Source organism: Mesorhizobium sp. 8 (genome assembly GCF_006351905.1).
In the GTDB taxonomy this organism is placed as follows: domain Bacteria; phylum Pseudomonadota; class Alphaproteobacteria; order Rhizobiales; family Rhizobiaceae; genus Mesorhizobium; species Mesorhizobium composti.
On sequence record NZ_CP040914.1, the window covers coordinates 728,231 to 785,025 of the forward strand.

A 56,795-nucleotide genomic window follows, 5' to 3' on the forward strand; every position below is an offset into this window, starting at 1 on the left:
TCGCCGGCATAGACACCATTTCCACCAGCAACACCCTGGGCAACACCTCCATCGCCATCCAGTTCGCGCTCGGTCGCGACATCGACGCGGCCGCGGCCGACGTGCAGGCCGCGCTGGCGCGCACACAGCGCCAGTTGCCGCCGCAGATGACCAGCCCGCCCAGCTATCGCAAGGTCAATCCGGCCGATGCGCCGATCCTCATCCTTGCCCTGACAAGCGGGGTTACGCCGCTGACCCAGTTGGACGCCTTCGCGCAGAACGTCATTTCGCCTGCGCTGTCGACAATCGACGGAGTCGCCCAGGTACAGCTTTTCGGCAGCCGCGAATACGCGGTGCGCATCCAGGTCGATCCCAACCTGCTGGCCGCCCGCAACATCTCCGTCTCGCAGTTGCAAGCCGCCATCTCCAACGCCAACAGCCAGACGCCTCTCGGCACGCTCAGCGACAAGCAGCAGCAGCTGACGATCACCGCCAACACCGAGCTCGAGAACGCAGCCCAATTCGGCAAACTGGTCATCGCCGACACCAACGGCAAGCCGGTGCATCTGGCAGACGTCGCCCGCGTCATCGATTCCGTCGCCGTCACCACCTCGGGAAGCTGGTACGACGGAACACCATCCATCCTCATGGCCGTGCAGCGCCAACCCGACGCCAACACCGTCGATGTCGTGCGGCGCGTCAAGGCGATGCTGCCGAGTTTCGCCGACCAACTGCCGCCCCAGGCGGACCTGAAAACGCTGAACGACCGCTCCACCTCGATCCAGTCGGCAGTCAGCGACGTGCAGTTCACCCTGACGCTGACAATCATCCTGGTGATCGGCGTCATCTTCCTGTTTCTGCGCCGCGTCGCCGCCACCGTCATCCCGGCGGTCGCCGTGCCGATTTCGCTGATCGCCACGCTGGCGGTGATGTATCTGCTGGGCGCGTCGATAGACAATATCTCGCTCATGGGCATGACGCTGTCGGTCGGCCTTGTCGTCGACGATGCCATCGTCATGCTGGAGAACATCTTCCGGCACATGGAAGAGGAAGGCCTTTCGGCCTTTGAGGCCGCGCTGAAGGGCTCCCGCGAAATTGGTTTCACCATCATCTCGATCTCGATTTCGCTGGTCGCCGTATTCCTGCCCATTCTTCTGATGGGCGGAGTTGTCGGCCGCATCCTCAACGAGTTCGCGCTGGTCGTCACGGTCGCCATCCTGGCGTCCATGGTCGTGTCGCTGACCCTGACGCCGATGCTGTGCTCGCGCCTGCTCCGCGCGCCGAAGAAGAAAACGGGCGAGAAAGAATACGGGCTGGTCCTGCGCGGCTACGGCGCGGCACTCGGCTTCTGCCTGAGGAACACCGCGCTGATCGGCCTGCTCTTTATCGTGACAACGGCCATGTCCATCTGGTTGCTCGAAAGCTCGCCAAAGGGCTTTTTCCCGCAGGAAGACATCGGCCAGCTCTCCGTCAGCACGCAGGCGCGGCAGGACATTTCCTACGACCAGATGGTAGCCTTGCAGACTCGCGTGGCCGCGATCTTTTCCAAATCGCCTTATGTGGCGCATGTCGCCCAGTCGGCCGGTTCCAACAATGGCGGCGCGCTGAACAACGGCCGTTTATTCGTAGAGCTGAAGCCGAAAGACCAGCGGCCGCCGCTCGAACAGGTGCTGTCGGAGCTGCGTCGCCAGACCAGCCAGGTCGCCGGCATCAACGTCTTCATGACGCCGGTGCAGAACCTCCGACTCGGATCGCGAGCTTCGGCCAGCCAATATCAGCTCGTCGTACAGGCGCTGGACAACAGCACGACGGACGAATGGGCAGGCAAGATAGCCGACGCCATGAGCGAGGACCGCGCGCATTTCGTCGATGTCGCGACCGATCTCAGCAACAACGCGCTGCAGGCAACCGTCAAGGTCGACCCCGACAAGGCGGCTGCGCTCGGCGTCTCCAACGACGTCCTGCGCTCGACGCTCTATTCGTCCTTCGGCACGCAGCAGGCCGCAACCATCTTCGAAAGCGCCGACAGCTATCCCGTCATCCTGGAAGCCGATCCGCGCATTCCGTGGTCACCGGATTCGCTGCTCGGCCTGAAGGTGGCCGGCGCCAACGGCAATCTCGTTCCGCTCGGCGCCTTCGCCACCGTGGAGCGCACCGCCGGTCCGCTGGCCGTCAACCAGCTCGGCCAGTTGCCGGCCGTGACCATTTCCTTCAACCTGCCGGCGGGCGTGTCTCTGGGAACCAGCACCGACCGCATCGAGGCGATCAAGGCGGAATTGCACCTGCCGCACACCGTGTCCACGACCTATGCCGGCACGGCCAGGACGTTTCAGGATTCCGCCGCAAACCAGGGCCTGCTCATCCTCGCCGCCATCCTGACGATCTACATCGTGCTCGGCATGCTCTACGAGAGCTTCGTCCACCCGCTGACGATCCTCTCCGGTCTGCCTTCGGCGGTGCTGGGCGCGCTGCTGGCACTGAGGCTGGCCGGCATGGACATCTCCATCATCGCACTGATCGGCATCCTGATGCTGATCGGCATCGTCAAAAAGAACGGTATCATGATGGTCGACGTGGCAATCGAGTTGCGCCGCGGCGGCATGCCGCCTGTCGATGCAATCCACCGCGCCTGCCTGATGCGGTTCCGGCCTATCCTGATGACGACGCTGGCAGCGCTGATGGGCACGCTGCCGATCGCGCTCGGCGCCGGGGCCAGCGCCGAATTGCGCCAGCCGCTCGGCGTCGCGGTGGTCGGCGGCCTTCTTGTGTCGCAGCCGCTGACGCTGTTCGTGACGCCGGTCATCTATCTCTATCTGGAGCGCCTTTCCAACTGGCTGGGTCGCGGTTTCGCGCGCCGCGAAGAAAGGGCAGGCGAGACAAAGCCGGCGTAGCGACAGCGCGACCCGACGGCTCCTGGATGTCCGATACCTGTCGTGCCGGGTAGGGCGGCTTACCGCGAATCTCCCTGGCTCAACCGCACATGGCGCGGACGATCTTCCCGGTTTTCGGATCGGTTTCGATCGTCACCCGCTCCCGCCTGTAATCCATGGTGACACCCTGGCCCGGCCTTATCTGGCGAACGATGGTCGCGCCGGTCAGCCGTTTCGCCCGGCTATCGGTGATCCGGCGCTTGCCGGCCAGTGCCTCGGCCGCCGCCCGGTTGCAGACGCCGGCCTTCGGCGCTGCATTGACGGTCTCGCTTTGACCGACGGCGAAAGTCAAGCCGATCACTGCGAGAAAGAGAATTTTGCGTCGATCCATGTCATCACTCCATGGTTTGCACCGTGGCACCATTCGACAGGATGGAAGATGACTGTTTCCTGAACGGCAAATGGAAGCCGCTGACAATGTATGTCTGAGAGGCGGGAACCTGTGCAATCGCCGGATTCCGAGGATTCTGGCGGCAAATGGCTCCCCGGGCCGGACAGTTTTGGTCAATCGAACCGGGTAGAAATTCGCCAGAAAGCGATTAGAAATCAGATGCTTGTGAAACCGCTCCCCCAAAGCGTCAACCGCCTTGGTGTATCTCAAGGGGTATCAGCGGTGTATCTCAAGGTCAAGCCCTACGGGTCACCGCAAATGGCTTCACCTTGCCCCCGCTGCGCCGCTTGATGGCCAACCACCTATCGGCCCTCAACTCAACCTCTGCGGTGTCTGCCGGTTCGTCCCCGAACCTCTCCCGAAGGCGGTCGGCGTAGTCGTCACGCCAAGCAGCTATGGCGTCACCGAGGGGGGAAACGTCGGGCTTCACTTCGCACACGCGGCAGGCTTGCCAGCCATGCCCTGGGCGAAGTCCATCAGGAAAGCCCAAGGGTCCGCCCTAACGTCCTTCTCGACACCCTCACGGGCATCCTCAAACCCGGCCTCGGTGGTGACCTCAACCAGCCATTCCATATGGGCGGCGAGGCGCTGCTGGAGGTTCGGTAGGTCCAGCAAGGCAGCGATGTCGATTGCTGGGGTCTTGTCTGTGGTGTTGCTATGCACGTCTAAGCTCTCTTTGCCTGAGTTACCGGGGCGGCCGATTGCCATCCCGTGCCGCTTGATCGCCTGATTTGCGACCGGTCGTCAATGGCAAAAAAGACAAATAGATCAATTGTTTAGTAGGATTATCCTATCTGTAGGATCATCCGATTTATGGGCAAAATTCTGCCAATGAATGCAGCCACTTGGCCACAAAAGGGGGGTCCCAGACATAGGACAATCCGGGACACCCATTGTTGAAACTTACCGCCTTACCTTCGGGCTCCGCTCAGGCAACCCGCTGATGAGCGAGTTGAAGAGGGCCGATAGCGGTAGGAAGTTCTGGAACGGCGCAAGACGCTGCACAGCTCTGGCCTCCTCCTGCGACATGCTGCGGCCTTCTATGGCGGGCCGGGCCACGCTGCTCATGGCTCCGATCACGTCATTAGCGAAGCCCACGGTAGGATTGCCCGTGACGCCCTGCATCGGCTGCCCTGTCGTTCTGAAGTCGAACGTCGGTTCACCCCAGAGGATGGTGCTGGGCCCGGTGTCCCACGCCATTGGCAAGAGTGAGGAATGACCGGTGCGGGCGAACCCTGCCAAGGCGAGGTTGCCCCATGACAGACGCCGCTCAAGGTACTCGTCACGGTCTGACCGACCGATGGCCTTGAGGTTCTCCTGTACGGCATAAACAAGCGCCGCCGTGACCATCGAAGACAGCACCACGGCAAGTTCCCTGCCGTCTCTCATGTGGAGGGACCGTAGGGTTTGCTTCTCATAGGCCGCCAAGACGAACGTGCGGAACTGGATCATCACTTTGCCCAGCGGGCTGGAGATATAGCGATGGAAGTTGCCGATATCGTTCTCTTGGATGATCTGCGTTGCCATGCGTCTGGTGGCACGGATGAACGCCTCGCGGGCCTCCGGGTCCGACCATCTGTCGAAATGGGCACGGACCACCTTCCTGCCCGACAGCACACCCTTGGCGTACTCGAAGTTGCCCGGCTGGTTGAACTGTGCGGCGATCCGCTTGGCCATGCCCGGGTCCAGCCCAAGGTCAGCTAGGCGCTTCCCCTGATACTCCACCCCATTGGCGGCCATGTTCGCGAACTTCTGAACGATGGCCTTCAAGGCCCAGGTCTGGAGGATGTCGTTGACGTGGGCCATGCCTGAGGCAACGGAGGTCAGCCGGTTGCCACGCTGGGCAAGGGCCGTGAGCTTCTGCATGGAGGTGCCACGGTCCAGGCTGTTTGCCTGTCCCGCCATGTCGTCCATGCGCCGCCCGATGGTCCCGAGGAGGTTGTCGTAGGACGTGCCTATGAGCGCCTCCAGGTCTTCCGCCAGCCCGGATTTGCGGATGGCCTCCCCCTCCATGTTCACCACCCGGCGAAGGGCCGGCATCTGGGAGAAGGCGGCCTTGACGCCAAGGGAGCTGACAATCCGTGAGGCTTCCATAGCCTGAGCGAACCCGGCTTGGTTCATCAGGCGCATGAAATTGAACTCACGGAGGAGGCGCATAGCCTCAGCTCCAAAGCTGTCTTCGGCCCAGTTGGGCGTCCCCTTGATGAAGTCGTACGCGAACCTCAGGTTCTTCTCGTCCAGCTTCAGGTCCGCCTCGCTGACACCCTCGTCCAAGCCCTTCTTCCACACGGTGCGGAGGAAGCTGTCGAACTCGCTGTCCCGGGTGACCCCGTTGAGCAGCAATTCGCCTGTGACGGGGTCCTTGATACGGAAGCGGGCAAGGGAGACTTGGCCAGCCATCTTCCGGGCGTAGCCCATGGCCAGCTCAATGGCGTCGTTGTGGAGGAGGTCCTCGATAAAGAGGTCATCACCACGGACGCCATCCTTCGTGATCGGGGCATCTGCACCGCGAAGGCCGTACTTCTCGTCAAGGATAGTGCGGTGTTTGGCCACCGACGCCCTGCCTGTGTCATCAGACTTCCCGGCGATGTCACGGAGGAGTTGCCGCGCGTCTTCTCCCGACATGCCGCCATGCCTCACCAACGCGTCCGCCAGCTCGTCAATGTTCTCAGCCGACACGCGACCGAACATCATCTGCTCAACGCCATGCACCCGTTTGGACAGCATCCGGGCAAAGCCTCGGGCCGCCTTCTGCGCAACCGCTATGGGCACCTGAGGGTTGGCCGATTGCATGGACCCGAAGATGAGACGCTCCAGCGTGTCGCCCTTGTAGCGGGCTTCCACATTGCCCACCTTCCGGGCATCCCATACGCGCATGAGATAGTTGGGGTTGTCTCCGAACTGGTCAAAGCCTGACACGGCACGGCCGGTGGAGCCTTCCTCATACAGCGGGTTCTCAGCCATCTTCCGAATATCGGCCTGTACCTTGGCGATCTTGTCGCCCATACGCCGCACCGCCTCATGGTATCGCTCTGCCCGTCCCTCCCTGTAGTCACGGACATAGCGGGCGACCTGTTCACGGAACTCGAACTGAGCAGCATAGCGATCCGAGAAGGGGACGCCGGTATCCTTCAGCCACTGTTTCAGGGCGGGCTGGTAGGTCTTCATGAGGGAGCCGTGCCACCGGTCGGTGAACATGGACATATCCTCAGAAGCCGAGAACGGGTTGATTGCGCCGCCCTGCTTGCCGACACCATCCTGCACCAGATGAGACGCCATCCGGGTTGCCGGGTTGCGGCTCCCGCCCAACTGTGAGGCAAGCGACATGCGGCCCCGACCGAACATGGTACGGGCCACCTCGTTGTCCTGCACAAGGGCGAACGCCTCATCCTTCAGCCACCCGTCAACGTCCACCCCACGGGCACCCGCAGAACTACCCTCAGCGATCCCCGGAAGGTGCGAGGTTTCGACACCCTGGGCGAGGTCCTGCCCGAGGCGCTGTACTGCGGCCCCCTCAGCAGCCGTAGCCGCGTTCTTGTAGAGGGCACCAGCGACACCACCGAAGCCAACCCCGAGGATGGCCCCGAAGATGACGTCTGAGCTGTCCCTGTGGGGGTTGACGGCCACCTGGGCCGCATTGCTTGCAGCACCGGCTGTGCCGCCCGCCAACGCGCCTGTGATGGCACGGTAGAGGCGCGGTGCCTTCTTGCTCAGGATCAGTTCAGGGGCCACGGTGCCAACCGCAATGTCCACCGGCAGGGTTGCCAGATCGAACATCTGATTGGTGATCTGAAGGGCGGCCCCGGTGAACCCACTAGCCTGCAACCTCTGGAGACGCTCATGGTCCTCGTAGATGAGACCCTTGGCGTATTCGTAGGCGGCCGGCGATTGGGCCATGGAGAGCTGATTGGAATAGGTCGCCGGATCGATCCCCCTGCTGTTGAAGTCCTGGTCCAGCATCTCCTTGGTGAGCTTGTAGCCGTCCTGCGGCTCCATCTGGGCGATGCGGTTGTTGCGGGACATCCACGCGAGGGACTGTTCCGACTGGAAAGCGTCGGAGGCGAGCTGGGTGAACGGCGCAGTCTCAACCTTAGGGACCCACACGTCGGGCGCGTTAGGGGAGCTGATGGATGCACCACCCCCGAAGCCCGGCTGGGAGGTCGAACCCGGCGTGTAGGAGCCACCGAGGAGGGCCTGAGCCTTCTTCCGGTGGTCGCCCATCTGGTTGTTCCACTTGTCCGCCACGTCCCCCGAAGCGCCGCCGTTGGCAGCGTCAGAGGCACCGTAGCGGCCGGGAGCGCCAGCATTGATGGTGGAGTAGAGGTCCAGTCCCGACATACCCGGCTTGAAGCCGTTGGCCACCAGGTAGTCAGCGGAGGCACCGACCAGCTCGTCGATGGACTTGCCCTGCTGGTAGCCGAACTGCTGCCGCTGGGTCTCACCCATCTGGATGAAGCCCTCATGCTGGCCCCACTGCGTGGCCGGGCCCTTCTTCCATGGATCGAACGTGCCACCGGTCTCGTAGGAGATGGCAGTGGCGAAGTCCTCCGGGTTGGCCCCAATGCGCTTGGCGTGTTTGCGGATGGCGTCAGCCAGCTCGCTGTTGCCACCTACAGGACCGAGGGGCTTACGCTCCACAGTCCCACCACGGGCCCAGCCACGCTGGATGGCAGCGCCGAACTCAGGGTCGAGGGTGTCGCTGTTGGTGGATGGGCCCCAGGCGCGCTGGGAGCCCCCGCCGACGTGGATGCCCCACGAGTAGTGGCCGATCCCGGTGAAGCCCGAGGCGGCAGCCTCCTCCATGAACTTGGCGTAGAGGGCCTTATCCTGCCCCGGGAGGATGGTCTTGCCGTCCCTCGTCAGGACGATGTCCGAGGTGTGGCCTTCGCCATGCTCGTCAACGTCGTGCCGGGTGGAGCCGGTGCGCTTCTGCTTGATGCCCTTGCGCTGCTTCTCCGGGTCCAAGGCTTCCTGGGCCGCAGACGTGATAGTGATGCCCAGCGAGGGGTCAACCCGAGAGGCCACCCCGGTGAGCTGTTCCAGATAGGACTGGCTCAGGGGGAGGCTGCGGGTCTTGCCCTGCGTGGCATAGCTGATTTGGGTCATGAGGTTCCTGCGGGTTGTGCTGCGGGGGTATCGAACGTCTCGGGCAGGGCAGCCCTGATGTCTTCGGCCATCCCCGGGAGGAGCCGCTCAAGGGCCTGTCGGGTTCGGCAGAAGTAACGGGAGCGCCACCGGTCGGGGCCGGCGCGGTACTGGATGATGAATTGAAGGTCGTCGCGGCAACCGATGATGCGGGTCGCCTTCTTCTCGCTGTGGTCCCACCTGAGGAACACGCTGCGGTAGTCGTCGTCGGTCTCTCGATAAGAGGCCATCTATCTCCTTCTTCTGGATATGCTGAATTGTCGGGTCGGGAAGGTGTGCAGGATCGCGCTTAGCGGTCCCGGTGGTAGATCGGCAGGGCCACGCTTTCACGCGGCTCCTGCATAGGTCTGAGCCTTCAGGGGCCCGCCCTGTGTGAGCTTGGGGCAGTACAGGGGGTTGGGCTTAACGGGCCCCTTAGGGTGTCGTCTGTTACTTCATCAGCCCGTGTTCCCGGCGCATCGCTGCCGCCCGGTTCGCGTGGTGCTTCAGCAACGCCCAATCGCCCTTGGCCATGGCGCGTCTGAAAGCGGGCTCCTCGGCAGGGTCGATATGCTCCTGCCACGTTGCGACCGTCAGGCCGAAAGGCTTGAGGACGTTCCGCTCGACATACTGGTAGAAGGCGGCGTGAACCATCTCGGCCTCGATAGGGTCAACGCCCGCCAACTCGGCGTTAAGCTCCCCCGTCTCTGCGAAGTGGTCGACCGCCGCTTGTTGCACCTCGGGGGTGGCAGCCTCTTTCCAGCGGTTCAGGCTCTGGTCGCAGGCCGCGACCATCTCCTCGTACAGCTTCTCAGCCTTCTCCAGCTCGTCGTCGCCGTCCTCATCTTCATCAGCATCGCCGTCACCGTCTGGGGTGCCGTCGCTGCCATCAGGGTCAACAGAATTTCCGTCATGCCTAGCGTCCACCCGCCTCTCAACGGGCTTCTCGTTGGGAGCTAGGCCGTCCTGAAACCCGGCGCTGCATAGCCATAGGCCGCCAACTCACGGGCCAATCCGGCGTCATAGTCGCGCTTGCTGATCTGGCCCGTTGCCAGCATGTCCTTTGCCTGCTGGGGACCAAGCTGGATGCCGCCGACCATGATCGGGATGGTATCGATCAGGGCTTGCGGTGCGCCGATGGCGAAGGGCTGGGCAAGGGCCTGTCGGGTGTTCTCGTTGTCCGTGTCTGATGACGCCACGCGGGGGTGAGCGCCACGCAACATCCGTTGATACTGGACGTTCTTAGAAAGGCTATGCTCGACATCCTCGGCAACCTGCTTCTGCAATTCGTATTCCTTGATCCGCGCCGCTGTCTCCTCGGCTCGGGCTTCCATGCGCCGGAAATGTTCCTCCCGATCAGCGCGGGACATGCCAAGCAGGCGGGTTTCTTCAGGGGTAAGGTCGGGCAGGGTGTTGGACGGTGTGGAGGCGGGGCTTCCGCCGTTGATCTGTGGGAAATTAGACATGATGTCTCCTTCGGTTCGGTGTGTGTGTGTTCTGGATGATGGTGGTGGGGGTCGCTAACGCCGCGCGCTATCGGCATCGCTAAGGGGCCGCCAAGGGTCGACGCGAGGTGTCGGCTGCTGGGACGGCTGAGAGGTCGGACGTGGGATCATGGAGCGCTGCGCGTTCCACAATGCCACAAGGTTCGGGTGCAACGCTCCGTAGCCATAAATCTGGAAGCAGCGATGCGCCGCCCCGTTGGCTTCTGACCCGTTGGCCAGTCCGACACGCGTGGCCACGCCGTCCCAATCCGCCACGGCGGGGTCGGCCATGGCTTCGATGATGTGCAGGGCGAGGGAGCGCGGTGGATAAGAGAGGTCGACCGTCAATATCGGACCCTCTGCCCGTCACGCGCCGCGCGCTTCTCAAGGGCCGCCCTGATCGATTTGGCGCGTCCCCTGATCTGCTTCGGTGCCAAGAGCCCGTCGCGTGTCACGACATACCCAGGCGGGAGGTCTACGTGCAGGTGCGAACGGCACCGCCACGGGTTCAACACAGGGTGCCGCTTTCGCGATGTGCTTGGCGGGGGCTCTTGCTGGGGCTTGGGGTCTGAGGGTGCCGGCCCGTCCGGTGCAACCTGCTGGGCGACCGGGAGGGTCTTCCTCAGGCTGTCCAGCGCTACGGTATCCTCGGGGTCTTCCGTCTGGCTTTCGTGGGTGTATGCGCCGTAGTCGCTGACGCTATCGCCGTTGACGGTGGTGACATAGGCATGGTGCCCTGGAGCTGGGGACCAATAGGTTCTCACGCGGGGGTCTCTGGGGTGGCCTTGCGATACGCCCTCTGGATGCCCCTGCGGTTGCGCTTGCGGGCTAGGTTCCGGGCCTCCCGGACCTTGTCGGGGTGGCGTCGTCGGTAGTCTTCAATGGCCGCTATCTTGGCGCGGCGGGCCTCCTCGTTGGAGTGATAGCGGGCACGGGCCGCGTCACGCCATTTGCGGCGCTGCTCACTGTCTGGAAGGCGGATATCTGTAATCGGCTTGGGGCCATCGGCTGGCCGGTTCATTGTTCGTGGTGTTCCTTCTGGTTTGGATGGTGAGGGGGGGCATGTTGACAGCCCGGGCCTATGGGGCGATCTACCGAGCGGGGACCCCCACGCTCTGCTGCTGCTTCCTCGTCACTCCTCGTTAGGAGGACGTGGGACGCCGGAACCAACCCGGCAGCAAACGGCACAGTCAGGGGAACAATGAAGAAGGATATTTCTTCACTCAAGCCTTGGGTCACCGAAGCCATCTGGTGGATTGAGATAGGCTTTGACGCCTACCGCTACCTACCAGACGCATATCGGAGCTTGCTGACCATCTGCAAATGGTCGATTAGCTAGACTTGCAGGGGGTCCCCGCTTGGTAGATCGCCTGTCCTCATCCAAAACTCTTGGACAGACAAGGAGAGGCGTGGATGGTGGTGAAAGCCCCTCGGGTGCCCCTTTAAGGCTACCCTTAAGGCGCACCTCACGGGGCCCTTCGGGCTGGAGACATCAGGGGTTACAGGACACTCCAACTCACACTCACAACAAGGGCGGAGCCCGCATTCTAAGGTGAGGTATTTATGGGCCATTCAGGGGGCAGGCTAAGGGACGCGCTAGGTTATGCTGGGGTGCTGCCTGAAGGTGAAAGATAAAGGGGAGGGGGTTCTTAGGTGGATTACGGAGGATGGGAGAACCCTATGCCCTCTTTCAGTGCAGCCTTAGCCCGGTGTCCTTCGGTCCATCTTGCTGAGGCAAGGCCCCCGAAGGGGAGACGCTAAGGGATACCTGAAGTGTAGGACCCGGTACTCTGGGACTGGTAGTCTCCAGCCCGAAGGGCCCCGTGAGGGCTCCCTAAAGGTTCCCCTTAATAGCCAAGACCGGGAATTATGTCCGGTCCCGACTTAAGCTGCCTGCTTGAGGGATTGCATCTGCCGGTAGATCGACCGCACCGACTTGCCTAGAATACGGGCAATCTCGGCTTGGGTGCGTCCGGCCGCCATGAGCGTCTGGACCTCCTGCCGCAACCCGGTTGGCGGCCTTCCACGCTTCCCTTTCGGCAGCACCTCCGGGACGGGCCAGCGGGCATCAAGCCATGCCATCCCATCCGGCGATAGGACATCGAACGGGATGCCTCCACGCGGTTCGATCCTTTTACCCAGCCCCTCGTCAAATGCCCATGAGGCAAGCCGGGGGATGGTTCTGTAGACAGGGCGGGTGTGGCGGGGGTCCACAAACATGGGCACCATGCGGGTCTCGATTTCTGGCTGTAGAAAGCCGAGTTGCAGCATGATCCGCCGGGCCTTCCTCGGGCCGACGCTCTTGGTCTTGGCGTAGGCGGTCAGTGTAACATCGCTCTTTACTGCTGGGCCCTTCAGGTCACCCAGGGTGTCCTGCCGGTAGTCCCTGCTGAGGTGCGCTTGGGTGGCCGTATAGTCGGCGTTGAGGGCCCGCTTGGTGCGTGTGCGATAGAAGTTGACGGGTTGGCCACCTGCGATGCGGCGTTGTGCCTTGAAGTGGGTCCAGCCCTGGTTGAGGCCAAGGGAGCCGGGGAGTAGGTGAGCGCCGCCGACGCAATGGGTTGCCATGACGGCTTCTAGGCGTTGCTCGCCTTTCATTCGGGAAGTTCTCCTTTTAAAAATGTCGGAAGGTCGGGAAGTTCTCCTCAAAAGATGGATCAGGACACATACGGCCGCACATACCCGCGCCGCCCATCACCAATGCCGCCCGACCGGAGCCCAAGGGCCATGCCGGAAGGAGAACGGTCCCAGCCCAATGCGCAGCATGAAAGCTGGCGTCTCAACGGAGAGGGCGACATGAGTGAAAGGCGAGGCTCAGCCGAGCTATCGCGTGGGGTAGTGCTACTGCGGGGGAGAATAGCCCTCCACTCCTACTGTTGCACTTGTTGAGGTGTTGCTAATGGAAGCCCCCTCCACTCCTACTGCGGGCCATATCGCGCCCGGTAGTCCTCCTGCGGGCCATATTCGACCCGGCAGCGCTGCCGGTCAGGCTTCCAGGCGCTCTATGGTGCGCTTCACCTGCATTGCAGTCCACGCGCCACCCCTGGGCGTCGGTAGTCCTGACCCGGCTAGAGCCTCAGCGATCTGCCTTAGGCTCTGTCCAGCTTCCCGCAAGGGGCGAATGAAGCCGATCACCCGTTGGGCGTCCTCATCTGCCACAGCCTTGAGCGTCTCTATGCGTTTGTCCAAGCTGCCCGCCCGGTAACCGCCCAGCTTCTTACCCTTGGCCTTGGCAGCTGCCAGCGCGGCCACGGTGCGCTTGGAGATGAAGTCCCGTTCCTGCTCAGCCAACGCGGCATAGATATGGAGCTGGAACTTGTCGGCTTGGGGCATGGAGGCGACCCGGAGCTTAACCCTCTTGTCGTCCATGAGGGTGGCAATGAAGGCGACCCTACGGCTGAGCCGGTCCAGCTTTGAAACCAGAAGCTCAGCGCCGGTCCTTCGGACTAGGTCTAGAGCCCTGGCCAACTCGGGCCGATTGTCGTCCTTGCCGCTCTGTATGTCCTGAAACCTCCCAAGCACCTCATAGGGAACCTCGGAATAGTTGCTCAGGAAGATGTCTATGTCCCGCTCTTGGGCGTCGAGCCCGTGACCGTTCTTGCCTTGGTCGGTAGTGCTCACCCGGGTGTAGACGACGTACTTCTGCATGGAGGAGGTCCCGCGTAACAGGTTGATCTGTTGCGCTTGATACAGAGGCCGTATCAAACTGTCAACGTTCGTTGTGATTGATACATAGCCATAAACCTATGCAGGAGCCCGCTATCCCCCGCCCCCTGTCCACCATCAGGCAATCCCTCAGTGCCGCTCCTGCACACCTTCCTGTCCTCGCCTGAGGGTGGAGCGGCAAGGTGGAACGTGAGGGAGGCGTGAAGGGTGGATTGAAGGGGAACGCGAGGGGGTACCGGGGGAATAGGCGCGTTCCTATAATCAGATGGGGCGCTCAGAAATTGTTGCCCAAAATTCCGGCTCTCAGGACGAAGGGACCGGGTCAGAGGGCACACGGTTCGGGAACTCAAAGATGAATTTCAGAAGCATTTCGCTAAAGGAGACAAGCTCCTTAGCGTCTGCCTCAGACATTGGCAGTATCTCATGGGTTGCCTCGTTACCCTTCTTACGGATGTGGTCCACCCAGCCCTTTCCGTTCGGCGGAACAAATCCACTGTCGGCTAGGTGTTGGACATATGCGATGAAGGATTGCCCCGCAGGGGCTCCCTGACTGACTGCGATGTTCATGAGGAGCTTGCGGGAGGCGAGGACCGACGCTGTATATGCGCCTATACCGACGCAGGACCGGGCCTCGTTGTAGAGGTCGTAGACTTCCTTTGGCACATGGTCGACCGAGTTACCCGGCTTGGGGCTCGGGATGTGTAACCCATATTCCGTTACGTAAGTGGGGCTGTCGCAATTCGGGCAAATCTGGATGTAACGTCGATTACCCTTCCCCAACAGCTCTTCAGCAAAATAGCCTCTATCTGCCGCCACCCGCTCGTCACAGAAGCCACAGCGGTAGCCCGATGGTGAGATGCCGTTGACGTTACTCCACTGCCACTTCATTCCTATTTCCCCCGATCAGGCGCGATCTTATGGGCCCCGATCTTCCTTCGCCAGCCCCATAAGCCGCCTATGGTGCCACCCTCGGCCATACCCGAAGCTCACCCCAGCGACCGCCAAGGCCAACTCCTGTTCCAGCCCAGCGTTCACCTCCAAGGCCACTCTCAACGCCTCCCTGAGGTCACCGCCATGTGCAGCGATGATCTCCTCCAGGGGATCGGTAGGGGCTTCCACGGCCTGCTCCGGGGTGCTGCTGGTGACGCTCATGACGGAAACAGGTCATCCTGTCCGGGATCGGTAGGCGGATCATAGAAGCCGGGGGAACGCCGCTTAGCAAACTCCTCCTCGAATGCTTCCCGGTCCCGCGTGTGGAACGCCATGACCAGCGGCAAGAGGCGTCCAAAGAAGGTGTCCCGTTCGGTGTCGTCGAGGTCGTCAAGCGTGTGATCCCGTAGCTTGTGCGCCACGTCATCCTCAGGCCTGGGCAGATTGAACCGGCCTTCCTCCACGAACTCGACAATGGTCGTCCGCGCCACCTCGTAGAAGTCCGGGCCGCCCTCGTCGTCAACATCGCGAGGATGCCAGTCATTGGCAGGGACCAGGGCAGCAATCACGGCGCTCATGGTGGTCCCCTCCGCATGGCCTGCCGGGGATACTTCAGCTCCCCCGAGAGGGTGTCCAAGCGCTCCTGAAGGTGCCCGTTGAGGACCATCTGTTCCTTCAGGGCCTTCATGGCGTCACCACCATGCAACCGCACGAAGTCACTTGCGGCGGCCTGTAGGATTGCCTCTTCGCGGGCGTCGAGGGTGACAATGCGATCCATGTCGCTGCCTCCTGTTGTCGGGAGGCGACATGAGAACAAATTGAGAACAAAATGTCAAGATCGGGATTGACGTTCTCAGGCATCTATTCCTATTCGTAGGCTATGCCCGAACCCTATTGGCCCAAGCGGAAAGGCCCGCCATACCGACTGTCCGACGCTGAGGGGGTGGCGCGATACGCCCTGATCCAGTGCCGCTATTGCAAGCTCAGGCGCTATGTCCCGCTAGAGGATTTGCGCCGCCTGTTCGGCAACATCGAGTGTGACGCGGTGATCTATGAACGGAACTGGCGATGCACCAAATGCGGCACTCCCGGTTGCCTGGAAATGAGCATCGAGAACCCGCCGGCAGGAAAGGGGGAATTCGTCATCCGCCGCCTGCATGACATCAAGGTCAAGAGTTGGCCGGTCTGGAAAGATGAGCGGGGAGGGTGATCTAGCGCCGGTTCCGCCGTCTGTATGGCTGGACGGGTCGCGATGGTCCGCGCTTGGGACCCCAGCGTTCCCACGCCAGGGCGGCCAAGATCACGATGCCAGCCGTACCGACCACGCCAAGCAGCGCAGGGATGCCCCAGCCTTGTCGACCGCGCCAGCCCCGGCGGCCATAGCGTCCATACCGGATACCATCGCCATCATAGTCGTGCGAGTAGTGATGCTTCCGCGCATGGGCCGGCCCAGAGGCGGCCACCAGGAAAGCCCCGATGGTGACGCCTAGAAGTGCCCTGCGGTTGGCCGGGAGGTTGTGTCCCAAATCCGCCAATACCTGCCCCTTTCACGGAGTAGCATAGCGGCGCGGCGGTAAGGATCAGTTGCTGGGAAAGCTCGAAATTGATCGATCCTCAGAACAAAGACCCCTGGGCCGCTGGCGGGGTGACAACCTGGGGGAACTTAATCTGTGTCGCCGGCTTGTCGACCACCACCAAGTAGTCATCCGGTGCCGTCCGCTGGAGCGCCTTCGCCTCAGACCATGGGGCTGTCATCCAAGTTTCCATGTCGGCTTCCGTGGTGAGGATCACGGGCATGGCCTTCTCATGGATCGGCGCTACCACCGCATTCGGTTTCCAGGTGAGGAACCCATATAGCTCATGATCGGCTGGCCCGTCCTTCACCTTTCGGACCCCGTGCCAAGGCGTCCACAGGCCGGCAAAGAGGAACAGCGATCGGTCGGGGCGGGCAAACCAGAAGTTCCGTTGGATGCCTGTCTCGGGGTCCTTGTCGCCAGTCGTCGGGCTGGGCTCGGCAAAACTGCTGACAGGGACCAAGCAGCGGTTCTCAACGCCGACATACTGCTGCCAATGGCGATACTCGGGGTGCCGGATATTGGTGTTACCGTAGTCGGCCTTACCGGTCACCCGCTCGGGAGGCGTGGGCATTCCCCAGGTCAGATTGACAAGCTCCCGCTGCCCATCGGGGGCGTTGCGGACCACCGGGGCGGGGCGATTGGGGTAGACTGAATAGCCCCTAGATTTGTGGACGCCTTCTTCCCTAATTTTGAGGCAAGGAGGCCGTGATGGGGACTGGCAATTTCAGTGACGAGTTCAAGCGTGATGCGGTCGCGCAGATCACCGAGCGGGGCTACCCCGTTGCGGAGGTATCGAAGCGGCTCGGCGTCAGCCAGCACTCGCTCTACGCGTGGCGCAGGAAGTTCTCGAAGCCATCCGGTTCGACTGATGGCGATCAGGCGGCGGAGATCCGTCGGCTGAAGAAGGAACTGGCACGCGTCACCGAGGAACGCGACATCTTAAAAAAAGCCACCGCGTATTTCGCCAAGGATGCAAGGTGAGATACGCGTTCGTTGCCGAGCATCGCCAGCAGTTCAAGGTGCGGGCGATGTGCTGCTGCCTGCGCATCCGACCCAGCGGCTTCTATGCATGGCTGAAGAGCCCGTTGAGCAGACGGGCTCGGGAAGACGCACGTCAGACTGATCTGATCAGAAAGGCCTGGAAGGAGAGTGGCAGGGTCTATGGTTATCGCAAGCTGCACGACGACCTCCTCGATCAGGGAGAGACCAGTTGTGTCAATCGCATCGCCCGTCTCGCGAAGCTGGCCGGGATCAAGGCACAGATCGGCTACAAGCGCCGGCCCGGTTCCCATGGCGGCAAGCCATCAGTCGTGGTCGACAACACCTTGGCTCGACAGTTCGATGTCGATTCGCCGGACAAGGCGTGGGTGACAGACATCACCTATATCCGGACCCAGGAGGGCTTTGCCTATCTGGCCGTGGTGATCGACTTGTTCTCGCGCCGCGTCATCGGTTGGTCATTGCAGAGCCGCCAGACCACCGACGTCGTTCTGCAGGCGTTGCTGATGGCCGTGTGGCGTCGAAAGCCGAAGAGCAAGGTCCTGGTCCACTCGGATCAGGGCTCGCAGTTCACCAGCATGGACTGGGCAGCCTTCCTGAAGCACCACAATCTCGAGCACTCGATGAGCCGTCGCGGAAACTGCCATGACAACGCCGTGGCCGAAAGCTTCTTCAATCTCCTCAAGCGCGAGAGGATACGGCGCAGGACCTACCGAACACGCGAAGAGGCAAGGCAGGACGTGTTCGACTACATCGAAATGTTCTACAACGCGAAGCGCAAGCACGTCAGAAACGGGATGCTGTCACCCGTCGAGTTCGAAAGGCAGCAGGAAATGTAACCCGAGGGCGTCCACGAAACTCGGGGCTATTCAGACGTCAATGGACGGTTCAAGGTTGCCCGAGAGGTCGCGTAGGGTGCGCGTGAGGGCCCGTATGGCTTCCTGAGAGGTGGTGAGGTTGTAGAGATTGCACATGCTGGTAGCATGGCACAGAGAGGGCTCTGTCGGAAGCTACGAGGTCCCGCGATGCTCCTCCAGGTACACAATCCCACTCGCAAAGGCTTCGGCCTCGGTGGCCTGCTGCCGGTTTCGTGGACACCGAGATAAGGTGTTTAACGGAACTGGAGAGTTGGAATGCAGAGAAGGAAGTTCAGCCGCGAGTTCAAACTTGAGGCAGTGAGACTGGTGAAGGAACGGGGCGTCGCGGTGACCCAGGCGGCTCGTGACCTTGATCTCCATGAGAATGTGCTGCGCAAATGGATTCGCGAGACAAGCGTTGATCCGCGACACGCCTTTCCCGGCCATGGTCAGATGAAGCTGGAGCAGCTCGAGATCGATCGGCTGCGCAAGGAAGTGGCCAAGCTGAAGGCGGAGCGCGACATCTTAAAAAAGGCCGCAGCCTACTTCGCGAGGGAAGCGATATGAGGTTCGCTTTCATTGCGAAGCACCGGAGCATCTGGCCGGTGGCATGGCTATGCGACGCTCTGGATGTGTCCCGTTCGGGCTTCCATGCCTGGCTCAACCGCACCCCCAGCACGCGCTCCCGGCACGACGAGGTGCTGGTGACGGCGATCGATCGCAGCTTCAAGAGCAGCGACCGAACCTATGGCGCTCGCCGCGTCTGGCATGACGTGCTGGCCGAGGGTCTCTCCTGCGGCTTGCATCGCATCGAGCGGCTCATGCGTCAGAACGGGCTGCGTGCCCGGCCGCGGCGTCGTGGGCTACCGAAAGACACCGGCGAGCGAGCCGCAATGTCGGACAATATCCTCGACCGCGCTTTCGAGGCCTCGGCCCCGAACCAGAAGTGGATCGCCGACTTCACCTACATCTGGACCGCCGAAGGATGGCTCTACGTTGCCGCCGTGGTCGACCTATTCTCCCGGCGTGTCGTCGGTTGGGCGATGAAGGCGGAGATGACGGCCCAGCTTGTCACCGACGCTCTCATCATGGCGATCTGGCGCAGAGGCAAGCCGGACAGTCTGCTGCATCACAGCGACCAGGGCAGCCAATATACGAGCGAACAGTTCCAGCGCCTGATGGCCGATCACGGCATCACCTGCTCGATGAGCCGGTCGGGCAACGTCTGGGACAATGCTGCGATGGAGAGCTTCTTCTCGTCGCTGAAAACCGAGCGGACAGCACGCAAGGTTTACAGGACGAGGGATGACGCCAGGGCGGATGTGTTCGATTACATCGAGCGCTTCTACAATCCCCGGCGACGGCACTCGACATTGGGATATATGAGCCCGGTCGAGTTCGAAGAGAAAGCTATGTTAGCTTAACCTCGTGTCCGAAAAACCGGCAGCAGGCCACGGATAGCCATTTAGCGGCAAGCTCCCGGAACTGGTCAGGGCCGAGGCGCTCGTGGCCGACGTCGATATAGAAGCCGGCCTGCTTTAACCGATCCATTTCGCCGTTGTTCGCATCCCTATGAAAGTCTAACACGCCAGTTAGCGATAGTATCCGCCATACCTTCTCAAAATCGTCAGTCGTTGGCTCAAAGGCCGGGTCCAGCCACTGTTCGGGTCGCGTGATCTTCTTGACGGCTTCGGTGGCAGCGATCATCTGTCGGACAAGAAGTGACAACGCGGCGCGCTGCTGCTTCTTTGGGTGCTTGCGCATCTCCGAAACAGGGATGCTTTGCCCCTTCGACAGCAAGAGATACTTGCCCGCCTCCTCAATCGAGAGGATTGAAAGGGAGAGGGAAGTCTCAAATCGTCCGTTATCGAACAGGAGGCGCGCATCTTCGGCGAGTTGGAATGACTTGTTGGCAACAATTGATAGATCGGACATAGCCGCCCAAACCCTGAAACAGGCAGAAGGTCGGTTGTACCGATGGAGGAGGAGCTATTGCAATCCCAGCGCCTTCTCCAGGGCTCGCTTGCCGACCTCCAGCAGCACCATAAGGTCACCGCCGTAGTCCTCCCCAACGCTACCCGAGGAGTGCCCTAGAACAATGTCTTGGTCGGTCTTGCTCACCCCTCCAAGGCGCATCCGGTCCTTCATCAGGTGCCGCAAGGAATGCGTGGTGACCTTCGGGTCCTTCACACAGGCCCGGACATGCTTGCCAAGAGCGGCCGAAGCTGACCCGGCACCATCCTTCCGGCCATAGGCAGGGAACAGCATCGCTTGACCCTTGGCCGCCTCCAGTGCCTCCTTAGCCGCTTCCAGCGCGTCCCCGATCAGTGGCACGTTGCGCCGAGACACCTTATTCTTAATGCGCCTGTCGTCGTGCCACTCAACCACGACGTGCGGAATAGCATGGTCAATCTGGACATCGGCAACACGCAGCCCGGCGACTTCGGCAAGGCGGCACCCGGTCCCCTCCAATATCCGCCATACGTTCCGAAGGTCGGGGCGCGCCAGTAGCGTCATCCTTGCGTTCACGGCCGCCAATTCCTCGGGAGTGAACGGCCGGCGTAGGCTCCTATCCGGCGCGGCCTTATCCTTGGTGACAGCCTCAAGCTTGGCGAATGGGTTCAGCAGGCCAGTAAGGTCGAACTCTCGCACGGCGTGATCGAAGGCCGAGCGCACGATATTCAAATAGCGATCCACAGACGACGCAGCGAGGCCAGTGGCCAGCATGTGGTCCAGCACCTCCCGGGCGTCCGCGCGCTTCAACCCGCGCAAAGTCCGGTCGCGGCCCAGCGCGTCCTTGACCAGCCCGAAGATGCGCGCGACCTGCTTCTGCTTCTTGTCGTCGTCCTTGACCTTGTCTTTCTCGTATTGCTTCCGCGCATCTGCCAAGGTCGGCTCGGGGCGCTGCTGGCGGGCACCGTAGGCGAGGGCTTCTAGGACCGCACGGTCCCTCGTGCCGATCCCAACCGGATAGCCATCCTCGTCCAGCGGATACTTGGCGGCGATGCCTTCGGCTATGACATCGCGGGCAATCCGTTCGGGATCATGGTCCCCGTCACCACCGACCCATTCCGGGTCCAGTAGCAACTCGCGAATTGCCTTCTGACCAAGCTGGAATTGATCGACGGCTGTCAGGGGGCCGTGCTGGAGCGGGGAGGGGGCCTTGGCGCGCTTCGTCGCTTCTGCCAGCATCTTCTCGGCCTGGGCATGAACCTTAGGCCAATTCCTCAGCGCCTCAGCTTCGGTGCTGCCGAGCGGCTTGAGTATCTCGCGCGCGCCCAAGATCGCCCGAAGCGCCTCGGGGACTTTGCGCCGGTATCTCCATCCGGCTTTGCCGCGTTTCTGAATGTGCTGCACGTCAATCTTCATTCCAGTGTACCCCGCAGTGTATCTCGCGGTGTATCTCTGGGGAAGCGGAAACCCTTGCAGAGCTTGGTTTCTAAGGCTTTCTGGTAGAAAGTGGCTCCCCGGGCCGGATTCGAACCAGCGACCAACCGGTTAACAGCCGGTTGCTCTACCACTGAGCTACCGGGGAACGGAGGCTCGTCGTGCGGGGCAGCCTATAGCAAACCCATTTCGGCTTTGCAAAGCGACAATCCGCATTTTTTTGCAAAGCTTAGCGCTTTTATCCGACAAGCGGCTCGGGCATAAATTTCCGAGCCGAGCTTGCAGTGGCGCAACCGCTGCCCACATTGAGCCTCCATGAAACCGGATAGATCGTCCGACATGAGTGCAGATATCGAAACGGACGCCATTCCGGCGCGCAAGATCGCCGTTTTCGGCCGCGAATTCACCATGCCGCGTTCGCGCGGCCTGCGCATCGCCATCGGCGTCGTGCTGGTTATCCTCGGCATCTTCGGCTTCCTGCCGATCCTCGGCTTCTGGATGATTCCGCTCGGCCTGCTCGTGCTGTCCTACGAATTCGCCATGGTGCGCCGCTGGCGCAGGCGCGTGGTCGTATGGTGGGAACGGCGCCGGCGCCCGCGCGAGTAGGCGCGGAATTGGGTGAGGTAAGAGAATCTTCGCCTTTCCTACGCCTTTCAGGGGAATGTTTCAGTCAGCGGGTTTGCGTTCTTGACTGGCATTGCGGCCCAACCTATTGAGTTCGCCGGAAACGCCGGGAGCGATGAGGCCTCGTGGCGGAGTGGTTACGCAGAGGACTGCAAATCCTTGCACCCCGGTTCGATTCCGGGCGAGGCCTCCAAACGCCCCCGGAATTCCGCGCTTGCCGCAGCGATGCGGCATGTGCGTATGATGCGGAAAGATTCGGGGCGCGCGCGGACTGAACCATGAAGGCTGATTTTTCCGAACGTCGCGCCAAGATGGTGGACGGCCAGATCCGCACCGTCGATGTGACCAATGCCGCTCTGCTGGAAGCGCTGCTGACCGTGCCGCGCGAGGCTTTCATAGGCACCGCCAATCCCGATCTCGCCTATATCGACGAGGATTTACGCATCGCCGACGGTCCGGACGGCGCGCGCTACCTGATGGAACCCGGCCCGCTTGCCCGCCTGATCCAGCTTGCCAACGTCGGCCCCCAGGACAATGTGCTCGATGTCGGCGCAGCAACCGGCTACGCCTCGGCGCTCCTGTCGAAGCTCGCGCGCTCGGTCGTGGCGCTGGAAAGTGATTCGGCTCTGGCCGCACAGGCTGCCGAAATCCTTGCGGCACAGGGGTGCGACAATGTCACCGTCGTCACCGGGCCGTTGCGCGAAGGCCATTCCGCCAACGCTCCTTACGACGCGATCGTCTTCGGCGGCAGCGTCGAAGAAGTCCCCCAGGCACTGCTGGACCAGCTCGCGGAAAACGGGCGCCTGGTTGCCGTCGAAGGACATGGCAACGCCGGAATCGCCCGTCTGTTTTTGAAGACTACTGGCGTGGCGACCGGGCGACGTGCATTTAATGCGGCAATAAAGCCACTACCCGGTTTTGAACGTATTCGCGTTTTCGAGTTCTGAGTGATTTTGCCTTGCAGCCGACGCGTTGTCATGTTGGCTAAAGCATAATGATCGTTGCTGAGGCGGTTCTCTTCTCGAGCGGGGCTGCGCAGCAGGAACCGTAGACGCGACATTGGCCCGCCGTTGCGAAGCCGAGGTCGCGTGGTTCCCATGAAACGAATGAGGGACAAGCCGTGCCGTCTGTAACCAAGAGTCTCGCTGCCGTCCTGCTTGTTTCAGCAAGCCTGTTTCCTGCCTTGCCGGCATCCGCGGAAACCATCCTCGGGGCGCTCGCCAAGGCCTATCAGAACAATTCGCAGCTCAACTCAGCCCGCGCCGGTGTTCGCATCACCGACGAGGGCGTCGCCATCGCCAAGTCCGGCTACCGCCCCACCGTCGCCGGTTCGGCCAGCATCGATTATTCCAACACAAGAACCGCCGGACAGACGGTGCGCCTGGGAACAGCCAATTTCGGCATCCAGCTCAACCAGACGCTGTTCGACGGCTTCCAGACCCGTAACAACGTCGCCGCCGCCGAGGCGAAGGTGCAGGCCTCGAACGAAAGCCTGCGCAACACCGAGCAGAACATCCTTCTCGCCGCCGCGACCGCCTATATGGACGTCATCCGCGACCGGCAGATCGCCGCGCTGACGGAGCAGAACCTGAAGGCCCTGACCGAGCAGGTGCGCGCCGCGCGCTCGCGGCTGGAAGTGGGCGAGGGCACGCGCACCGACGTCGCCCAGGCCGATGCGTCACGTTCGGCCGCCGTCGCCAAGGCGAGTGCGGCGCGCGCACAGGCTCTGGCAAGTGCTGCCGCCTACCATCAGCTCGTCGGCGAAGATCCGGGCAAGCTGAAAGCCGCGTCGCCGCTCGCCAGGCTGCTGCCCAGGAGCCTCGAATCGGCGATCGGCATCGCCGCCGCCGAGCATCCGGCGATCCTTGCCAACGAACATCTGGTCGATGCGGCGTCGTTCTCGGTGAAGTCTTCCGAGGGCGCTCTGCTGCCGCAGGTCACCGCCTCTGCCGGCGTCTCGCAGCTTTATCGCGACCAGTCTCCCATCGGAGGAACTCCCAACGGCGATTCCACCTCCGCCAGCATAGGCGCCACGCTGACGATCCCGATCTATACCGGCGGCCGCGGCGATGCGCAGGTGCGCCAGGCCAAGGAAACGCTCGGCCAGGCTCGCATTGAGGTCGATGTCAGCCGCGACCAGGTCCGCAACGCTGTCGCTTCCGCCTGGACCCAGTACACGGCCGCCCGCGAGGGCGTCGACGCCAACCGCGCACTGGTGTCGGCCGCGCAGCTCGCGCTCAACGGCGTCATCGAGGAGCGCAATGTCGGCCAGCGCACGACGCTGGATGTCCTGAACGCCCAGAACGACGTCATCACCGCCCGGATCAACCTGGCGACGTCCGAGCATGACGTCGTGGTGGCGAGCTACTTCATCCTCAACGCCGTCGGCCATCTGACGACGGAGCGGCTCGGCCTGCAGGTGGCCAAGTACCACCCCGAGGAGCACTACAACGCCGTCAAGGACAAGTGGTTCGGCCTGCGCACGCCTGACGGCCGCTGACAACCGCGACGAGCAGCGGGCCCTGCGTGACACCAAAGGCACCCAACCTGCTAATCTGTTGAAATCCGAAGCCCGCCGAGATTGGGGATTCTCGGTCGGCGATCCGTCGAGTACGCTTACCGAAATGATTCGAGTCGGCCACCGGCCGGGCCGAAATCGGCAATACGGTCACAAGGGCGGCGGATGTGACGATGGCGACGGCAAGCAGCGTACAGCGCGAACCTTCCATGGAAGAGATTCTGGCTTCCATCCGAAGGATCATCGAAGACAGCGATTCTGGCCGTAAGCAGGCCGACGAAGCGATTGAAGCCATCCATGAGCGGGCCGAGGACGAAGTGGTCGCGCCCGTGGTCGAAGCCTTTCGTGCCGAATTGCATGAAACGCACGCCGAAGCTGGAGTGACCGCACATACCGTCGCGCAGGCCGGGCTTTCGGCCGCCAATTCGGCGGAGTCGACGCCACGTCCAGCTATTACGCTGGCCGAAGTAGGCGCCCGCATAGCCGCCGAGCAGGCGGAAACCCCGAAGGAAACCACCAGTGCCGATGCGATCACGGCGGACTGGCAGCGTGACATCGCGGTCGCCGGCAACTCTTCGCCGAGCGCAGACCGACAGACACCCGTAGAGTTCGACACGAACGAGACCGTGGACGAGCAGGTTTCACCCGAGGTCGCGCAGCAGGTCTCACCGCCGCAGGTGGCGGCAACAGACGAGACACCGGCGAGATCTGCACTCGTTTCGGAACAGACCAGCCGGCAGGTCGCTGCCGCCTTCGGCGAATTGTCCGAGGCTTTCGCTTCGCGCAGCCGCAAGAGTTTCGACGAGATGGCCGAAGAAATGCTACGGCCGATGCTTCAGGACTGGCTGGACAATAACCTGCCTACGCTGGTCGAGCGGCTGGTGCGCGAAGAGATCGAGCGCGTCGCCCGCGGCAGCTGAAGCCGCCGGTTATCGGGGCAGGGGCTCAACCCTGCCCACCATTTCATTACCTGTCCGGATTCACCCGCTTCATCAGCGCCTGAGCGCCAAAAGGCGCTCGAACCTTGCCTTCGGTGATGAAGTAGACGAACACGTCGCGCGGTTTTTCCGGCGCCGTGGTGTCGGTGTCCGCCTTCGGCAGGTCGGCGGGTTCCTTGCCTGCCGCCCAGCTTTTCACCCTGTCTGCCCACTGGTCGAGTCGTGCCGGTTCATAGCAATCCGGGTTGTCGTCCTTGCCGGTCTGCAGACGGGCATAGACGAAATCGCCGGTGACGTCGGCGATGGCGGGATAGGCCGCATGGTCGGCATAGACGATCGCGGCTCCGTACTTTCGGGCAAGCTTCGGAAACGCGGGCGTCACGAAGCTGTCGTGGCGGACTTCCAGTGCATGCCGCAACGCCACGCCGTCCTGCTTCTGCGGCAGCAGCTTCAGAAAGGCTTCGAAATCGTCGGGGTCGAAGCGCTTGGTCGGTGCGAACTGCCACAGGATCGGGCCGAGTTTCTCGCCGAGCGCCGCAACGCCGGAGTCCAGGAAGCGCATCATCGATTCGCCGGCCTCGCCAAGCACGCGCCGGTTGGTGACGAAGCGGTTGCCTTTGAGTGAAAAAACGAACCCGTCCGGAGACTCGTTCGCCCATTTGACAAAGGTCGGCTCCTTGAAGCTGGAATAATAGGTACCGTTGACTTCAATGGTCGGCACCTGCCGGGAGGCATAGTTCAGCTGCTTCGCTTTCGGCAATTTGTCGGGATAGAAGGAGGTTTCCCACGGCTCGAAGGTCCAGCCGCCCATGCCGGCGCGGATCGTTCCGTTTTTGCCCATCGAATTCGTCCTTCTGCCGTCAATCCTCGACTTCGTTTGAAGTCACAATGCGCCCCGCGTGGCCGCAGCAAAATCCCGTAGCCGTCCATAGAAACCACGACAGGCTCCGCGTCACCATCCGAAAACATTTTTCGTCGTGATGCTCCTGCCAATTCTGGAAGAGAGGCCTCATAGCCGATTGTCTTTGGGACTGGATCGTAAGGCATAAAAGAAGCCAAGTAACCCAAATGGGGTATGCGCAACTTTCCGTTGCACCTTAAAGGTTGATTCTTACGATCCCGGTTCTTTGGCTCGGGGGCATCGCACAGTTCCCAACGGCTGTGCCGGTTGCTATACGCCGGGGGGCGAAACGGGCGGGTCGAAAGGCTCGCCCGTCCTTTTTCAGGACCGGCCGATCACCGACGACCCGCCGACAGCGGCAGCTATTCAGCCGCTTCGCGCTTGCCTTTCGGCCGCCGCTCCAGAAGTTCCTTCAGGAATTCCCCGGTATAGCTGCGCGGCTCGGCCACGATGTCCTCAGGCGTGCCGCTGGCGACCAGCTCACCACCGCCGTCGCCGCCTTCGGGACCGAGATCGAGAATCCAGTCGGCGGTCTTGATGACCTCCAGATTGTGCTCGATGACGACCACCGTATTGCCCTGGTTGACCAGTTCCTGGAGCACTTCCAAAAGCTTGGCGACGTCATGGAAATGCAGGCCGGTCGTCGGCTCGTCGAGGATATAGAGCGTCTTGCCGGTCGCCTTGCGCGACAGTTCCTTGGCCAGCTTGATGCGCTGCGCCTCACCGCCCGACAGCGTGGTCGCCTGCTGGCCGATGTGGATGTAGCCGAGGCCGACATCCTTCAGCGTCTGCAGCTTGTCGCGCACCGCCGGCACGGCCGAGAAGAAGTCGACACCTTCCTCCACGGTCATGTCGAGCACGTCTGCGATCGACTTGCCTTTGAAGGTGACGTCCAGCGTCTCGCGATTGTAGCGCTTGCCGTGGCAAACATCGCAGGTCACGTAGACGTCGGGCAGGAAGTGCATCTCGATCTTGATGACGCCGTCGCCCTGGCAGGCCTCGCAGCGGCCACCCTTGACGTTGAAGGAGAAGCGGCCCGGCTGGTAGCCGCGCGCCTTGGCTTCAGGCAGGCCGGCGAACCAGTCGCGGATCGGCGTGAAGGCGCCGGTATAGGTGGCCGGGTTGGAGCGCGGCGTGCGGCCGATCGGCGACTGGTCGATGTCGATCACCTTGTCGAGGAACTCCAGCCCCTCGATACGATCATGCTCGGCCGGATGCTCCCGGCTGCCCATGATGCGCCGCGAAGCCGCCTTGAACAGCGTCTCGATCAGGAAGGTGGACTTGCCGCCGCCCGAAACGCCGGTCACGCAGGCGAAGGTGCCGAGCGGAATTTCCGCCGTGACGTCCTTGAGGTTGTTGCCTCGCGCGCCGACCACCTTGATGCGCTTGCCTTTCTTGCCTGCGCGCCGCTGGTCCGGGACCGCGATCTCCAGCTCGCCCGACAGATATTTGCCGGTGATGGAATTGGGATTGGCCATGATTTCGCGCGGCGTGCCCTGGGCGATGACGCGGCCGCCGTGGATGCCGGCCGCCGGCCCGATATCGACCACATAGTCGGCATGCAGGATGGCATCCTCGTCATGTTCGACGACGATCACCGTATTGCCGATGTCGCGCAGGTGCTTGAGCGTATCGAGCAGGCGGGCATTGTCGCGCTGGTGCAGGCCGATGGACGGCTCGTCCAGCACATAGAGCACGCCGGTCAGGCCGGAACCGATCTGCGAGGCGAGCCTGATGCGCTGGCTCTCGCCGCCCGACAGCGTGCCTGAATTGCGCGCCAGCGTCAGGTAGTCGAGGCCGACATCATTGAGGAAGCGTAGCCGCTCGCGGATTTCCTTGAGCACGCGCACGGCGATCTCGTTCTGCTTTTCGCTCAGTTGCCCCGGCAGATCGGTGAACCACTGGTCGGCCTTGCGGATGGATTGCTCGGTCACCTCGCCGATGTGTTTGCCGGCGATCTTCACCGCCAGCGCCTCAGGCTTGAGACGGTAGCCGTTGCAGGCAGGGCAGGGGGTGGCCGACATGAAGCGCTCGATCTCCTCGCGCATCCAGGCCGATTCCGTTTCCTTCCAGCGCCGCTCCAGGTTCGGGATCACGCCCTCGAAGGTCTTGGTCGTCTTGTAGGAACGTAGGCCGTCGTCGTAGTTGAACGTCACCTCGCGCTCGCCGGTGCCGTGCAGGATGGCGTCCTGCGCCTCCTTCGGCAGATCGGCGAACTTGTCTCCAAGCTTGAAGCCGTAGACTTTGCCGAGTGCCTCCAGGGTCTGCACGTAATAGGGCGAGGTCGATTTGGCCCACGGTGCGATGGCGCCGTTGCGCAGCGTCGCATTTTCGTCCGGGACCACCAGGTTCGGGTCGATGGCGCGCTGGCTGCCGAGGCCATCGCAGGTCGGACAGGCGCCGAACGGATTGTTGAAGGAAAACAGGCGCGGCTCGATCTCCGGAATGGTGAAGCCGGAGACCGGGCAGGCGAACTTTTCCGAGAACAGGATGCGTTCGTGGGTGTCGTTGGCCGATTTGTTGGCCGCACCGCCGTCGGCGGTCTCTTCCTTCGGCAGCGGGCGGTCGGCGAATTCCGCCACACACAGGCCGTCCGCCAGCTTCAGTGCCGTCTCGACGGAATCGGCGAGCCGCGTGCCGAGATCCGGCCGCACCGCGATGCGGTCCACCACGACGTCGATGTCGTGCTTGTACTTCTTGTCGAGCGCGGGCACGTCGGCGATCTCGTAGAAGGTGCCGTCCACCTTGACGCGCTGGAAGCCCTTCTTCTGCAACTCCAGCAGTTCCTTGCGGTACTCGCCCTTACGGCCGCGCACGATGGGAGCCATGATGTAGAGGCGCGTGCCTTCCTCCAGCGCCAGTACCCGGTCGACCATCTGCGACACGGTCTGGCTCTCGATCGGCAGGCCTGTCGCCGGTGAATAGGGAATGCCGACGCGTGCGAACAGAAGGCGCATGTAGTCGTAGATCTCGGTGACGGTGCCCACCGTCGAGCGCGGATTGCGGCTGGTCGTCTTCTGCTCGATGGAGATCGCTGGCGACAGCCCGTCGATCTGGTCGACGTCCGGCTTCTGCATCATCTCCAGGAACTGGCGCGCATAGGCAGAAAGGCTCTCGACATAGCGCCTCTGGCCCTCGGCATAAATGGTGTCGAAGGCGAGCGAGGATTTTCCGGACCCCGAAAGGCCGGTCATCACCACCAGCGAGTCCCGCGGCAGGTCGATATCGACGTTCTTGAGATTGTGTTCGCGCGCGCCGCGAATGGAAATGAACTTGTGGTCGGCCATGGCCGGTCCGCCGCCTCGATTTTCGCATTGTCGGGATGGCGGGGAGCCCCAGCCAGCCCTTCATGTAGGTATTTTCGCCGCCGCGTCGAGTGACGCCAGCCTCCGGAGAGGGTTTAACCGCCTTTGCAGCGCCCCGGCAAGCACAAAGAACAAAGGCTGAACGAGCTGCTGACAAGGTTATGGCAGGAATGGCGGCGAACCGGCGCGTCCACAGCACAGGAACGAAATCGTTTCGATCACAATTTTGTCGGCTGGCCATCTTCCGGTTGACGCAGCGGCATTGCGGTATCAAACTGCGGCAAGTCGATGAAGCCGAGCCTCCGCGAGGCGCTCCGAGCCGACCGGCGGCTTGCGAGGCGCCGCAAGCCACGAAGCAGGCTTCAGACGGCAGACACGCAACGGACAGAAGGAGCGAGGCATGACTCCACCGGACAGTCCCGAAAGGCTCCGCGTCTAGCTGGAGCCGCGGCGGAAACGGATGCCGTAGCCCAAGGCAAGCGGCGTGATCCATCTGCCGATTTCCCTACAATCAGAGACTGCTGTCGGATCGTCGGCTGAGTGCCGCGAAGCATCCGAATTCGAAAGCCGGTAAAACTTTCCCGGCGAAACATTGGGTTGACCCCAGAGAGGCCCCGTCCGCATTGCCAAGGCAGCGGCGGGGCCAATTCATGTCCATCGCCCGGCCATTTGGTAAGACGCGGGAACGGACAGGCCGTCGATCCGTAGCGAACGTTACCGCCGAGGCAGCGGCAGCGAACCGACACCGACGTCGATCGTCACGTTTCCGCTGATCCGCACATCCATGTCGCCGATCTTGAACTGGCCGGTTGGTGCGGAAGCGGCATCGTCGTCAGGCTCCGGCGCGGGCCGGACGATCCGATAGTCGCCCTGCACGCCGGGCAATTCCGTCTGCGTGGGGCGTTTAGCCGTCCCAGCGGCGAAAGCCGCCGGCATCACGGCGAAGATCAGGATTGCCGCGAGCGGAAAGGGCGTGGAAAGCGATTTGCCGATCATGGATGAAGTATAGCGCCGAACCAGCGGGGGAGCCAATGGCGGCAGTCGACGACCATCGCGATGCAACCATGTTGGACGCAAGCTGTTCTTGACACTATGCCTCGGCAGAATTAGAACATACAGAGAACAAAAACACTGTGGGTAAGCAGCGGCAAAACAGGCAGGCCGAGCCCTCAAGCTGTATGGTGCCAGAAAATTGGTTTCGGACGAGCGTGGAGAAAGTTCATGGCTGGCAGCGTCAACAAGGTCATTCTGGTCGGTAATCTCGGTGCCGATCCGGAAATCCGCCGGCTGAATTCCGGCGATCCGGTCGTCAATTTCCGCGTCGCCACATCGGAGACGTGGCGCGACAAGAGCTCCGGCGAGCGCCGGGAAAAGACCGAATGGCACAACGTCGTCGTCTTCAACGACCAGTTGGCCAAGGTCGCGGAGCAGTATCTGAAGAAGGGTATGAAGGTCTATGTCGAGGGCCAGTTGCAGACCCGCAAGTGGCAGGACCAGAACGGCCAGGACCGTTACACCACCGAGGTGGTGCTGCAGAAGTTCCGCGGCGAGCTGCAGATGCTCGACGCGCGCGGTCAGGGTGGCGAAGGCGGCCAGGTCGGCTACTCCGGCGGCAACCGCGACAGCTTCGGCCAGTCGGACAGCTATGGCGGCCGCGGCGGCGGAAGCCCGGCCCGCAGCGGCGGGGGTGGTGGCGGTGGCGGTGCCTCCCGCGAACTGGATGACGAGATCCCGTTCTGATCACGGCCGTTTTGAAGGCAGGCGGCAACGTTCCGGATAAGGGGATCGACAGTGAGAGCTCGAGTCAAATGGGTCGAGGAGCGCACCTTCGTCGGTGAATCCGGCAGCGGCCATAAGCTCGTCCTGGGGACCGCTTCCAGTCCCGAGGGACACACGCCGGGGCCGAGCCCGATGGAACTGGTGCTGATCGGCACCGGCGGCTGCTCGGCCTATGACGTCGTGCATATCCTGGAAAAGGGACGCGAGGCGATCGAGGATTGCGTTGTCGAACTTGACGCCGACCGCGCCGAGACCGAGCCGAAGGTTTTTACCCGCATCCACATGCACTTCATCGTCAAGGGCAGGGCGCTTTCGCATGACAAGGTCAAGCGGGCCATCGACCTGTCCATCGAGAAATACTGCTCCGCTTCGGCGATGATGGCCAAGACGGCGACGATCACGCACGATTTCGAAGTGGTCGATACGGCCGCGAAATAGTGCCGCCGGCGGCGCTCTATCCCGCCGCCAGTGCCTTGATGCCGTCCGCCACGAACTGCACCGCAAGGGCGGCCAGGATGACGCCGAGCAGGCGCGTCAGGATCGAGCGGCCGGTCTGGCCGAGCGCCTTGTCGATCCATTCGGAGAGCACGAACACCAGATAGGTGATGACCAGGCACAGGAAGATGATGCCGACCAGAACCGCGCGTCCGCCCACGCCGTGAAAGGAATCGGACAAAAGCACCGTCGCTGAGATCGCCCCCGGCCCGGCGATCAGCGGAATCGCCAGCGGGAAGGCGGCGATGTTCTGGATGTGATCGCGGGTGATCGCCACGTCCGAGATCTTCTCCTTGCGGTCCTGCCGCCGCTCGAACACCATTTCGAAGGCGATGAAGAACAGAAGGAAGCCGCCGGCGACGCGGAAGGCCGGCAGCGTGATACCGAACACCGTCAGGATCGAGGCGCCGGCGATGGCGAACAGCGCGATCACGGCGAAGCCGATGATCGAGGCGCGGATCGAGACCTGGCTGCGCTGCTCGCGGTTCATGCCGCGCGTCACGGCCAGGAACAGCGGCGCCAGACCGGGCGGATCGATCGTCACCAATATGGTGACGAAGGCATTGAACAGGCTGTCGAAATTCGGCATGGACGCCCCGCCGGCCTTTTTCCTCGCATCCCATTCGTAAAGCAAAGCGCCGGCCGTGAAAACAAGCTCGCCTGCGAATTCCGCTCCGCCGGGTGGAGTGCCGCACCTGTTCGATAACGGCCGCGCCCGGAGCGGCCGGCTATCTCCGTAAGGGACGTTGCGCGTGATTTCCGACGCCGGATTCACCCTCTCGATCGGTATCGCTATCCAGCGTCGTTCCGAGGCTTGTCGAAGCTTTTTGATTGCCGGCCATATCCTCTTGAAAGAAAAGGCGAAATGAGCGTTGGAAAACCATCGGTTTGAGGGCTGAAAAAGCCCTCTCGCATTGGAGAAACGGGCCGCGTTCCTATATAAGGATCAAGTGATTCCCTTTTCCGTGTGATCCGTTTTGACCGACCAGAAGACACCGCGCGGGCCGGATGGCCCTTCCGGCATAGAACCGGTTTCCATCGTCGAGGAAATGCAGCGCAGCTACCTCGATTACGCCATGAGCGTGATCGTGTCGCGCGCGTTGCCGGACGTGCGCGACGGCATGAAGCCGGTGCACCGGCGCATCCTCTATGCCTCGCACGAGAGTGGCTATCACTGGAACCGCAAGCATGTTAAGTCGGCGCGTCCTGTCTCCGACGTGATGGGTAAATACCATCCGCACGGCGACGCCTCGATCTACGACGCCCTCGTGCGCATGGCGCAGGACTGGTCGTTGCGCGTGCCGCTCATCGACGGGCAGGGCAATTTCGGCTCCATCGACGGTGATCCGCCGGCGGCCATGCGCTACACCGAGGCGCGGCTGACCAAGGTGGCGCACGAGCTTCTGGAGGATATCGACAAGGACACCGTCGATTTTCAGGAGAACTACGACGGCACAGACAGCGAGCCGCGCGTCCTGCCGGCGCGTTTCCCCAACCTTCTGGTCAACGGTGCCGGCGGCATCGCCGTCGGCATGGCCACCAACATCCCGCCGCATAACCTTTCCGAGGTCTGCGACGGTGCGATCGCCGTCATCGATAATCCGGCAATCGACCTGCCGGATCTGATGGACATCATTCCCGGTCCCGATTTCCCCACGGGCGGCCTCATCCTCGGCCGTTCCGGCATCTATTCGGCCTATTCCACCGGCCGCGGCTCCATCGTCATGCGTGGCAAGGTGCATGTGGAGGAGAGCCGCGGCGACCGCGAGGCCATCGTCGTCACCGAGGTTCCCTACCAGGTGAACAAGGCCACGATGATCGAGAAGATGGCCGAACTGGTGCGCGAGAAGCGCATCGAGGGCATCTCCGACATTCGCGACGAGAGCGACCGGCAGGGCTACCGCGTCGTCATCGAGTTGAAGCGCGACGCCAACGCCGAGGTCATCCTCAACCAGCTCTACCGCTTCACGCCGCTGCAAACCTCCTTCGGCGCCAACGTGGTTGCGCTGAATGGCGGCAAGCCGGAGGTGATGACGCTCATCGACATGCTGAAGGCGTTCGTCACCTTCCGCGAGGAGGTGGTGAGCCGCAGGACGAAATACCTGCTCAGGAGAGCGCGTGAGCGCGCCCATGTGCTGGTCGGCCTGGCGATCGCCGTGGCCAACATCGACGAGGTGATAAAACTGATCCGCAGCGCGCCGGACCCGCAGACGGCGCGCGACCAGTTGATGACGCGGCGCTGGCCTGCCGCCGATGTGGAGGCGCTGATCCGGCTGATCGACGACCCCCGTCACCGGATCAACGATGACGGCACCTACAACCTGTCGGAAGAGCAGGCTCGCGCCATCCTCGACCTGCGCCTGCAAAGGCTGACGGCGCTGGGTCGCGACGAGATCGCCGACGAATTGAACAAGATCGGCGCCGAAATCGCTGATTTCCTTGACATATTAGCCTCGCGCGCACGCATCCAGCAGATCGTCAAGGACGAGCTTGCCGCGGTGCGCGACGAGTTCGGCACGCCGCGCCGCACGGAGATTTCCGACGCCGGCTCCGACATGGAAGACGAGGACCTCATCCAGCGCGAGGATATGGTCGTCACCGTCACCCACGCCGGCTACATCAAGCGCGTGCCGCTGTCGATCTACCGGGCGCAGAACCGCGGCGGCAAGGGTCGCTCCGGAATGTCGACCAAGGACGAGGATTTCGTCACCCGCCTGTTCGTCGCCAACACGCACACGCCGGTGCTGTTCTTCTCCTCGCGCGGCATCGTCTACAAGGAAAAGGTCTGGCGCCTGCCCATCGGCAATCCCCAGTCGCGCGGCAAGGCGCTCATCAACCTGCTGCCGATCGAAAACGGCGACCGCATCACCGCTATCCTGCCGCTGCCGGACGAATCCGAGTGGGACAAGCTGGACGTGATGTTCGCCACAACGCGCGGCACGGTGCGGCGCAACAAGCTGTCCGATTTCGCCGACGTCAAGCGCAACGGCAAGATCGCCATGAAGTTCGAGGAGGAAGGCGATTCCATCCTTGCGGTCGAGACCTGCACCGACAACGACGACGTGCTGCTCACCGCCGACACCGGCCAGTGCATACGGTTCCGCGTTTCCGACGTGCGCGTTTTCGCCAGCCGCGCTTCGCAAGGCGTGCGTGGCATCACGCTCGGCGAGGGCGATCGCGCCATCTCCATGACCGTGATCGAGCATGTCGAGGCAAGCCCGGCCGAGCGCGCCGCCTATCTGAAGCGTTCGGCGCTGGAGCGGCGCGCCTCGTCCGCAGAGGCCGAGGAAGAGGTGACGCTGACCAACGAGGAGATCGGCGAGGAAGCGGAGCTTTCCGACGACCGCTACGAACTCCTCAAGGCGCATGAGCAGTTCGTGCTGACCGTCACCGAATTCGGCTACGGCAAGCGCTCGTCCTCCTATGATTTCCGCCTGACCAATCGCGGCGGCAAGGGCATCCGCGCCACCGATGTATCCAAGGTGGACGAGATCGGCCGCCTGGTGGCGACCTTCCCGGTCGGCAACGACGACCAGATCATGCTGGTGTCGGACGGCGGCACGGTCATCCGCGTGCCGGTATACAACATCCGCTTCGCTAGCCGCGCCACCAAGGGCGTGACGATCTTCAACACGGCCGATGGCGAAAAGGTGGTGTCGGTCGAGCGCATTTCCGAGCCGGAAGACGAGGACGACGAAATGCCGGTCGAGGGCAATGAAACGCCCGCACCGGACGGAGCCGACGGTGCATGAAAAAGGCATCCGGGGCGGACAGTGATGGCAGGATCCGGCTTGCCGGACCTGACGATCGTGGCGCCATCGAAGCCCTGACCGAGGAAGCCTATCGGCCCTACACTGAAGTGTTCGATGCGCCGCCGATACCGGTGACGGAAGATTACCGACCGCACATCGCCGCCGGCGGCGTCTGGCTCCTGGAAAGCGAGGGACGCTTGGCCGGCGTGATCGTCCTGGAAAACGAACCCGACCATCTGATGATCTTCAGCGTGGCGGTCTCGCCGCATTTTCAGGGCAGGGGGTTCGGCGTCCGATTGTTGCGCTGGGCCGAGGAGCGGGCGAGGGCGACCGGTCTGCCGGAAGTCCGCCTCTACACCAATGCCCGCATGGAAAAGAACATCGCGCTCTACAGCGCTTTCGGATTTACCGAGACGGGCCGGCGGGCCAATCCCATGCGGCCCGGCTGGACGCTTGTCGACATGGCGAAGCGGCTGGAAGGTTAGCCGCGAGCCACGACTCGTTACGGGAATTCGAAGCGAACGGGATCAGAAGCGACGATGGCCGAAACGGTCGATGCGCTTCGGTTCGTATTTGAGGCGCTGGGCCTCCTGATGCATGCCGAACACGGTAGCGATCAGCATGGCGACGGTCATTGCGGCGGCGAGCATGAAGATCATCATGGTTTGGTTCTCCTGGTCCCAATAACGGCCGGGCCGCGAATTGGTTTCACCCCACGCGATCATGAGTATGTGAGCAGGGTTTAACCGCTCCTGACCGGATCGTTCATCCGCGGTTCATCATTTCCGACATGGTTTCCAAAAGGTTCATGCCAAGTCACCGCCTGACCTTCGTGGCGTCGACGATGCCGTCTTTTCTTTTTGCCGTCCGCGCCTAAGCTTATGCACATGGCTGAGATTCTGGAAATTCATCCAAGATTGGTATTGCCGGCGGAGGCACGCCTCGCGGCGATCGTCGATTCTTCGTCTGACGCGATTGTCGGCAAGGATCTGAACAGCATCATCACGGACTGGAACCCGGCCGCGGAGAAGATGTTCGGCTATACGGCCGAGGAAGCGATTGGCCGTTCGGTGCTCATGCTCATTCCCGACAGCCTGCGCAGCGAAGAGATCGACATCATCGACAGGATAAAGCGGGGCGAGCGCCTCGCCAGCTTCGATACCATCCGGCAGCGCAAGGACGGTTCGCTCATCTTCGTCTCGCTTACCATATCCCCGATCAAGGATGCGGCGGGAAAGATCGTGGGAGCCTCCAAGATCGCCCGCGACATCACCGAGAAACGGGAATCCGAACGGCGCATCCGCACGCTGCTTCGCGAGGTCAACCATCGGGTGAAGAACCAGTTCGCCGTCATCCTGTCCATCATCCGGGAGACGGCGAAGCGCACCAGCGACAAGGACGACTTCATCGAGCATGTGCGCGAGCGCATCACCGGCCTGTCGCGGTCGCACGACCTGCTGGTGTCTTCCGACTGGTCAGGCGCCAGCCTGTTCGAACTGGTGCAGGAACACCTGAAGCCGTTCGGCCATGAGGAACGGATCACGCTTTCGGGGCCGCTGGTGATGCTGGCGCCGAACGCGGTGCAGTATCTCGGCATGGCGATCCATGAACTCGGTACCAATTCCGCCAAATATGGCGCGCTCGTCGATGCGGTCGGACGCATATCCATCACATGGCGGCTGCTGAAGCGCCCGGACGCGAACGAGGAATTCCAGTTGGTCTGGGAGGAAACCTCGGTGCCGCGGCAGACGGAAGCCGATATGTCAAGGCGCGGCTTCGGCAATGTCGTGCTTCAGCGCATAGCACCTCAATCGATGAACGGCACGAGCACGATCACGCGCGAGCCCGGGCATGTACGATGGGAACTCCAGGCGCCTGCGACCGCCGTGCTCGTCCAGCCAGCGACAGCGGCGGCTGAAGACACCGGCGATTTTGTGCTGTGAGCGCATGGCGTCCGGCGTACAAAGCCCGACGAGGCGAATTGCCTTTGAAAGATCGCCCGGCTAGAAGCCTGCCATGAGCGAACGCACCGCCCTTTACGCCGGCTCCTTCGACCCGTTGACCAACGGCCACCTCGATGTGCTCAAGGCCTCGCTTGCGGTGGCCGACACCGTCTATGCGGCTATCGGCATCCATCCCGGCAAGAAGCCGCTGTTTTCCTTCGAGGAACGCGTGGCGCTGATCGAAGCCGTCTCCAAAGCGGAATTGGGCTCCGACCACGCCCGCATCAGGGTCGTCGCCTTCGACGGGCTGGTGGTGGACTCGGCCCATAGACATGGCTGCACGATCATGATCCGCGGGCTGCGCGACGGCACCGATCTCGACTATGAGATGCAGATGGCGGGTATGAACGAGACGATGGCGCCGGACCTGCAGACCGTGTTTCTGCCGGCAAGCCCCTCGGTGCGCACCATTACCGCCACACTCGTGCGCCAGATTGCCTCGATGGGCGGCGACATCCGCCCCTTCGTGCCGGCCGCCGTTGCCGGCGCGCTTACCGCCAAGTTCACGAAATAAGTTTCACTGGAGACACTCCATGAAGTTCAAGGGCCTTGCCGCCTTCGTCGTTCTCGCCGGCCTTGCCGCCGGTTCCGTTTCGGCGCTCGCCGCCGATGCGGAAAACACCATGGTCATCACGCTGAAGGACGGCGACGTGACGGTCGCGCTACGGCCCGACCTGGCGCCCAAGCACGTCGCGCAAATCAAGAAGCTGGTGCGCGAGCATGCCTACGACAACGTCGCCTTCCACCGCGTCATCGATGGCTTCATGGCGCAGACGGGCGACGTCAAGTTCGGCAACATGAAGAAGGGGTTTGATCCGAACCTCGCCGGTACCGGCGGCTCGGACCTGCCGGACCTGCCGGCCGAATTCACCACCAAGACGCATTTCGTGCGCGGCGTCGTCGGCATGGCGCGCGCACAAGACCCGAATTCGGCCAACTCGCAGTTCTTCATCATGTTCGCGCCGGCGCCGCCGCTCGATGGCCAGTACACCATCGTCGGCGAGGTCGAGAGCGGCATGGATGCCGTCGACAAGATCAAGAAGGGCGATGACGCGCAGAACGGTGCCGTGGCCGACCCGGACCGCATGATCAAGGTCCGCATCGCGGCGGATAAGTAGTTTTCGATCCAATCACGAAGGGATTTTCATATGGCTGAGATCAAGGACCGCGAGAACGCGCTCATCATGGAGACGACCAAGGGCAAGGTCGTCATCGAAATGTTCCCGGAGCTGGCGCCGGGTCATGTCGCCCGCATCAAGGAACTGGCACGTGAGGGCGCCTATGACGGCGTCGTGTTCCACCGCGTCATCGACGGCTTCATGGCGCAGACCGGCGACGTCAAGTTCGGCAATTCGAGCAAGCCGTCTTTCGCGCCGTCGCGCGCGGGCATGGGCGGATCCGACAAGCCGGACCTGAAGGCCGAGTTCTCCAACGTCAATCATGGCCGCGGCACCTGCTCGATGGCGCGCGCCCAGAACCCGAACTCGGCCAACTCACAGTTCTTCATCTGCTTCGACGACGCCTCCTTCCTGAACCGCCAGTATACGGTCTGGGGTCAGGTGATCGAGGGCATGGAGAATGTCGACAAGATCGAGCGCGGCGAGCCGGTCAAGAATCCCGACAAGATCGTATCGATGAAGGTCGCGGCGGACGTCGCGGCCTGAACATGGTTCGGGAAAATCAATGATGGCGCTCGTCTGGTCGCTGCTCGGCATTCTGTCGGGCGCCTTCATCGCCATTCAGGCGCCGATCAACGCGCAGTTGGCGCGCGGCCTCGGCCTGCCGGTGGCAGCCGCCTTCTTCTCCTTCCTCTCCGGCAGCGTGGTCCTCGGCATCGTCACCGTTGCCATGACACGCGCAGGAGGGATTTCGCTCGACTGGAAGGCGCCGGCGCCGTGGCTGTTCGTGGCCGGCGGTGTCCTGGGCGGCTTCTATGTCACCCTTTCGACAATCCTGATCCCGCGCCTCGGCGCGGCGGCTCTGATGGCCTTCCTGGTCGCCGGGCAGCTCATCGCGGGTATGCTGCTGGACCGCATCGGATTCCTCGGTTTTGCAGTGCGGGAAATATCGCTCGGCCGCATCGCCGGAGCGGTTCTGCTGCTTGCCGGCGCGCTGCTGGTTCGGTTTAGCTGAGAAGCTGGTTCTACTGCTTCGTCACCATGACATGCGTGGCGTTTTCCGTGGCTTCCCTCGAGGCGACGGCGTAGCCGAGTGCGCGAAGGTCCAGCCCGGCGAACAGGTTTTCGCCCTGGCCAAGCAGCACCGGGCTGACGGCAAGGTGCATCTCGTCGATAAGCCGCTCCTCAAGATACTGCCGCACGGTCGAGACGCCGCCACCGATCTTCACGTCGAGCGTTCCAGCCGCCGCTTTGGCCTGTTCGAGCGCCGATCTGATGCCGTCGGTGATGAAATAGAACGTCGTTCCCCCTTCCATCACGATCGGATCGCGTGGGTAGTGGGTAAGAACGAAGGTCGGCGCGTGATAGGGCGGGTTGTCGCCCCACCAGCCTTTCCATTGATCGTCCGGCCATTCGCCGCGGATCGGGCCGAACATGTTGCGGCCGAGGATGAAGGCGCCGAAGCCGTCCATCGAGCGAAAGGCATATTCGTTGTCGACGCCGTCCGTTCCTTCCGGACCGCCCGGTTCGGCGTGCATGGCGCGGAACGTCCTGGTGGGAAAGAACCACTGGAAAATTTCCGGCCCCCGCTTGCCGAGCGGGAATTCCAGGCTCTGATCGGTTCCGGCTGAAAAGCCGTCGAGTGAAACGCCGAAGCCGGCGACGCGTACCTTACCCACAACGCTCTCCCATGGCTGATCGTCTTCGAAAGCAGCAGAAGTCTACCGATCTGATTGCATTTTGCAATTAGTTAGATGGCGCCTCCTGACATGGCGCGGCAACAAGGCGGTGGCGGGAGGACGTGGATCGGGCTATGCCGCAGCCATGAAAGTGGACCTGTTCGATTTCGACCTGCCGGAAGACCGCATCGCCTTGCGCCCCGCCGACCCGCGCGACACGGCGCGGCTTCTGGTGGTGAAGTCCGGCGAGAAGCTGACCGACCGCACCGTGCGTGACCTTCCTTCGCTGCTGCGGGCCGGTGACGTGCTGGTGTTCAACGACACCAAGGTCATCCCGGCGCAGTTGCGCGGGCTTCGCCGGCGTGGCGACAACGTCGCCCAGGTCGAGGCGACGCTGCACATGCGCACTGCGTCGGACCGATGGCTGGCCTTCATGCGGCCGGGCAAGCGTATCGTTGCCGGCGACCGCATTCATTTCGGCCACGACGGCAATTCCTGCTTCCTCGGTCAGCTCGACGCCACGGTGCTGGAAAAGCATGACGGCGGCGAGGCGTTGCTCGGCTTCGACGTTTCCGGCGCGTTCCTGGACGAAGCGCTGCACGCGGTCGGCCACATCCCGCTGCCGCCCTACATCGCCTCCAAACGCGATGACGATGCGCGCGACCTGGAGGATTACCAGACCGTCTATGCGCGGGAGGAGGGGGCAGTGGCGGCGCCCACCGCCGGCCTGCATTTCACGCCGGACCTGATGGCCGCGCTGGACGCCGCCGGCATAGAACGGCGCTTCGTCACCTTGCACGTCGGCGCTGGCACCTTCCTGCCGGTAAAGGCCGACGATACCGCAGACCACAAGATGCATGCCGAGGTCGGCACCGTGTCGCCGGAAACGGCGGCGGCGCTGAATGCGGCCCGAGCGAGGGGCGGGCGCATCGTCGCCGTCGGCACCACCTCGCTGCGCCTGCTGGAAAGCGCCGCAAGGGAAGACGGCAGCATCGCCCCGTGGTCCGGCCCCACGGATATCTTCATCACGCCGGGCTACCGGTTCCGCACGGCGGACATGCTGACGACCAACTTCCACCTGCCGCGCTCGACACTGTTCATGCTGGTATCGGCGTTTTCGGGATTGGACACGATGCGCGAAGCCTACCGCCATGCCATCGAGACCGGCTACCGCTTCTATTCCTATGGCGATTCCAGCCTGTTGTTCCGCCACGACAGCTCGGAATCTTCCAGCGTTCAGAACCAGTAATCGGCGACGCGCCTGCCGTCGCGCGGCAGGTCCTCGAAGGTATTCAAGCCGTCGAAATGATCGATGGGAATGTCGGCGACCGCTTCCGGTTCGGCCAGCCTGACGTTCACCGCCATGCGCCGGCGGCCGCTCTTCTTCCCCACCCGGTTCGCTCGCCACGAGACGACGCAGCCGCATTCGGGACAGAAATTGAAATCCAGGTGCTTCTCGCCGCGCGCATAGGCTTTCGTCGGGCCGATTACTGTAACGTCCTCACCCTCGTGGCCGTAGATCCACAGAACGCCATAGCGCCGGCAGACCGTACAGTTGCAAGCTGTGGCACCTTCCGGCGTCGCCTCGAAGCGCCAGCGCACGGCGCCGCAGTGGCAGGAACCCTCGATCATCCTTCGATCCTCGGTTCTTTGATCGTACACGCCGGCAGCGTATGCGGGCGGGCTTAGCCCGGCAAGTCATGGCGATATGCCGTGCGTCCGCAGCCTCCCGATTGTCTTGGAACGCCATCGCCGCTAAGGGCAGGGCATGAGCCAATCCTTCACGTTTTCCGTTCTCGCCACCGACGGCAAGGCCCGCCGCGGTGAAATCTCGATGCCGCGCGGCACGATCCGCACGCCGGCCTTCATGCCCGTCGGCACCGGCGGCACCGTCAAGGCCATGTATATGGAGCAGGTGCGCGGCGTCGGCGCCGATACCATCCTCGGCAACACCTACCACCTGATGCTGCGTCCGGGCGCCGAGCGTGTCGCGCGCCTCGGCGGCCTGCACGAATTCGCACGCTGGCCGTGGCCGATCCTGACCGATTCCGGCGGCTTCCAGGTCATGTCACTGTCGAAACTCAGGAAGCTTACCGAAACCGGCGTCACGTTCCGTTCGCATGTCGACGGCGTGCGTTATGAACTGACGCCGGAACGGTCCATCGAGATTCAGGGCCTGCTCGATTCCGATATCCAGATGCAGCTCGACGAATGCGTGGCGCTGCCGGCGGAAAGGAAGGAGATCGAGCGCGCTATGGAGATGTCGCTGCGCTGGGCCGAACGCTGCAAGGCGGCTTTCGGCGACCAGCCCGGCAAGGCGATGTTCGGCATCGTGCAGGGCGGCGACGATGCGGCGCTGCGCGTACGGTCGGCGCAGGCGCTGGCGGCCATGAATCTCAAGGGTTATGCGGTCGGTGGCCTTGCGGTCGGCGAGCCGCAGGCGGTGATGCTGGAAATGCTCGACATCACCTGTCCCGAACTGCCGGCGGACAAGCCGCGCTACCTGATGGGCGTCGGCACGCCGGACGATATCCTGAAATCGGTGGCGCGCGGCATCGACATGTTCGATTGCGTGATGCCGACGAGGGCAGGGCGGCACGGCCTCGCCTATACACGGCGGGGCAAGGTGAACCTGCGCAATGCCCGCCATGCCGACGACCACCGCCCGCTGGACGAGGAAAGCGCCTGTCCGGCGGCGCGGGACTATAGTCGCGCCTACCTGCACCACCTCGTGCGTTCGCAGGAAGCGCTCGGCGCCATGCTGCTGACCTGGAACAATCTCGCTTATTACCAGAGCCTCATGCAGGATATCCGTGCCGCTATCGAGGCGCGAAACTTTGCGGCGCGAGCCGCCGAAATCACAGAGGGCTGGGCGCGCGGCGATATCCCGCCGCTTGCCTGACAGAAAGTTGATATTAAACGTCATCTTTGTGAATTGCCTGCGGTGATCAAATCACCGAGATGCCCGATCGCGCATCCAGAACCATCAACGCAAAGCGAGGACGAATGATTTCGGAAAACCAACTCGGCACCGTGTGGGCGCCGCGGCTGCTGTCGGTGCTGCGCATCATGGCGGCCCTGCTGTTCATGGCGCACGGCACGATGAAGCTGTTCGGCTTTCCCGATTCCGGCAGGCCAGGTCCCGAGCTGTTTTCGCTGATGGGGTTCGCCGGCACGCTGGAAATTGTCGGCGGCGCGCTCCTCGTGATCGGCCTTTTCACGCGCCCCGTCGCTTTCATCCTGTCGGGCATGATGGCAGTCGCCTACTTCATGGCGCACGCGCCGCAGGGCTTCCACCCGATCCAGAACGGCGGCGAAAGCGCCATCCTGTTCTGCTTCGTCTTCCTCTATCTGGTCGCCGCCGGTGCAGGATCGTGGAGCGTCGACGCCGCGCGCCGGCAGGCCAGCTGAAACGTCCGATACTGGTGCTTGAAAGGCCGGCGCCTGTCTGCCACAAGGCCTGACGGCGGTGCGTTCAAGGCACTGCCGATAGCCAGCGAGGCGAGACGATGAAGACGTTTTTCGTGCAGTTCAAATGCGAACTCGGCAAGGCCTACGAGGTCGCCAGCGCGCTGGCAGATGCCGAGATCGCCTCCGAGATTTATTCGACCGCCGGCAATTTCGACCTGATGGCCAAGTTCTACATCAGCGACGATGAGGACGTCGGCCACTTCGTCAACGAGAAGGTGCAGGTCATTCCCGGCATCAAGGACACCTTCACGACGGTGACCTTCCGCGCCTTCTGACCGCGCGCCAGATTGCCGTTTCCGTGGGCACGGCGTGCCTGCGATCCGGCTTTTGCGCCCACCGGTTGGGCAAGACGCCCGCCGCCGGTATTCTTGTCCGGCAAATCATCGAATACGCTTGATTTTTCCGCACTTCCGCCCTTCAAATGGAGAAGAGGGGAGTGCGCGATTGGCAGCATTCGACGAAATGCTTCCGGAATCTTCCGGACCGAGGCGGCCTTACACGGCCTACGATCGCTGGCTGAAAGAACAGGACCCCGCCAGACTTACCCAGAAGACGCAGGATGCCGAGCGCGTCTTCCGCAAGACGGGCATCACCTTCGCCGTCTACGGCGAACAGGAAGCGTCCGAGCGCCTGATTCCCTTCGATATCGTGCCGCGCATCATTTCCGGCCAGGAATGGCGGCGGCTGACGCAGGGCATCGAGCAGCGCGTCCAGGCGCTCAACGCCTTTCTTGACGACATCTACCATCGCCAGGAGATCCTCAGGGCAGGGCGCATACCGAAGGAACTGGTCGCCGGTAACGAGGCGTTCCTGCCGGAGATGATCGGAGTGCGGCCACCGGCCGGTGTGTACACCCACATCATCGGCGTCGACATCGTGCGCACTGGCGAGAACGATTTCTTCGTGCTTGAGGACAATGCCCGCACCCCCTCCGGCGTATCCTATATGCTGGAGAACCGCGAGACGATGATGCAGCTCTTCCCCGAGCTGTTCCAGAAGATCAAGGTCCGCCCGGTGGAGAACTATCCGGCGCTGCTGCGCCGCTCGCTGGCGGCGGTCAAGCCGGAAAGCACGAGCGGCACTCCTACCGTCGCGGTGCTGACGCCCGGCAGTTACAACTCCGCCTATTTCGAGCACGCCTTCCTCGCCGACCAGATGGGCGTACAGCTTGTCGAGGGACCGGACCTGCGCGTCGTCGACGGTCACGTCGCCATGCGGACCACGGAAGGGTTCAAGCAGATCGACGTGCTCTACCGCCGCGTCGACGACGCTTTCCTCGATCCGCTCACCTTCCGGCCGGATTCGGCGCTGGGTATCCCCGGCATCATGGACGTCTACCGCGCCGGCAACATCACCATCGCCAATGCGCCGGGCACAGGCATCGCCGACGACAAGGCGATCTATTCCTACATGCCCGAGATCGTCGAATTCTACACTGGCCGCAAGGCGATCCTCGGCAACATCCCGACCTGGCGCTGTTCGGAGCCGGACAGCCTGAAATACGTGCTGGAACACATCGCCGAACTGGTGGTGAAGGAGGTGCACGGTTCCGGCGGCTACGGCATGCTGGTCGGGCCGACCGCGTCGAAGAAGGAATGCGAGGCCTTCACCGAGAAACTCAAGGCGAAGCCCTCGAACTACATCGCCCAGCCGACGCTGGCGCTGTCGACCTGCCCGATCCTGACCGAGAAAGGCCTGGCGCCCCGCCATGTCGATCTGCGCCCCTACGTGCTGGTGTCCGACCGCATCCAGATCGTGCCGGGCGGCCTCACGAGGGTTGCACTGAAGGAAGGTTCGCTGGTCGTGAACTCGTCGCAGGGCGGGGGAACGAAGGATACGTGGGTGCTGGATGATTAGGGCAGTAAGGCAGTAGGGGCAGTATGGCAATTGGTCTCTTCGAAAAGCAGAGGAAAGTAGCGCTGCAAACCGCAGGGGAAGGCAGTCCGTGGCCGCTTCTTCAATCGGTGTTTTCTTGTCCTACTGCCCTATTGCCGTACTGCCCTACCGCCCTCCTTGGCAGAGCGAACTGACCATGCTTCTCGGCCGCAACGCCAACGGTCTTTACTGGATGAACCGCTATATCGAGCGGGCCGAGAATATGGCGCGGCTTGTGGATGCAGGGCTGCGTATGGCGCTGACCCGCACGCAGGGGGCAGCCGAGGAATGGGCCTCCGTCGTCATCAGCGCCGGTTCCGATGTCGCTTACGGACAGAAGTACCAGGAGCATTCGGCAGCCCACGTTTCCGACTTCCTGCTGCGCGACACGTCGAATCCCTCAAGCGTCATGGCCTCGATCGAGACGGCCCGTTTCAACGCCCGCATGGTGCGAACGGCGCTGACGCGCGAGACGTGGGAATCGATCAACGAAGCCTGGATGGCGCTGAAGCGCATGCTGGCCAAGCCGATCGACGAGCGCGACCTGCCGACCGTGCTCGACGCCATCAAGCGCGAGACGGCGCTGATCCGCGGTGCCTTCTACGGCACCATGCTGCGCAACGAAATCTTCGACTTCTCGCAGCTCGGCACCTATGTCGAGCGCGCCGACAACACCGCCCGCATTCTCGACGTCAAATACTACGTGCTGTTGCCGTCGATCTCCTGGGTCGGCTCGACGCTCGACAACTATCAGTGGGAATCCATCCTGCGCTCGGTCTCGGCGCATCGTTCCTATCGCTGGGTCTACGAGGCCGAATACAAGCCCACCAACATAGCCGACTATCTTATCCTCAACGCGCGCATGCCGCGTTCGCTCACCTTCTGCTACCGTTTCGTCATCGAGCATCTCGATTTCCTTGCCCGCGACTACGGCGCCCGCCATGCCTGTCACGACACCGCCGAGTGCATCCACAAGATGCTCAAGGTCGGATCCATCAAGGACATCTTCGACGCCGGCCTGCACGAATTTCTGACGGGCTTCATCCGCGAGAACACGCGGCTCGGCGACCAGATCGCCCTTGACTACCGGTTCTACTAGCATGCAGTTGAGGATCACCCACCGCACCGAGTACAGCTACGACGCGCCGCTGGCCTATGCCTTGCAAAGGCTGCGCCTCGTTCCCGCAGACGGGCCGACCCAGACCGTCAAGTCATGGAGCCTGAGCATCGACGGAGCGGGCGAGGAAGTGCGCTTCCAGGACCAATTCGGCAACGACACCAGGCTGCTCAGCGTCGAGGGCACGCCGCACACCATCGCCATTGAGGTCGGCGGCGAAGTCGACACGCACGACAAGGCCGGCGTGGTCGGCCCGCACCGTGGCTTCGCGCCGCTCTGGCTGTTCCGCCGCGAGACACCGCTGACCACGGCAGGCGAGGGGGTCCGCGATCTCGTTTCCTCCCTGCCGGACGGGTCCGAACTCGATCGGCTGCACGCCCTGATGACGACGGTCGGCGCCCGCGTGCGGTATACGCCCGGAACCACCAGCACAGAGACCTCGGCCGAGGAAGCGCTGAAGCTCGGGGCAGGGGTGTGTCAGGATCACAGCCACGTCTTCGTCTCGGCCGCGCGGACGATGGGAGTTCCCGCGCGCTACGTCAGCGGCTACCTGATGATGGACGGCACCACCGTCCAGGCGGCGAGCCATGCCTGGGCCGAGGCGCACATTGAGGGGTTGGGCTGGGTCGCTTTCGACGCCGCCAATGGCATTTCGCCCGACGAGCGCTATGTACGGGTGGCGACAGGTCTCGACTATCGCGATGCCATGCCCGTTTCCGGCATCCGTCTCGGGCAGGCTCAGGAACAGCTTGCGGTCACGATCACCGTAGAGCAGTAATCCCCCACCGAAGGATGCCAAGAGGGATTCGATGACCTATTGCGTCGGATTGAAGATCGACCGTGGCCTCGTGTTCATGTCGGACACGCGCACCAATGCCGGCATGGATTCGATCTCCACCTTCCGCAAGATGCATGTCTGGGAGCAACCGGGCGAGCGGGTGATCGTGCTGATGTCGGCAGGCAACCTGGCAACGACGCAAGCGGTGGTCAGCCTGCTCGACGAGCGCTGCAAGGCGATTTCCGAGCGTCACCAGACGGTGCTGGAAACGCCGTCGATGTACCAGACGGCGCGTCTCGTCGGCGACACGGTGAAGGAGGTGATCGCCTCGGCGGCGCCCGTCGGCGAGAAGGCGGATTCCTATTTCAATGCGTCCTTCGTTCTCGGCGGCCAGATCAAGGGCAGCGAGCCGCGCCTGTTCATGATCTATCCGGAAGGCAATTTCATCGAATCGACCGAAGACACCCCTTTCTTCCAGATCGGCGAGACAAAATACGGCAAGCCCATCATCATCCGCGCTTACGATCGCGAAATGAGCGTTGCCGAGGCGGTCAAGCTGATGCTGGTGTCCTTCGATTCGACACTCAAATCCAACCTGTCGGTCGGCCTGCCGCTCGATCTTCTGTTCTATGGACGCGACAGCTTCAGGATCGAGCTGAAGCAGCGTATCGGCCAGGACGATCCCTACTACCGCACGATATCCGACGGCTGGTCGAAGGCGCTCAAGGCGGCTTTCCAGCAATTGCCGGATTTCCCCGGCTGAGCGTATGCCTTCGTTGGCAGTTAGCTCGACGATAATTTATGTGTTAATTATATAGCATTGCCGCCGAGCCGGCGGGCATGACGATCCAGGCGGAGGACGGCGATGGACGGCAAGGAATTTCATGACTGGTCGTTGCGCGCAGCCGAATGGGGCGCCGCCTATCGTGCCTCCCTGCGTGACCGGCCGGTGCGCCCGCCGATGAATCCCGGCGCGGTTTTCGACAGCATCGAGGCCTCGCCGCCCGAGCAGCCGCAGTCGATGGAGACGATCTTCGCCGATTTCGAAGAGAAGATCGTGCCGGGCATGACGCATTGGCAGCACCCGCGCTTCTTCGCCTATTTTCCGGCCAACGCCGCCCCTGTCTCGGTGGTCGCCGAATATCTGGTCTCGGCCATGGCGGCCCAGTGCATGCTGTGGCAAACCTCACCTGCAGCGACAGAGCTGGAGACACGCACTGTCGACTGGATGCGCCAGGCGCTTGGGCTGCCCGAAGGCTTTGCCGGCGTCATCCAGGATTCGGCATCCTCCGCGACGCTCGCCGCCGTGCTGACCATGCGTGAGAAGGCGCTCGACTGGCTGGGCAACGGCAAGGGGTTGGCCGGCCAGCCGGCGGTTCGGATCTATGCTTCCGATCAGGTGCACACCTCGATCGACCGCGCCATATGGGTGGCCGGCATCGGCGAGGCCAATCTGGTCCGCATTCCCACCAAGGGGCGCTGGCGGGCGATGGACACGCAAGCGCTGGAAGCGGCCATTACCGCCGACCGCGCCGCCGGCCTGCTGCCGGCGGGCATCGTCGCCTGCGTCGGCGGCACCAGCACCGGGGGAACCGACGACATCGCGGCAACCGCCGAGGTGGCGCGACGCCACGGGCTCTACCTGCATGTCGACGCCGCCTGGGCCGGTTCGGCGATGATCTGCCCGGAATTCCGGCATTTCTGGACCGGCATTGAGCGGGCCGATTCCATCGTCTTCAACCCGCACAAGTGGCTCGGCGCGCAGTTCGACTGCTCGATCCAGTTCCTGCGCGATCCCGCAAGCCATGTGCGAACGCTGGCGATCAAGCCCGACTATCTGAAGACGCACGGTCATGACGGCATCGTCAACTATTCCGAATGGTCGGTGCCGCTCGGCCGCCGCTTCCGGGCGCTGAAACTGTGGTTCCTGCTGCGCGCGCACGGGCTGGAAAATCTCAGGCAGATGATCCGCAACCATGTCGCCTGGAGCGAGGCGCTCGCCGCTCGGCTGGCGCGCGAGCCGGATTTCGAGATCGTCACCGAACCGATGCTGTCGCTGTTTTCCTTCCGCCATCGCACACCGGCTGAGGCGGATAGTGACGCTCACAACCTCGCACTCGTCAATGCCATCAACGACGATGGCCGCATCTACCTTACCCAGACGAAAACCGAGGGGCGCGTCGCCATCCGCTTCCAGGCCGGCCAGTTCGAAGCGACGGAGGCCGACGTGGTGGGAGCGTTCGACGTCATCACCGAAATCGCCCGGCGTACCGCCTGAACCGCGACACCATGCAGCGACAAGGTTTTCCTCGTCGGCAGCGCTTTCCAACAGCCGTCTCAAGCCTTCCCAATGCTTTCGTTTTCAACTATGAATCCGGAAAACGAAAACGGGAGGGATTCAATGTATCTGCCGCCGCGCCATGCCGAGATCGTCCAGATGGCCAAGGACAACGGCCGGGTATTGGTGGAAGAACTGGCGGCGCATTTTTCGGTGACGCCGCAGACGATCCGCAAGGACCTCAACGACCTGTGCGAACAGCGGCAGCTTACCCGCATTCACGGCGGCGCACTGTTTCCTTCCGGCATCGAAAACGTCGAGTACGAGGCGCGCCGCAAGATCGCCGCCGACGAGAAGGAAGCGATCGGCCGTGCCGCCGCGCGACTGATCCCCGACAACGCCTCGCTGTTCATCAACATCGGCACCACGACGGAAGCCGTCAGCAAGGCGCTTCTGGACCACAGCGGCCTTATGGTCATCACCAACAACATCAATGTTGCCAACAGGATGCGCGTCTATCCTTCGATAGAGGTGGTGATCGCCGGCGGCGTCGTGCGCGGTTCGGACGGCGGCATCGTCGGCGAGGCGGCGGTCGACTTCATCAAGCAGTTCAAGGTCGATTATGCTGTCATCGGCGCCTCGGCCATCGACCATGACGGCGCGCTGCTCGACTTCGACTTTCGCGAAGTGAAAGTGGCGCAGGCGATCATCGCCAACACACGCCACGTCATCCTGGTCGCCGACCAGACGAAATTCGAACGGACGGCGCCAGTACGCATCGGCCATCTCAGCCAGGTCAACACCTTCATCACCGACACCTGCAGCATTCCCTCGGTCCGCAAGGTCTGTCAGGAGGCCGAGGTGAATCTGATCGAAACCTCGCATTCCTGACGGCATTTGCGGTCGCAGGCACCGAGGTTCACGATTTCGTTTGACATTCGTTATAAGCTCGAAATAATTCCCATCAGGTTTCGGAACAGCCAGAAATGCTGTGATACGAAATCGCGGGAGGCAAAGGTGGGCGAGTCCCCGATCCAGGACATTTTCATCATCGGTGGCGGCATGACGCGGTGAGGCGTACGCTCAGCCGACGCTGATCCTCACCGACGCGAAAAAGCCCGCGCTACAGCGCGGGCTTCACTACATGCTATGCTATCGCCTCAATAAGGCGACACGCACTGCTGGCGCGGCCCATGATAGGGCTGGAAGGTATTGTCATACGCACGATAGGAGCGATACCGATTATAGCACCAGCGCACATGCGCGCTGTCGCCGCGATAGACGCGCGGGGGCGGCCGGTCATTGGCAATGGCACCGCTGATGATGGCGCCTGTCGCGAAGGCCGCGAGCGGGAACCAGAAATCGCCATGCCGGCGATAGCCTGGACGCCAGCGGTCGTAGCCGCGATGGCCGCGCCAGTAATGAGTGCGGCCGCGGTCGCCACGCCAATGCCTGTTATGATGCCTGCGCCAGACATAGTCGGCGGAGTCGACCTTCACCACGTCCGAAGCCGAAGGCGTGGCACCCTGCATCTGTGCGGGAAGGGGGACGGCAGCGGCAGGGGCCATCGACGCGACAGCGAAGCTGGCTGCCAGAGTGGTCGCCAAAAGACCCGATACGAATTTGTTCATCGTCTTCTCCTGAGGGCTTGATGGATGTCCCTTTGGTCACGAAACGATCCAACGATCTTATTGTTCCGGTTGTTCCGGCCGGCGCGTCCGTGTCGAGCGGCCTTCCGCCGGGCTGATGCAGCGGCGCTGAAACAAAGTTGTGGGGTGGATTCGCGCCTTGATGGAACGGCGCTTTTTCGATTGACCCGCCATGGCACTCTCCCTATGTTCCGCCGCAATTTCGCGGGCGGTTTTTCCCTTGCGAAAGCGCGGCACGGCGGCCCGCCCGGGCGGTGATGCGCAAAGGTTCAGGCATCTTTTTGCGATCGGCGATCGCCCGAAGTTTTGCAGGAACGGGCCGGTAGCTCAGCGGTAGAGCACGTGACTTTTAATCATGTGGTCGAGGGTTCGATCCCCTCCCGGCTCACCACAGCAACAGTCTTGATGTATCCCGTACAAGACCCGTATCAATTGTATTGAGATTTGCCATCGCTACGGCCGACGCTCCGGGCCATAATCTTGCCGGTTTCCCGCCACAATCGGTTAATAGCGTGATAAACAATTCCTGCGCACAAGGAGCGGAGTGGGCATCGACTTCCTTGTGACGTGATCGTTCAGGCTCGGCTGACGCCCATGCGGCGGCCAACAGGGAATGACAGGGGACAATTCCGAAATGCAGACCAAGGCGCGCAAGCCCCTTCGCCGTGCATCGACTTATCTGGTACTGGCTGCGGCGGCCGGGATGCTCGCCGCCTGCGCCACGCCCGAGCCCAAGGCGATGGTGCACAAGAAGCGCTCCAAGGAATACTTCTCCGAAACCGATTACGGCGTGAAGGCGAGCCCCTATGTCGGCAACCGCAAGCTGGTCGGGCGCGACCAGCTGGGCAAACCCTACCAGGTGCGGGGCAAGTGGTATTACCCGAAGGAAGACAAGAAATACGCCAAGGTAGGCACGGCCTCCTGGTATGGCGATGCCTTCCACGGCCGGCTGACCGCCAACGGCGAGGTCTACAACGTCGCCGACATCACCGCCGCCCATCCGACCATGCCGCTGCCCAGCTATGCCCGCGTCACCAATCTCGGCAACGGCAGTTCCGTGATCGTGCGGGTGAATGACCGCGGTCCTTTCCACGACGGCCGGCTGATCGATCTGTCGAAACGGGCTGCGGACATGCTGGGCTACTCCAACGTCGGCACCGCCAAGGTCAAGGTCGAGTATGTCGGCCGCGCGCCGCTGGCGGCGCATGACGAGCAATACCTCGTGGCCTCCTATCACCCCGGCAATCGGGCGCCCGATCCGTCCGTCGGCCTGCCGACAGGCGTGATGATCGCCATGAACGGTTCGTCGCCCAGTCAGCCGGTAAGTGCGGCGGTCGTGCCATTCCCGGGCCAGTTGCGGGACTCGGCACCCGTTCCGGCGATGCAGCCGGTGATGACTGCAGACGCGCAACTGTCCGGCTTCCCGTCGCTGCCGGATTTCGGCCCCATCGTGCCGTCGCGGCCTGATGGGGAGATGCCGTCACAGATTCCGTTCTCCGTCGCATCGCTGTCCTACGCCGACGAGCGGGTGAACCAGGCAGCACAGGCTTTTGCTGCTCTGGATCCTGGCCTGGATTCGGCAATGACGTCGAGCAACATGGAACAGGCTTGGAAGCGGCTCAATCCCGGCGCAGGTGCTTCGGGTGACTATATCGCCGCCGGCTCCTACCGGAATGCCGATGAAGCCCGCTCGATCGCCACGCGCCTCGGCGCTTACGGCAAAGTGGAAGTCGAGCGCACCACGCTCGACGGCGCCGACTGGTACAGCGTCAATCTCTATCCGGATGGGCTCGGCAGCGTGGACGATATGCTGAGCGCGGCATGGTCGCACGGCGCGCCGGACGCATTGGCCGTTCGCGGCTGACAGGCGTTTGCGTCGCCGGCCGGCGATGAGCCGGACGGTTGATCCGGCGCCGACAAGCCTGATAGCTTTGCCGGGCACGCCGCATGTCCGGCCCAACAGGGCATCTCCTATGATGTTTCGCCGCTTCCTGCCGCTCTTTGCGGCTTTCAGCCTCGTCCTGTGGGCTTTCGGCATATCTCCGGCCGCCGCCCAGCTTTTCGAGACGAAGGCGACGCAGGCCTACATGATCGACGCCGACACCGGCACCGTGCTGTTCTCCAAGGATGCGGACGCATCGATCCAGCCTGCCTCGCTGGCCAAGCTGATGACCATGGAAGTGACCTTCAACGCCATCAAATCCGGGCGGCTGAAGCTGGACGATACCTTCGTCGTTTCCGAGCATGCCTGGCGCACCGGCGGCGCGCCGTCCGGCACCTCGACCATGTTTGCCGCGCTCAAGTCGGCGATCCGGCTGGAAGACCTCATCCAGGGCGTGGCGGTGCAGGCCGCCAACGACGGCTGCATCATCATCGCCGAGGGCATGGCGGGCTCGGAGGCGAACTTTGCCCTGCAGATGACCGAGCGCGCGCGCCAGATTGGCCTGACCGCGTCGACCTTCGTCAACGCCACCGGCCTGCCGGCAGACGGCCAGAAGACGTCGGTGAAGGATCTTACGAACCTGGCGCTGCGGCTGTGGCGGGACTACCCCGACTTCTACCGTTATTTCGGCCAGAAGGAGTTCACCTGGAATAAGATCAGGCAGCTGAACCGCAACCCGCTGCTCAGCACGGACATCGGCGGTGACGGGCTGGCCGTAGGCGCCAGCGAGGAAAACGGTTTCGGCATCGTCGGTTCGATCGCCAAGGACGGCAAGCGGGTGATCGCGGCCATGAGCGGGTTGGCCAACGACCGCGAGCGGGCCGAGGAAGCGCGCAAGCTGCTGGAATGGGGCCTGCGTTCCTTCCAGAAGTCGGAAATATTCGCCAGGGACGAGATCGTCGGCGAGGCCGAGGTCTTCGGCGGCGAAAAGTCCGGCGTGGCGCTGAAAGCCAAGGGGCCGGTGGATATCTTCCTGCCGATCACCAACCGCGACCGACTGACGGCGCGCATCGTCTACAACGGGCCGCTGCCGGCACCGGTGGAGGAAGGCCAGCCGGTCGGCGCACTCAAGGTGTGGATCGGCGACACGCTCAGCCAGGAAACGCCGCTCTATGCGGCCGAATCCGTAGGCGTCGGCTCGCTGCCCCGGCGCGCACTCGATGCCGTCGAGGAACTGGCCATCGGCTGGCTGCGTTGAAGCGTGGATTTTTCGGCGCACCGAGACTATGACGGCGTTCGCGAGATACGGGAACTGCCAGTGGCCAAGGGATTCTTCATCACGTTCGAAGGCGGGGAGGGAGCCGGCAAGTCGACGCAGATCCAGCGGCTTGCGCGCAAGCTTCGCGCCAAGAAATATGACGTGGTGGTTACCCGCGAACCCGGCGGCTCGCCCGGCGCCGAGGCCGTGCGGCATATCCTGCTTTCGGGTGCGGCAGAGCCGTTCGGCCCGAAGATGGAGGCGCTGCTGTTCGCCGCCGCCCGCTCCGATCATGTCGAGCAGGTCATTCGGCCTGCGGTGGAACGCGGCGCCATCGTGCTGTGCGACCGTTTCATGGATTCCTCGCGCGTCTACCAGGGCGTGACCGGCGGGCTGGATCCGGCCTTCATGCAGGAGCTGGAGGCCGTAGCGATCAACGGCATGGTGCCGGACCTGACGCTGATCCTCGACCTTGATGCGGCGGAGGGATTGCGCCGCGCCAACGCCCGGCGTGCGGCAGCCGACGGGCCGGACCGGTTCGAGAAGGAAACGCTTTCCATTCACGAGCGCCGTCGCGAGGCTTTCCTTGCCATCGCGAAAGCGGAGCCCGGACGCTGCAGGGTGATCGATGCGGCCGCGAGCGCGGACGCCGTCGAGGACGCTATCACCGACAGCGTGTTCGCCGCACTGGCCGCAAGGCTGCCCGCCCGGCAGGCGGCGCCGGCATGATTTTCGAACGCCTAGCCCCGCAGCAGCACGATACGCTGGACGGCGTCCCGGAGCCGGCCGAGAACCCGCGTCTTGTCGGCCATGCCGCCGTCACAGCGATGCTGGCCCAGGCCTATCGTGCCGGCAAGCTGCCGCATGCGCTGATCCTCGCCGGGCCACCCGGCATCGGCAAGGCGACGCTGGCCTTCCATCTGGCGCATCATCTTCTGAAATATCCGAAGGCCGCCGAGGCGCCGGCCGAGCTGGCGTCACCCGACCCGGCCTCCTCGCTGTTCCGCCAGATCGCCAGCGGCGCTCACCCTTCGGTGCTGCATCTCACCCGGCCGTTCGACGAGCGGAGCAAGCGTTTCAAGACCGTCGTCGCCGTCGACGAGATACGCAAGGTCGGCCAGTTCCTGTCGCTGACCTCGCACGACGGCGGCTACCGGGTCGTCATCGTCGATCCGGCTGACGACATGAACACCAATGCTGCCAACGCCTTGCTAAAGAATCTTGAAGAGCCGCCTGCACGCACAGTGTTCATTCTGATCGTCCATGCGCCTGGCAGCCTGTTGCCGACGATCCGCTCGCGCTGCCAGATGGTGCGGCTCGGTCCGCTCGGGGAGGACGACCTGCTGTCGGTGCTGGAGGCTACCGAGGCGGCGCCGCCGGACGATCCGGCCGCTCGTACAGCACTCGCCGAGCGGGCAGGGGGCAGTGCGCGTGCCGCCATCCTGCTCACGCAATACGGCGGATTGGAGATCGCGCAGGCTCTGGACGCGCTGACGGGCGCGAAACGCCCGGATATCGCCGGCGCGCACAGATTGGCGGATGCCGTCGCCGGGCGCGATCAGGCGATCCAGTTCGACATCTTCAACCGCCGCGTCCTCGACCTGTTGTCGGAGAAAGCGAGCGAAGCCGCCATCGCGGGAGATCTCGGCCTGGCGAAATCGCTGTCCGACGCTTGGCACGACGCGGCAAATGCCATATCTGAAACCGAGACATACAACCTCGACAAGAAGCAGCACGCACTCGGCATGATCGACCGCCTGAATTCCGTAATGCGCCCGGATTTCTCGGGGCGAATGTGACGCTTCCGCCGGGATGGCAATCGCCGTCCCGATGCGATACTTCACGCTCAACTTCATTCAGGCATTCATGACGGCCCCTCCATGTCCCGCGAAACCTTCTACATCACCACCGCCATTTCCTATCCCAACGGCAAGCCGCATATCGGTCATGCCTACGAGCTGATCGCGACCGACGCGCTGGCCCGCTTCCAGCGCCTCGACGGCAAGGACGTCTTCTTCCTTACCGGTACCGACGAGCACGGCATCAAGATG

General features: G+C 62.8%; 54 protein-coding genes, 3 tRNA genes and 1 pseudogene (2 of these 58 running past the window's edge). 34 read left to right on the plus strand and 24 right to left on the minus strand.

The features are described 5' to 3' along the window. Positions 1-2,870: the 3' portion of an efflux RND transporter permease subunit gene (locus FGU64_RS03350; protein WP_139950875.1), read on the plus strand. It extends 217 nt beyond the left edge of the window; only the last 2,870 of its 3,087 coding nucleotides appear in the window; the start codon falls outside the window, past its left edge; its stop codon occupies positions 2,868-2,870. 79 nt (positions 2,871-2,949) lie between these two features. On the opposite strand, the gene FGU64_RS03355 is transcribed toward FGU64_RS03350, so the two are convergent. The 11 genes from FGU64_RS03355 to FGU64_RS03410 all read right to left on the minus strand — a co-directional run bounded on the left by FGU64_RS03355 (position 2,950) and on the right by FGU64_RS03410 (position 15,282). Next, complete coding sequence (locus FGU64_RS03355) at positions 2,950-3,240, minus strand: I78 family peptidase inhibitor (RefSeq protein ID WP_139950876.1); 291 nt, start codon at positions 3,238-3,240, stop codon at positions 2,950-2,952. 486 nt (positions 3,241-3,726) lie between these two features. Then, the gene (locus FGU64_RS03360) at positions 3,727-3,963 is read right to left on the minus strand and encodes a hypothetical protein (RefSeq protein WP_139950877.1); all 237 of its coding nucleotides are present in this window, start codon (positions 3,961-3,963) and stop codon (positions 3,727-3,729) included. 240 nt (positions 3,964-4,203) lie between these two features. Beyond that, a complete protein-coding gene (locus tag FGU64_RS03365; RefSeq protein ID WP_139950878.1) occupies positions 4,204-8,406 on the minus strand; it encodes a hypothetical protein in 4,203 nt (1,400 codons plus the stop codon). Then, entirely contained in the window at positions 8,403-8,675 is a 273-nt protein-coding gene (locus FGU64_RS03370; protein WP_139950879.1) for a hypothetical protein, read from the minus strand. Before FGU64_RS03370 ends, FGU64_RS03365 begins: the two co-directional genes overlap by 4 nt. Positions 8,676-8,874: 199 nt before the next feature. Further along, complete coding sequence (locus FGU64_RS03375; protein WP_139950880.1) at positions 8,875-9,351, minus strand: hypothetical protein; 477 nt, start codon at positions 9,349-9,351, stop codon at positions 8,875-8,877. A gap of 29 nt (positions 9,352-9,380) precedes the next feature. Further along, a complete protein-coding gene (locus FGU64_RS03380; RefSeq protein WP_139950881.1) occupies positions 9,381-9,890 on the minus strand; it encodes a hypothetical protein in 510 nt (169 codons plus the stop codon). 1,902 nt (positions 9,891-11,792) lie between these two features. After that, positions 11,793-12,506 (minus strand): helix-turn-helix domain-containing protein, encoded by a 714-nt coding sequence (locus FGU64_RS03385; protein ID WP_139950882.1) that lies wholly within the window; start codon positions 12,504-12,506, stop codon positions 11,793-11,795. A gap of 387 nt (positions 12,507-12,893) precedes the next feature. After that, entirely contained in the window at positions 12,894-13,556 is a 663-nt protein-coding gene (locus FGU64_RS03390) for a recombinase family protein (RefSeq protein ID WP_139950883.1), read from the minus strand. Between the two features lie 321 nt (positions 13,557-13,877). Continuing rightward, the gene (locus FGU64_RS03395; protein ID WP_139950884.1) at positions 13,878-14,462 is read right to left on the minus strand and encodes a DUF4145 domain-containing protein; all 585 of its coding nucleotides are present in this window, start codon (positions 14,460-14,462) and stop codon (positions 13,878-13,880) included. 260 nt (positions 14,463-14,722) lie between these two features. Next, positions 14,723-15,082, minus strand: a complete 360-nt coding sequence (locus tag FGU64_RS03405; RefSeq protein ID WP_139950886.1) for a hypothetical protein — start codon at positions 15,080-15,082, stop codon at positions 14,723-14,725. After that, positions 15,079-15,282 (minus strand): hypothetical protein, encoded by a 204-nt coding sequence (locus tag FGU64_RS03410; protein ID WP_139950887.1) that lies wholly within the window; start codon positions 15,280-15,282, stop codon positions 15,079-15,081. Before FGU64_RS03410 ends, FGU64_RS03405 begins: the two co-directional genes overlap by 4 nt. A 165-nt stretch (positions 15,283-15,447) precedes the next feature. Between FGU64_RS03410 and FGU64_RS03415 the strand changes: the two genes are divergently transcribed. After that, positions 15,448-15,714, plus strand: a complete 267-nt coding sequence (locus tag FGU64_RS03415) for a hypothetical protein (RefSeq protein ID WP_139950888.1) — start codon at positions 15,448-15,450, stop codon at positions 15,712-15,714. Positions 15,715-16,118: 404 nt separating this feature from the next. On the opposite strand, the gene FGU64_RS03420 is transcribed toward FGU64_RS03415, so the two are convergent. Beyond that, complete coding sequence (locus FGU64_RS03420) at positions 16,119-16,769, minus strand: SOS response-associated peptidase (RefSeq protein WP_139950889.1); 651 nt, start codon at positions 16,767-16,769, stop codon at positions 16,119-16,121. 20 nt (positions 16,770-16,789) lie between these two features. Here FGU64_RS03420 and FGU64_RS03425 point away from each other — a divergent pair. Further along, positions 16,790-17,919, plus strand: a protein-coding gene (locus FGU64_RS03425) for an IS3 family transposase (protein WP_139950890.1) whose coding sequence is annotated in 2 segments (ribosomal slippage) — positions 16,790-17,033 and positions 17,033-17,919 — 1,131 coding nt in all. Because the reading frame shifts where the segments join, the coding sequence is not laid out codon by codon here. Between the two features lie 33 nt (positions 17,920-17,952). Here FGU64_RS03425 and FGU64_RS23480 read toward each other — a convergent pair. Continuing rightward, positions 17,953-18,054: pseudogene (locus tag FGU64_RS23480) on the minus strand (SOS response-associated peptidase); the annotation flags it as partial. A 159-nt stretch (positions 18,055-18,213) separates the two neighbouring features. Here FGU64_RS23480 and FGU64_RS03435 point away from each other — a divergent pair. Beyond that, a protein-coding gene (locus FGU64_RS03435; RefSeq protein ID WP_139950891.1) for an IS3 family transposase occupies positions 18,214-19,361 on the plus strand; the annotation gives its coding sequence in 2 pieces (ribosomal slippage) (positions 18,214-18,460 and positions 18,460-19,361; 1,149 coding nt in all). Here the strand turns inward: FGU64_RS03435 and FGU64_RS03440 are convergent. The 3 genes from FGU64_RS03440 to FGU64_RS03450 form a co-directional block, all read right to left on the minus strand. Further along, positions 19,348-19,872, minus strand: a complete 525-nt coding sequence (locus FGU64_RS03440) for an AbiV family abortive infection protein (protein WP_139950892.1) — start codon at positions 19,870-19,872, stop codon at positions 19,348-19,350. The two genes, FGU64_RS03435 and FGU64_RS03440, sit on opposite strands and share 14 nt — an antisense overlap. Positions 19,873-19,926: 54 nt before the next feature. Beyond that, complete coding sequence (locus tag FGU64_RS03445; protein WP_139950893.1) at positions 19,927-21,306, minus strand: tyrosine-type recombinase/integrase; 1,380 nt, start codon at positions 21,304-21,306, stop codon at positions 19,927-19,929. 91 nt (positions 21,307-21,397) lie between these two features. Further along, positions 21,398-21,472 (minus strand) — tRNA-Asn (locus FGU64_RS03450). Between the two features lie 191 nt (positions 21,473-21,663). Here FGU64_RS03450 and FGU64_RS03455 point away from each other — a divergent pair. The 5 genes from FGU64_RS03455 to FGU64_RS03475 all read left to right on the plus strand — a co-directional run bounded on the left by FGU64_RS03455 (position 21,664) and on the right by FGU64_RS03475 (position 25,386). Beyond that, positions 21,664-21,930 carry a PGPGW domain-containing protein gene (locus FGU64_RS03455; protein WP_136353867.1) on the plus strand — a complete coding sequence of 89 codons (267 nt, stop codon included), beginning with the start codon at positions 21,664-21,666 and terminating at the stop codon, positions 21,928-21,930. 137 nt (positions 21,931-22,067) lie between these two features. Next, positions 22,068-22,141: transfer RNA gene (locus FGU64_RS03460), tRNA-Cys, on the plus strand. An 85-nt stretch (positions 22,142-22,226) separates the two neighbouring features. Continuing rightward, the gene (locus FGU64_RS03465; protein WP_136353865.1) at positions 22,227-22,895 is read left to right on the plus strand and encodes a protein-L-isoaspartate O-methyltransferase; all 669 of its coding nucleotides are present in this window, start codon (positions 22,227-22,229) and stop codon (positions 22,893-22,895) included. Between the two features lie 173 nt (positions 22,896-23,068). After that, complete coding sequence (locus FGU64_RS03470; RefSeq protein ID WP_139950894.1) at positions 23,069-24,448, plus strand: TolC family outer membrane protein; 1,380 nt, start codon at positions 23,069-23,071, stop codon at positions 24,446-24,448. Positions 24,449-24,639: 191 nt separating this feature from the next. Next, positions 24,640-25,386 (plus strand): PopZ family protein, encoded by a 747-nt coding sequence (locus tag FGU64_RS03475; RefSeq protein WP_139950895.1) that lies wholly within the window; start codon positions 24,640-24,642, stop codon positions 25,384-25,386. Positions 25,387-25,432: 46 nt separating this feature from the next. Here FGU64_RS03475 and FGU64_RS03480 read toward each other — a convergent pair whose 3' ends face one another. The 3 genes from FGU64_RS03480 to FGU64_RS03490 form a co-directional block, all read right to left on the minus strand. After that, on the minus strand, positions 25,433-26,245 hold the full coding sequence (locus tag FGU64_RS03480) for a DUF72 domain-containing protein (RefSeq protein WP_139950896.1): 813 nt from the start codon (positions 26,243-26,245) through the stop codon (positions 25,433-25,435). Between the two features lie 422 nt (positions 26,246-26,667). Next, positions 26,668-29,592 carry an excinuclease ABC subunit UvrA gene (uvrA, locus tag FGU64_RS03485; protein ID WP_139950897.1) on the minus strand — a complete coding sequence of 975 codons (2,925 nt, stop codon included), beginning with the start codon at positions 29,590-29,592 and terminating at the stop codon, positions 26,668-26,670. Between the two features lie 732 nt (positions 29,593-30,324). Then, the gene (locus FGU64_RS03490) at positions 30,325-30,606 is read right to left on the minus strand and encodes a hypothetical protein (RefSeq protein WP_139950898.1); all 282 of its coding nucleotides are present in this window, start codon (positions 30,604-30,606) and stop codon (positions 30,325-30,327) included. Between the two features lie 225 nt (positions 30,607-30,831). On the opposite strand from FGU64_RS03490, the gene ssb reads away from it, so the two are divergent. Beyond that, on the plus strand, positions 30,832-31,350 hold the full coding sequence (gene ssb / locus FGU64_RS03495; RefSeq protein ID WP_136353853.1) for a single-stranded DNA-binding protein: 519 nt from the start codon (positions 30,832-30,834) through the stop codon (positions 31,348-31,350). Between the two features lie 51 nt (positions 31,351-31,401). Next, positions 31,402-31,827: an OsmC family protein gene (locus tag FGU64_RS03500; protein ID WP_136353851.1), complete on the plus strand. Its 426-nt coding sequence runs from the start codon at positions 31,402-31,404 to the stop codon at positions 31,825-31,827. Positions 31,828-31,843: 16 nt separating this feature from the next. On the opposite strand, the gene FGU64_RS03505 is transcribed toward FGU64_RS03500, so the two are convergent. Continuing rightward, positions 31,844-32,473: a MarC family protein gene (locus FGU64_RS03505; RefSeq protein WP_136353849.1), complete on the minus strand. Its 630-nt coding sequence runs from the start codon at positions 32,471-32,473 to the stop codon at positions 31,844-31,846. A gap of 388 nt (positions 32,474-32,861) precedes the next feature. Between FGU64_RS03505 and gyrA the strand changes: the two genes are divergently transcribed. Both gyrA and FGU64_RS03515 read left to right on the plus strand, forming a co-directional pair. Further along, the gene (gene gyrA / locus FGU64_RS03510) at positions 32,862-35,636 is read left to right on the plus strand and encodes a DNA gyrase subunit A (protein ID WP_139950899.1); all 2,775 of its coding nucleotides are present in this window, start codon (positions 32,862-32,864) and stop codon (positions 35,634-35,636) included. After that, positions 35,633-36,121, plus strand: a complete 489-nt coding sequence (locus tag FGU64_RS03515) for a GNAT family N-acetyltransferase (protein WP_139950900.1) — start codon at positions 35,633-35,635, stop codon at positions 36,119-36,121. The genes gyrA and FGU64_RS03515 overlap by 4 nt, the downstream gene beginning before the upstream one ends. A 42-nt stretch (positions 36,122-36,163) precedes the next feature. Here FGU64_RS03515 and FGU64_RS23695 read toward each other — a convergent pair whose 3' ends face one another. Further along, a complete protein-coding gene (locus tag FGU64_RS23695) occupies positions 36,164-36,298 on the minus strand; it encodes a hypothetical protein (RefSeq protein ID WP_269142495.1) in 135 nt (44 codons plus the stop codon). Between the two features lie 225 nt (positions 36,299-36,523). On the opposite strand from FGU64_RS23695, the gene FGU64_RS03520 reads away from it, so the two are divergent. From FGU64_RS03520 to FGU64_RS03540, 5 genes are all read left to right on the plus strand, one after another. Then, positions 36,524-37,579 carry a PAS domain S-box protein gene (locus FGU64_RS03520; protein ID WP_139950901.1) on the plus strand — a complete coding sequence of 352 codons (1,056 nt, stop codon included), beginning with the start codon at positions 36,524-36,526 and terminating at the stop codon, positions 37,577-37,579. Positions 37,580-37,652: 73 nt separating this feature from the next. Beyond that, a complete protein-coding gene (coaD, locus tag FGU64_RS03525) occupies positions 37,653-38,153 on the plus strand; it encodes a pantetheine-phosphate adenylyltransferase (protein ID WP_139950902.1) in 501 nt (166 codons plus the stop codon). Between the two features lie 19 nt (positions 38,154-38,172). After that, positions 38,173-38,757 carry a peptidylprolyl isomerase gene (locus FGU64_RS03530; protein WP_139950903.1) on the plus strand — a complete coding sequence of 195 codons (585 nt, stop codon included), beginning with the start codon at positions 38,173-38,175 and terminating at the stop codon, positions 38,755-38,757. Between the two features lie 30 nt (positions 38,758-38,787). Further along, positions 38,788-39,303 (plus strand): peptidylprolyl isomerase, encoded by a 516-nt coding sequence (locus FGU64_RS03535; protein ID WP_139950904.1) that lies wholly within the window; start codon positions 38,788-38,790, stop codon positions 39,301-39,303. A 19-nt stretch (positions 39,304-39,322) separates the two neighbouring features. Beyond that, a complete protein-coding gene (locus tag FGU64_RS03540) occupies positions 39,323-39,772 on the plus strand; it encodes a DMT family transporter (protein ID WP_139950905.1) in 450 nt (149 codons plus the stop codon). A gap of 10 nt (positions 39,773-39,782) precedes the next feature. On the opposite strand, the gene FGU64_RS03545 is transcribed toward FGU64_RS03540, so the two are convergent. Beyond that, positions 39,783-40,436 carry a dihydrofolate reductase family protein gene (locus tag FGU64_RS03545; RefSeq protein ID WP_139950906.1) on the minus strand — a complete coding sequence of 218 codons (654 nt, stop codon included), beginning with the start codon at positions 40,434-40,436 and terminating at the stop codon, positions 39,783-39,785. Positions 40,437-40,581: 145 nt separating this feature from the next. Here FGU64_RS03545 and queA point away from each other — a divergent pair, with 145 nt between their 5' ends. Beyond that, a complete protein-coding gene (queA, locus tag FGU64_RS03550; RefSeq protein WP_139950907.1) occupies positions 40,582-41,685 on the plus strand; it encodes a tRNA preQ1(34) S-adenosylmethionine ribosyltransferase-isomerase QueA in 1,104 nt (367 codons plus the stop codon). On the opposite strand, the gene FGU64_RS03555 is transcribed toward queA, so the two are convergent. Further along, entirely contained in the window at positions 41,673-42,068 is a 396-nt protein-coding gene (locus FGU64_RS03555; RefSeq protein ID WP_139950908.1) for a GFA family protein, read from the minus strand. The two genes, queA and FGU64_RS03555, sit on opposite strands and share 13 nt — an antisense overlap. A 136-nt stretch (positions 42,069-42,204) precedes the next feature. Here FGU64_RS03555 and tgt point away from each other — a divergent pair, with 136 nt between their 5' ends. The 9 genes from tgt to FGU64_RS03600 all read left to right on the plus strand — a co-directional run bounded on the left by tgt (position 42,205) and on the right by FGU64_RS03600 (position 50,846). Then, on the plus strand, positions 42,205-43,338 hold the full coding sequence (gene tgt, locus FGU64_RS03560) for a tRNA guanosine(34) transglycosylase Tgt (protein ID WP_139950909.1): 1,134 nt from the start codon (positions 42,205-42,207) through the stop codon (positions 43,336-43,338). A gap of 104 nt (positions 43,339-43,442) precedes the next feature. Then, the gene (locus FGU64_RS03565; protein WP_139950910.1) at positions 43,443-43,847 is read left to right on the plus strand and encodes a DoxX family protein; all 405 of its coding nucleotides are present in this window, start codon (positions 43,443-43,445) and stop codon (positions 43,845-43,847) included. A gap of 98 nt (positions 43,848-43,945) precedes the next feature. Continuing rightward, complete coding sequence (locus FGU64_RS03570; protein WP_136353824.1) at positions 43,946-44,182, plus strand: Lrp/AsnC family transcriptional regulator; 237 nt, start codon at positions 43,946-43,948, stop codon at positions 44,180-44,182. A 169-nt stretch (positions 44,183-44,351) separates the two neighbouring features. Next, the gene (locus FGU64_RS03575; protein ID WP_180375623.1) at positions 44,352-45,764 is read left to right on the plus strand and encodes a circularly permuted type 2 ATP-grasp protein; all 1,413 of its coding nucleotides are present in this window, start codon (positions 44,352-44,354) and stop codon (positions 45,762-45,764) included. A gap of 175 nt (positions 45,765-45,939) precedes the next feature. Continuing rightward, positions 45,940-46,881, plus strand: coding sequence for an alpha-E domain-containing protein (locus FGU64_RS03580; protein WP_139955255.1), 942 nt, complete (start codon positions 45,940-45,942; stop codon positions 46,879-46,881). 1 nt (position 46,882) lies between these two features. Next, on the plus strand, positions 46,883-47,677 hold the full coding sequence (locus tag FGU64_RS03585; RefSeq protein WP_139950911.1) for a transglutaminase family protein: 795 nt from the start codon (positions 46,883-46,885) through the stop codon (positions 47,675-47,677). Between the two features lie 31 nt (positions 47,678-47,708). Next, the gene (locus FGU64_RS03590; protein WP_139950912.1) at positions 47,709-48,440 is read left to right on the plus strand and encodes a proteasome-type protease; all 732 of its coding nucleotides are present in this window, start codon (positions 47,709-47,711) and stop codon (positions 48,438-48,440) included. Positions 48,441-48,542: 102 nt separating this feature from the next. Continuing rightward, positions 48,543-49,955 (plus strand): pyridoxal-dependent decarboxylase, encoded by a 1,413-nt coding sequence (locus FGU64_RS03595; protein ID WP_139950913.1) that lies wholly within the window; start codon positions 48,543-48,545, stop codon positions 49,953-49,955. 123 nt (positions 49,956-50,078) lie between these two features. Next, positions 50,079-50,846: a DeoR/GlpR family DNA-binding transcription regulator gene (locus FGU64_RS03600; RefSeq protein ID WP_139950914.1), complete on the plus strand. Its 768-nt coding sequence runs from the start codon at positions 50,079-50,081 to the stop codon at positions 50,844-50,846. A gap of 269 nt (positions 50,847-51,115) precedes the next feature. On the opposite strand, the gene FGU64_RS03605 is transcribed toward FGU64_RS03600, so the two are convergent. Beyond that, a complete protein-coding gene (locus tag FGU64_RS03605) occupies positions 51,116-51,586 on the minus strand; it encodes a BA14K family protein (RefSeq protein WP_139950915.1) in 471 nt (156 codons plus the stop codon). A 334-nt stretch (positions 51,587-51,920) separates the two neighbouring features. Here FGU64_RS03605 and FGU64_RS03610 point away from each other — a divergent pair. The 6 genes from FGU64_RS03610 to metG all read left to right on the plus strand — a co-directional run. Continuing rightward, positions 51,921-51,995, plus strand: a tRNA-Lys gene (locus tag FGU64_RS03610). Positions 51,996-52,238: 243 nt separating this feature from the next. Continuing rightward, entirely contained in the window at positions 52,239-53,468 is a 1,230-nt protein-coding gene (locus FGU64_RS03615; RefSeq protein ID WP_139950916.1) for a septal ring lytic transglycosylase RlpA family protein, read from the plus strand. A gap of 112 nt (positions 53,469-53,580) precedes the next feature. Then, entirely contained in the window at positions 53,581-54,744 is a 1,164-nt protein-coding gene (locus tag FGU64_RS03620) for a D-alanyl-D-alanine carboxypeptidase family protein (protein ID WP_246671318.1), read from the plus strand. A 60-nt stretch (positions 54,745-54,804) separates the two neighbouring features. After that, positions 54,805-55,473: a dTMP kinase gene (tmk, locus tag FGU64_RS03625; RefSeq protein ID WP_139950918.1), complete on the plus strand. Its 669-nt coding sequence runs from the start codon at positions 54,805-54,807 to the stop codon at positions 55,471-55,473. Then, a complete protein-coding gene (locus tag FGU64_RS03630; RefSeq protein ID WP_139950919.1) occupies positions 55,470-56,543 on the plus strand; it encodes a DNA polymerase III subunit delta' in 1,074 nt (357 codons plus the stop codon). Before tmk ends, FGU64_RS03630 begins: the two co-directional genes overlap by 4 nt. An 81-nt stretch (positions 56,544-56,624) precedes the next feature. Beyond that, positions 56,625-56,795, plus strand: the 5' end (the start) of a protein-coding gene (gene metG / locus FGU64_RS03635; protein ID WP_139950920.1) for a methionine--tRNA ligase. It continues 1,383 nt past the right edge of the window; only the first 171 of its 1,554 coding nucleotides appear in the window; its start codon is at positions 56,625-56,627; its stop codon lies off the right edge, out of view.

What these genes read in the sequence shown, in the direction of transcription:
- FGU64_RS03355 (WP_139950876.1), bottom strand. Translation starts at nt 3,240, where the DNA reads ATGGATCGACGCAAAATTCTCTTTCTCGCAGTGATCGGCTTGACTTTC.
- FGU64_RS03365 (WP_139950878.1), bottom strand. Translation starts at nt 8,406, where the DNA reads ATGACCCAAATCAGCTATGCCACGCAGGGCAAGACCCGCAGCCTCCCC.
- FGU64_RS03370 (WP_139950879.1), bottom strand. Translation starts at nt 8,675, where the DNA reads ATGGCCTCTTATCGAGAGACCGACGACGACTACCGCAGCGTGTTCCTC.
- FGU64_RS03380 (WP_139950881.1), bottom strand. Translation starts at nt 9,890, where the DNA reads ATGTCTAATTTCCCACAGATCAACGGCGGAAGCCCCGCCTCCACACCG.
- FGU64_RS03385 (WP_139950882.1), bottom strand. Translation starts at nt 12,506, where the DNA reads ATGAAAGGCGAGCAACGCCTAGAAGCCGTCATGGCAACCCATTGCGTC.
- FGU64_RS03390 (WP_139950883.1), bottom strand. Translation starts at nt 13,556, where the DNA reads ATGCAGAAGTACGTCGTCTACACCCGGGTGAGCACTACCGACCAAGGC.
- FGU64_RS03395 (WP_139950884.1), bottom strand. Translation starts at nt 14,462, where the DNA reads ATGAAGTGGCAGTGGAGTAACGTCAACGGCATCTCACCATCGGGCTAC.
- FGU64_RS03405 (WP_139950886.1), bottom strand. Translation starts at nt 15,082, where the DNA reads ATGAGCGCCGTGATTGCTGCCCTGGTCCCTGCCAATGACTGGCATCCT.
- FGU64_RS03410 (WP_139950887.1), bottom strand. Translation starts at nt 15,282, where the DNA reads ATGGATCGCATTGTCACCCTCGACGCCCGCGAAGAGGCAATCCTACAG.
- FGU64_RS03440 (WP_139950892.1), bottom strand. Translation starts at nt 19,872, where the DNA reads ATGTCCGATCTATCAATTGTTGCCAACAAGTCATTCCAACTCGCCGAA.
- FGU64_RS03445 (WP_139950893.1), bottom strand. Translation starts at nt 21,306, where the DNA reads ATGAAGATTGACGTGCAGCACATTCAGAAACGCGGCAAAGCCGGATGG.
- FGU64_RS03455 (WP_136353867.1), top strand. Translation starts at nt 21,664, where the DNA reads ATGAGTGCAGATATCGAAACGGACGCCATTCCGGCGCGCAAGATCGCC.
- FGU64_RS03465 (WP_136353865.1), top strand. Translation starts at nt 22,227, where the DNA reads ATGAAGGCTGATTTTTCCGAACGTCGCGCCAAGATGGTGGACGGCCAG.
- FGU64_RS03475 (WP_139950895.1), top strand. Translation starts at nt 24,640, where the DNA reads ATGGCGACGGCAAGCAGCGTACAGCGCGAACCTTCCATGGAAGAGATT.
- FGU64_RS03480 (WP_139950896.1), bottom strand. Translation starts at nt 26,245, where the DNA reads ATGGGCAAAAACGGAACGATCCGCGCCGGCATGGGCGGCTGGACCTTC.
- uvrA (WP_139950897.1), bottom strand. Translation starts at nt 29,592, where the DNA reads ATGGCCGACCACAAGTTCATTTCCATTCGCGGCGCGCGCGAACACAAT.
- FGU64_RS03490 (WP_139950898.1), bottom strand. Translation starts at nt 30,606, where the DNA reads ATGATCGGCAAATCGCTTTCCACGCCCTTTCCGCTCGCGGCAATCCTG.
- ssb (WP_136353853.1), top strand. Translation starts at nt 30,832, where the DNA reads ATGGCTGGCAGCGTCAACAAGGTCATTCTGGTCGGTAATCTCGGTGCC.
- FGU64_RS03505 (WP_136353849.1), bottom strand. Translation starts at nt 32,473, where the DNA reads ATGCCGAATTTCGACAGCCTGTTCAATGCCTTCGTCACCATATTGGTG.
- FGU64_RS03515 (WP_139950900.1), top strand. Translation starts at nt 35,633, where the DNA reads ATGAAAAAGGCATCCGGGGCGGACAGTGATGGCAGGATCCGGCTTGCC.
- FGU64_RS23695 (WP_269142495.1), bottom strand. Translation starts at nt 36,298, where the DNA reads ATGATGATCTTCATGCTCGCCGCCGCAATGACCGTCGCCATGCTGATC.
- FGU64_RS03520 (WP_139950901.1), top strand. Translation starts at nt 36,524, where the DNA reads ATGGCTGAGATTCTGGAAATTCATCCAAGATTGGTATTGCCGGCGGAG.
- coaD (WP_139950902.1), top strand. Translation starts at nt 37,653, where the DNA reads ATGAGCGAACGCACCGCCCTTTACGCCGGCTCCTTCGACCCGTTGACC.
- FGU64_RS03530 (WP_139950903.1), top strand. Translation starts at nt 38,173, where the DNA reads ATGAAGTTCAAGGGCCTTGCCGCCTTCGTCGTTCTCGCCGGCCTTGCC.
- FGU64_RS03535 (WP_139950904.1), top strand. Translation starts at nt 38,788, where the DNA reads ATGGCTGAGATCAAGGACCGCGAGAACGCGCTCATCATGGAGACGACC.
- FGU64_RS03540 (WP_139950905.1), top strand. Translation starts at nt 39,323, where the DNA reads ATGATGGCGCTCGTCTGGTCGCTGCTCGGCATTCTGTCGGGCGCCTTC.
- queA (WP_139950907.1), top strand. Translation starts at nt 40,582, where the DNA reads ATGAAAGTGGACCTGTTCGATTTCGACCTGCCGGAAGACCGCATCGCC.
- FGU64_RS03555 (WP_139950908.1), bottom strand. Translation starts at nt 42,068, where the DNA reads ATGATCGAGGGTTCCTGCCACTGCGGCGCCGTGCGCTGGCGCTTCGAG.
- tgt (WP_139950909.1), top strand. Translation starts at nt 42,205, where the DNA reads ATGAGCCAATCCTTCACGTTTTCCGTTCTCGCCACCGACGGCAAGGCC.
- FGU64_RS03565 (WP_139950910.1), top strand. Translation starts at nt 43,443, where the DNA reads ATGATTTCGGAAAACCAACTCGGCACCGTGTGGGCGCCGCGGCTGCTG.
- FGU64_RS03570 (WP_136353824.1), top strand. Translation starts at nt 43,946, where the DNA reads ATGAAGACGTTTTTCGTGCAGTTCAAATGCGAACTCGGCAAGGCCTAC.
- FGU64_RS03580 (WP_139955255.1), top strand. Translation starts at nt 45,940, where the DNA reads ATGCTTCTCGGCCGCAACGCCAACGGTCTTTACTGGATGAACCGCTAT.
- FGU64_RS03585 (WP_139950911.1), top strand. Translation starts at nt 46,883, where the DNA reads ATGCAGTTGAGGATCACCCACCGCACCGAGTACAGCTACGACGCGCCG.
- FGU64_RS03590 (WP_139950912.1), top strand. Translation starts at nt 47,709, where the DNA reads ATGACCTATTGCGTCGGATTGAAGATCGACCGTGGCCTCGTGTTCATG.
- FGU64_RS03595 (WP_139950913.1), top strand. Translation starts at nt 48,543, where the DNA reads ATGGACGGCAAGGAATTTCATGACTGGTCGTTGCGCGCAGCCGAATGG.
- FGU64_RS03600 (WP_139950914.1), top strand. Translation starts at nt 50,079, where the DNA reads ATGTATCTGCCGCCGCGCCATGCCGAGATCGTCCAGATGGCCAAGGAC.
- FGU64_RS03605 (WP_139950915.1), bottom strand. Translation starts at nt 51,586, where the DNA reads ATGAACAAATTCGTATCGGGTCTTTTGGCGACCACTCTGGCAGCCAGC.
- FGU64_RS03615 (WP_139950916.1), top strand. Translation starts at nt 52,239, where the DNA reads ATGCAGACCAAGGCGCGCAAGCCCCTTCGCCGTGCATCGACTTATCTG.
- FGU64_RS03620 (WP_246671318.1), top strand. Translation starts at nt 53,581, where the DNA reads ATGTTTCGCCGCTTCCTGCCGCTCTTTGCGGCTTTCAGCCTCGTCCTG.
- FGU64_RS03630 (WP_139950919.1), top strand. Translation starts at nt 55,470, where the DNA reads ATGATTTTCGAACGCCTAGCCCCGCAGCAGCACGATACGCTGGACGGC.